This window comes from Massilia sp. SYSU DXS3249 (assembly GCF_053668055.1).
In genome coordinates this window covers 169,519-224,454 of record NZ_JBSIPX010000003.1, presented here as the reverse complement: position 1 = coordinate 224,454, position 54,936 = coordinate 169,519, and the positions used below count along the sequence as shown (strand labels likewise).

Genomic DNA, 54,936 nt, shown 5'->3' with positions numbered 1-54,936 from the left:
CTGCTGCAGACCTGGGCCGACGAGCTGCTCGAACGCATCCGGCCGCTGGCGCGCCTGCTCGACGAGGAGCACAACGAATCCGGCGTGCACGAAGCGGCGCTGGCCCAGCAAAAGGCGAAGGTCGCCGATCCGTCGAAAACGCCGTCCGCGCGCGTGCTGGAAGAGGTGCGCGCACTCGGTTCGGCCGCCGCCTTCGGCCTGCGCCAGAGCGAGCTGCACGCGGCCTGGTTCCGCGAAAGCCCGCTGATGCCGGCCGAGGAAGCGGCCTTTGCCGAACAGGCGGCCGCTTCGCTGGCCGAACAGGCCATCATCGAGGGTGCGGATAACGTCGGCTTCGACGATTTCGTGGCTGCGTACAACAGCAGTACACTGTGCGGTAACCACGCAAGCTAAGTTCAGCACACCACGGGACGCCTTTGCTCACTTTTTATAACGAACACCATGCCCAGCATCGCGGACGGCTCGAATGCTTCCGCGGCGAGATGGTGCCCTGTCATGAAAAGCCCGAGCGGGCCGACCTGGTGCTGGCCGAACTGCAGCGCCGCAACCTGGGCGAGATCGTCACCCCGCACCGCGCGCCGCTGGTGTCGCTAGAACGCATCCACACGCCGCGCTACCTGCACTTCCTGCGCAGTGCCTGGAGCGACTGGCTGGCGCTCGACCCGGCCAACGCAAACAAGGATGCGCTGCCCTCGGTATGGCCGATCCGTACCCTGCGCGACGACGTCGAGCCCGACAACTTCGCTGCGCGCCTGGGCCTGTACTCGATGGACAGCGGCACGCCGCTGACGGCCGGCACCTGGAACGCGGCCAGGACCGGCGCCGACTGCGCCATCAATGCGGCGCACGCGCTGCGCCTGGGCCAGCGCGGCAGCTTCGCCCTGACCCGCCCGCCGGGCCACCATGCCGGTGCCGATTTCTTTGGCGGCTACTGCTTCCTGAACAACGCCGCGCTGGCGGCCCAGCACCTGCTCGACGACGGCATCAAACGCGTCGCCATCCTCGACATCGACTACCACCACGGCAACGGCACCCAAAGCATTTTTTATGGGCGCAGCGACGTGCTGTTCGTCTCGATCCACGGCGATCCGCGCACCGAATACCCGTTCTACCTCGGCCACGCCGACGAAACCGGCGCCGGCGAGGGCATCGGCTACAACATGAACCTGCCGCTGCCGCGCGGCGCGGGCGCCCCGCACTGGTTCGCGGCGCTGGAAACGGCCTGCCTCAAGCTGGGCGCCTACGCACCCGAGGCGCTGGTGGTCTCGCTCGGCGTCGACGCCTATGCCGGCGACCCGATCTCCGGCTTTACCCTGCAAAGCAGCGACTTCCTGCGCATCGGCGAGCGCATTGCCTGGCTCGGCTTGCCGACCGCCTTCGTGTTCGAGGGCGGTTATGCGGTGGCGGAGGTCGGTATCAACACGGTCAACGTGCTCGAAGGCTTCGAGACAGCGGCCGAATAACTCTATCCCATGCAAACAACCCCTTCGATCGAATGGCAATGGTGCAGTTTCGCGGACCTGACCGGTGCGCAACTGTACGAAGTGCTGGCCCAGCGCCAGCAAGTGTTCATCCTGGAGCAGACCTGTCTGTATCCCGACATCGATGGCTACGACCTCGACGCTTACCACCTGCTCGGCTGGCGCGACATCGGCGGGCGGCGCGTGCTGGTGGCCTACCTGCGCTGCCTGGCGCCGGGCGCGAAATACGCGGAGATGTCGCTCGGCCGGGTGCTGACCACGAACGACGCGCGCGGCAGCGGCGCCGGGCGCGAGCTGCTGGCGCATGGCATCCAGTACGCCGAACAGCTGCACCCGGGCCACCGCATCCGCATCGGTGCCCAGCAATACCTGGAAGCCTTTTATCAGAGCTTCGGTTTCGAGACCGTCTCCGCGCCCTATGACGAAGACGGGATCATGCACATCGACATGCTGCGCTAGGCGCGCTAAAAGAAAATAAACACGCGCGCCCTGCGCCGTGCCTTGCGCCGTGCCACCAGCGCCGTCCACAATCCGGCCAGGCCGCTCAGCCAGAGCGCGGCCGGCTGCGGTTCGGGGATGGCGGGAATCGGGTCGAGCCGCACGGCCCGGCAGTCGCCCAGGGCGGTGCAGGCGTAGGCGGCAATCTGCCCGGCATCGTTAATGCCGACCGCGTCCAGCAGGGTCCAGACGCCGGGGCGGTCGACCAGCAGGTTAAGGTCGAACATGGTCCCTTCGCGGTAGAGGAAGGCACTCGAAAAATCGATGCCGGGCACGTCGTCCGCATAGGTCGACAGCCCCACCACCATGCCGGCCTCGTTCAGGCCGCGCCCCAGGGTCAGGGCGCCGCCGAGCGAGCCGATGTCGCGCATGACGCCGTCGCTGTACAGGAAGGCGTGCTCGATGTCGTCGTCGATGAAGCTGGTGCCGGCAATCTGCCCGGCGTCGTTGATGGCGGCCGCCGAGCTCGACGGGCCGCCGAGCGTGCCGAGGTCGCGCATGACGCCGTCGCGATAGAGAAAGGCGCGAAAAGCGGAAAAGTCGGCCAGGAAGGACGAACCGACCACGTCGCCCGCCGCGTTGATGTCGGTGGCGCGCGCCGAATTCGAGCCGAGGCTGCCGATGTCGCGGGCCACGCCATCGGTATACAGGAAGGCGTGGTCCTCTCCCGCCGCATCGACCCAGGTGCCGGCCACCTGCCCGCGCTCGTTGACGCCGGTGCCGCTGCTGGCGACGCCGAGCTGGCCGATGTCGCGCAACGCCCCGCTGCGGTAGAGAAACGCGTGGCTGCTGCCGTCAGGCCGGGCGGCGCTGCCCGTCACGAAGCCGTTGTCGCTCAGGGCCAGGGCGGTGCTCGACTCGCCGCCCAGGGTGCCGATGTCGAGGATGGCGCTGCCGTCCCAGACAAAGGCGCGCCCGGCGAGCTCGCCGGCGATGCGGCCGGCGTTGTCGATCGCGGACGGCGCCGAGTTTTCCGGGCCGAACACGATGGTGTAGGTGGGCTGGGCCAGCGCCGGCGCGTGCAGGCAGGCCAGCAGGAGCGGGACCGGCAACCAGGGAGCCCGCAGCCAGCGGCGCAGGCTCACCCAGCTGAATAGTTTCCGGGAAAAACTGTCCGCAAATAAACGTATGCGCAGCGACATGGACGGCCTCGGGGTCGTTAGCAGAACCACAAGCATGTCGAAAAGACAGCGCCAAGGTCTGCGCCATCTCAGTTGTGCGCGGAATCGTCCCTCGAAACGTTTATTCGACCCGCAGCAGCTGCACGTCGAACACGAGTCCGGCGTCCGGCGGAATCGCGCCGGCGCCGCTGCGGCCATAGGCCAGGTTGGCCGGAATGTGCAGGGTGCGCTTGCCGCCGACCTGCATGCCAACCAGGCCCTGGTCCCAGCCGGCGATCACGGCGCTCTGGCCGAGCGGGAAGCTGATGGTGCCGCTGTCGAACTGCATGCCCTTGTTGGCGGGCGCGCTGGTGCTGTACAGCCAGCCTGTGTAGGCGACCGTGAGGCGCTTGCCGGCGATGGCGGTGGCGCCGGTACCGACGGCATGGTCGGTGATGATCAGGGAAGCCGGGCTGGCGACGGCCACGTTCGATGGGTTGTCGTCGCTCCCGCCGCCGCAGGCGGACAGGCTCAGTACGGCCGCGCAGGCGGCGGCGAGGAAGGTCAGTTTCATGTGCATCGGTAAATCCTGAAAGCGGATGGGTAAGGTATATGCATGCCGGGCAGCAACGAACCTTACAGGATCGCGGCTGCCCGAAGTGTCCGCTTTTTGTACGGCTTTTGTATCAGATCTCGACTTGCGTACCGAGCTCGATGACGCGGTTGCTGGGGATCTGGTAGTAGTCGGCGGCGCCGCGCGCGTTGCGCGACATGGTCACGAACAGGTGCTCGCGCCATGGGGCCATGCCGCCGCCCGGCGCCGAGATCACGGTCTGGCGCGCGATAAAGAACGAGGTTTCCATCATCTCGAAGGGCAGGCCGAGGGTGGCGCAATGCGCCATGATGCCCGGGATGTCGGGCTCGTCCTTGAAACCGTAGCGGATGTTCAGCTGGTAGCAGTTGTGGCCCAGTTCCACCACCTGCGCCTGCTCTTCCGGCGCCACCCAGGGTTCTTCCAGGATGTGCACCGTCAGGAACACCACGCGCTCGTGCAGCACCTTGTTGTGCAGCAGGTTGTGCAGCAGCGCATGCGGCACGCCATCGGTCTCGCCACGCAGGAAGATGGCAGTGCCGGGCACGCGCATCGGCGGTCCCACGAACAGCGACTGCAGGAAGGCGTCGAGCGGAATGGCGTGTTTTTCGAGGTTCTCGAACACCAGTTCGCGGCCGCGCTTCCAGGTCAGCATGCCGGTCAGCAGCACCGAGCCCAGCAGCAGCGGGAACCAGCCGCCATGGAACAGTTTTAATGAAGTCGACGCGAACAGCATGATGTCGATCACGAGGAAAAAGCCGGTGGCGCCAATGCACACGGGCAGCGGCAGGCGCCAGCGGTAGCGGGTGACGAAGAAGGTCAGGATCGTCGTGGCCATCATGGTCGCGGTGACGGCGATGCCGTAGGCGCCGGCCAACTCCTCCGAGGAACCGAAGCCGATCACGGCAATGAGGACGATGACCAATTGCAGCCAGTTCACGGCCGGAATATAGATCTGGCCGATTTCGCTTTCCGAGGTGTGCAGGATGCGCATGCGCGGCAGCAGTCCCAGGGCAATGGCCTGCTTGGTCATCGAATAGGTGCCGGAAATCGTCGCCTGCGAGGCGATCACGGCGGCCATGGTCGACAGGATCACCAGCGGAATGACGCTCCAGGTGCCGAGCTGGTGGAAGAAGGGGTTCTCGACCGCGGTCGGGTCGGCGATCAGGAGGCCGCCCTGGCCCAGGTAGTTCAGCGTCAGCGCGGGGAAGGCGATCATGAACCAGGCCATGCGGATCGGCCGCTTGCCGAAGTGGCCCATGTCCGCGTATAGCGCCTCGGCGCCGGTAATGGCGAGCACGACGGCGCCGAGGGCGACAAAGGCCAGCAGTTTGTTGTCCAGCATGAAGTGCAGCGCATGATAGGGATTGAGCGCGTTCAGGATGATCGGCGTCTGCACGATGTTGACGATGCCCATCGCCGCCAGGCTGATGAACCAGACCAGCATCACCGGCCCGAAGAAGCGGCCGATGCCGGCCGTGCCATGGCGCTGCACGCTGTACAGGGCGACCAGCACGACGATGGTGAGCGGCACCACGTAATGGCTCATGCCGGGCGCGGCCACTTCCAGCCCTTCGATTGCGCCCAGCACCGAGATGGCGGGCGTGATCACGCTGTCGCCGTAGAACATCGTGGTGCCGAGCACGCCGATGACGAGCAGCGGGAAATGCCAGCGCGAGTGGCGCGTGACGGAATTGAGAGCCAGCGCCATCAGGGCCATGATGCCGCCCTCCCCCCGGTTGTCGGCGCGCAGCACCAGCGTCACGTACTTGAGCGAGACGATGATCGTCAGGCTCCAAAAAATCAGGGAAATGATGCCCAGGATGTTGGGCGTGGTCAGCGGCAGCCCGTGCTCGGGGTCGAAGATGGCGCGTAATGTATAGAGAGGACTGGTGCCGATGTCGCCGTACACGATACCGACCGCGGACAGGGTCAGCGCCGCGATGCTGCTTTTCTTATTTTCGGACGTCAAGATTGCACCATTCTTCTGTTCTGGTGCGCCGCACCATAAAAGATCGACAAGTAAATTGCAAGCAGATTTAGCGCGTCGAACAAAACCTCTGGAGCAAGACGCTGCAACGCAGCGATACAGGTTTTACGAGGCGCTCTTCGTCAGGCATGATACACCTGTGCAAAATTGGCCCGCGCCAGCAGCGCCCTGCCATATCGGGGATAATGCTGTCCCTCCCATCTGTAACGTTTCCCCATGCGTACCGGCATCCTTTCCGCCGCCCTGGCCTTCCTGTGCTGGGGCCTGTTTCCCCTTTATTTCCACGCCGTGCGCGAAGTGCCGTCGCTGCAGATCCTGGCGCACCGCATGCTGTGGTCGCTCGCCTTCCTGCTGCTCGTACTGGCCTGGCGGCGCCAGTGGAGCTGGCTCGAGCAGGTGCGCAAGCCGCGCGTGTTCTGGAGTTTTGTTGCCTCGGCTTTCCTCCTGAGCGCGAACTGGCTGGCCTACATCTGGGCGGTGAACAACGGCCATGTGATCGAGGCCAGCCTCGGCTATTTCATCAATCCGCTGGTCAATATCATGCTGGGCTACCTGATCCTGAAGGAACGCCTGCGCCCGCTGCAATGGGCCGCGATCGCGCTGGCCGCGCTGGGCGTGTGCTGGCTGACCTGGCAGACCGGCACGGTGCCGTGGATCGCCCTGTTCCTGGCCGCTTCGTTCGGCGCCTACGGCTTGCTGCGCAAGACGGCCGCGCTCGGCGCACTGGAGGGCTTGTCCTTCGAAACCATGGTGCTGTTCCCGGTTGCGGCGGTCTATGTCGGCTGGCTGACGCTGCATGGCCAGAACGCTTTCCTGAACACCGAGTCGGATGCGACGCGCTGGCTGCTGATGGCATCCGGCCCGATCACGGCCATCCCCTTGCTGCTGTTTGCCAGCGGCGCGCGCCAGATCCCCTTGTCGATCCTCGGACTGCTGCAATACCTGGCGCCGACGATCCAGTTCCTGCTCGGCGTGCTGCTGTTCAAGGAAGCGTTCACAAGCGACCGCCTGGTGGGTTTCGCGCTGATCTGGACCGCGCTGCTACTGTTTGCCGGCGAAGGCCTGGTACGCCACCGCCGGGCCGAAACGGCCGCGCCGGCGGCGCAGCCGACAGTTTCGCGCTGAGTTGGTGATGAGTGCGTGATTAGTGCGTGATAAGGGGTGCCCCCGGGCGCCCTTCTATCGTATCCTGTGCACCTTGATTTTCTACAGAGTTAAAGAATGGCCAATTACGTCTATACCATGAACCGCGTGGGCAAAATCGTCCCGCCGAAACGCCAGATCCTCAAGGATATTTCGCTGTCGTTCTTCCCGGGCGCGAAGATCGGCGTGCTGGGCCTGAACGGCTCCGGCAAGTCGACCCTTTTAAAGATCATGGCGGGCATCGATACCGACATCCAGGGCGAAGCGCGTCCGATGCCGGGCCTGAACATCGGCTACCTGCCGCAGGAACCGCAGCTCGACCCGGAAAAGACCGTGCGCCAGGAAGTCGAATCGGGCCTGGGCGAAGCCTTCGAGGCGCAAGCCAAGCTCGAAGCCGTGTATGCCGCCTATGCCGACGAAGACGCGGACTTCGATGCGCTGGCCAAAGAGCAGGAGCGCCTGGAAGCGATCATCTCGTCCTCGGACGGCGGCAACCTGAACCTGCAGCTGGAAATGGCCGCCGACGCGCTGCGCCTGCCGCCGTGGGATGCAAAGATTGCCGTCCTGTCGGGTGGTGAGAAGCGCCGCGTCGCGCTGTGCAAGCTGCTGCTGAGCAAGCCGGACATGCTGCTGCTCGACGAACCGACTAACCACCTGGACGCCGAATCGGTCGAGTGGCTGGAACAGTTCCTGCTGCGCTTCCCGGGCACCGTGGTCGGCATCACCCACGACCGCTACTTCCTCGACAACGCCGCCGAATGGATCCTGGAACTGGACCGCGGTTCGGGCATTCCATGGAAAGGCAACTACTCGTCCTGGCTCGACCAGAAGCAGGCGCGCCTGCAGCAGGAAGAGGCGACCGAATCGGCGCGCCAGAAAGCGCTGGCCAAGGAACTCGAATGGGCGCGTCAGAATCCGAAGGCGCGGCAAGCCAAGTCGAAGGCCCGCCTGGCCCGCTTCAACGAGCTGAGCGAATTCGAATACCAGAAGCGCAACGAAACCCAGGAGATTTTCATTCCTGTGGCCGAACGCCTGGGCAACGAAGTCATCGAGTTCAAGAACGTCTCGAAAGCCTTTGGCGACCGCCTGCTGATCGACAACCTGTCCTTCACGGTCCCGCCGGGCGCGATCGTCGGCATCATCGGCCCGAACGGCGCCGGTAAATCGACTCTCTTCAAGATGATTGCCGGCAAGGAACAGCCGGACAGTGGCGAAGTCGTGATTGGCAAAACAGCGAAAGTGTCGCTGGTCGACCAGCACCGCGACGAGCTGGCCAACAACAAGAGCGTGTTCGAGGACGTCACCGGCGGCGCCGACATGCTCAGCGTCGGCCGCTTCGAGATGCCTTCGCGCGCCTACCTGGGCCGCTTCAACTTCAAAGGTTCGGATCAGCAAAAGATTGTCGGCAACCTGTCGGGTGGCGAACGCGGCCGCCTGCACCTGGCGAAGACCCTGCTGCAAGGCGGCAACGTCCTGCTGCTGGACGAACCGTCGAACGACCTCGACGTGGAAACCCTGCGCGCGCTGGAAGACGCGTTACTCGAATTCGCCGGCAGCGTGATGGTGATCTCGCACGATCGCTGGTTCCTCGACCGCATTGCGACGCACATCCTCGCGTTCGAGGGCAATTCGCAAGTGACCTTCTTCGACGGTAACTACCAGGAATACGAAGCCGACAAGAAGAAGCGCCTCGGCGAAGAAGGCGCCAAGCCGAAGCGCATCCGCTACAAGCCGCTGACGACCTGATCGTTCATTCGCGACAGCCACTCCCTGCGGGGAGTCCGACGCCTGGCCTAGCCAGGCGTTTGTTTTTCTGCAATTGATTTTCGCGCGGAAATGGAACGGGGTTGTGCAACGGTCGTGTGTAGAATCGTTCGCTGATGAGGCTTGGAACCTGTCCCAGTAGCGAGGGGGAGGTTTTTAGTTCCCGCTTCCCATTTGCGCCAATCGGCATGGCGACCATCCTCGATTGGCACACTTTGCCCATGACTGACTACCGCGACAACCGGGTTCCTGGTGGAACCTTCTTCTTCACGGTTCGGCTGTTGGACCGTGGCTCTACCCTGTTGACCGACCATATTTCCGCGTTTGGCGAGGCGATCCGGCAAGCGCGCGTCCGTAAACCCTTCCATGTCGACGGGTGGGTGGTGCTGCCCGACCACGCCCACGCGATGTGGACCCTGCCGCCGGGCGACCACGACTGCTCGAGCCGCTGGCGCGCGGTGAAAATCGCGTTTTCGAAAGCCCTGCGCAAGTCGCTCGTGGCCGCGAGCCCGGACGGCGCCATCTGGGAACGCCAGTACCAGGAGTTCCGGGTGTCGAGCGACGCCGAATATGCCGCGCTGATCGACTACATGCACACCAACCCGGTGCGCCATGGCCTGTGCCCCGCCGCCTGCGACTGGCCTTGGTCCTCGGTGCACCGGTTTATTTCGTCCGGTTTTACGGCGCGCGAGACGCAGACGCCGCAGGTGTTGCCGCCCTGGGCGATGCGGCGGTCGCCAGGGATGGGAGCCGCGCCGCCTTTGTAGGGTGGGCACTTGTGCCCATCCTACGTTATCCGCGTTTGATCAAAACAAAAAGGGCCCGCAGGCCCTTTTTGTTTTCGTTACGTACCGGCTTAGAAGTTGTACTTCGCGCCGATGGTGAGCACGTCCGGCTTGGCGCCGAAGTCGGCTTTCTTGCCGTAGCGCTCGTACTCGGCGATCAGCGACACTTGCTGGTTCAGCGCGTGCTGCACGCCGATACCGGCGTAGACGCCGTTGTCGCTCACTTTACGGGCGAGGCCGGCGGTGCTGGCGGTCATTTCGCGCTTGGTGTGGGCCACGCCCAGCTTGCCGTAGACGGCGGTCTGCTCGTTGATCGGCATGGTGGCCTTGCCGGCGACGTAGGCGCCGTAGCCATCGGCCTCGGCCACGCCAGGCGCGCCGTTCACGGTGTAGTTGGCGCGCGACTTGCGGAAGTCGGTGTAGCCGGCTTCGACGCCGAAGGTCTGGTCGACTTCCACGCCACCGAACAGTTTGCCCGATCCCTTCCAGCCGCTGCTGTTGACGTTGCTGGCGCCCGAAATGCGGTAGTCGCTTTCGACGGTCGACACGCCGGCGCCGACGTAGGCGCGTGGTGCGGTGGTGGTCGTGGTCTGGGCTTGGGCTGCCATGGCGGCGCTACCGGCGATCAGTGCAAAGATGAGCTTTTTCATACGAGTATCCTTTATGACAATGTTGGACTGGCTCGCGATGCATAGTGAATCGCGATGGAGCCAAGATAGCACTGTCAAATCGCTACGTCCGTCCGTATTCCGTAAGAAATGTAAGCCAATGTAACATAACTGACCTATTGTTCAGTTATTTTTAACGGCAGAACACGCCACGATACCGTCGAATTAAACGATGTACCTGAAAGTCAGGTTGATGCGGCTGCCGAGTGGCCTCGTCGATTTGTTGATGCCGTGGAGCCAGTTTTGCTGGGTGGCGCCGCCCATCAGCAGCAGGCCGCCATCGGTGAGCGGCAGCCGGACGGTATGTTTTTCGCGCTTGTGTTTCAGGATGAAAGTGCGGGTCGCGCCGAAGCTGAGCGAGGCGATCACCGGATCGGGGCCGAGTTCCGGCTCGTCGTCGCTGTGCATGCCCATGCTGTCGCGCTCGTCGCGATACAGGTTGAGGAGCATGCTGTTGAAACGCGTCTGGCAGGCGGCCTCGACGGCGGTACGGATGGTCAGCAGCAACGGCGTCCAGGGCAGCGGGTCGAGGCGCAGGCCGGAATAGGTATAGCTGGCGTCGCCATACCAGGCGCTCAGGCGCGGTTGCAGGTGGCGCTTGCCGAAGACAACAACGGTTTCGGCACGCCAGGGCGTCTCGGCCAGCAGGCGCTCGAACACCTCTTCGTTCGGCCAGGGCAGCGGCAACTGGGCTTGCCAGGCGAGTTCGCCGTCAGGCAGGGGAATGGGCAGCAGGGTGCCGGAAGAGTCGAACAGGTCCACAGCGGCGATTCATGCAAGCGTGGCAAACGGACATTCTTGCATGAACCGGGGATGCTTGGCGCTAACTCAGGCGTAGGCCTCGGCCATGGTCATCACGCGCGGCGTGACCGTGACGCCCAGGTTGGCGAACAGGCTGTCGATCGCGGCCAGGTTGGCGCTGCACTCTTCCGGCTTCCAGCCTTTGAAGAGGTCGGTGCCGTCTTTCTCGAAATGCAGGTCGAGCACGCGGCCGCTGTCGCGGTGGGTGTAGTTCTTCTGGTAGGTGCCCTTGAAGCCGAGTTCGGCCAGCGCGGCCAGCACGGCCTGCGGCGGATTGTCCGGATCGGTCGCCAGGTAGACCCCGAAGGTTTTACCGGGCGGCTTGGCCGCCACGTCCACTTCGTAAATGCCGGGCGCTTTCGTGATCGCGGTACTCTTCAAAAACAACATGTTGCCTCCTACGCAGCAAGCTGGCCGGGCGCGACGCGCACCTGTCACCGTCACTGACGAATTCCACAGGAGAGCTTATTGCCGTTCGGGAACTTTGTCGATTCCTAGATGGTTATATTTTGCTTTGGGGCATCATTTAATGTAGCAGCAGCCCAACGGCCGCCCCGGCGACCAACAGCCCGCTTGCAATCATGCCAAGCACAAAGCCTACTTCCCGACGTGCCGGATCGCGGTAATAGCCGAGCGCGTACAGGATGCGCGCGCCGCACCAGAACAGTCCCCCGGCCGTCGCCCAGACGTCGCCCAGGTACCAGGCGCACAGCCACAGGGGCACCAGCACCAGCGGCAGCTGCTCGAGCGTATTGGCCTGCACCCGCTGCGCGCTCTGGAAGGCGGGCGGGCCATCCATGCGCGGCGCCGACACCTGATATTTGACGCGGGCCCAGCCGGCCATGACGCCGGTCCAGAAATACACTCCGAGAACGGCCAGCGTGGCCCAGGCGGTCAGGTACATCGGTACTCCTTGAATGGGATAAAACGGTCAGGCGTCGCCGCGCCGCTTGCGTGCCGCGAGCGCCGTGGTGGCGTCGACCAGGGCGTCGTACAGGGCGGCGGTCGGCGCGTCCCAGCCTGTCAATGCTTCGTGCTGGCGGGCGACCGTCGCAAAGTCGCCGCGCGCGACCGGGCCGCTGAGGGCAGCCGCCGGACCGAGCCGGAACACGTTGGCCAGGGTTTCGCTTGCCAGCGGCCGCGCCAGCTCGCGCGCCACCGCGTCCGGCACCCCGGCCGCCGCATAGGCGCGCAGAGCCGCGTCGAGCACCGTCACCAGGTAGTTCGAAGCGAACACCGAGGCCGCGTGATAAATCGTCTTGGCGGCGGCGTCGATGGCGACCAGGCGCGCGCCGATGGTTTCAAACGCCGGCCCCAGCAGCGCCAGCGCGGCGGCGTCTCCTTCGACGCCGCACCAGGTGCCGTCGAACGCGGCAGCGACGCCCTCCGGATCGGCGAAACTGCGCACCGGGTGCACGCTGGCGACCCGGGCGCCGGCCTCGCGGGCGGCCTGCAGCTCATTCGAAGATTTGGCGCCGCTGCAGTGGAAGACGATTGCATCCTGCAACAGTCCGGCAGCGGCGAGGGCCGTGCAGACGGGGACGATCTGGTCGTCGCCGACGGCCAGCATCCAGACGCCGGCGGGGCGCAGCTCGTCGAGCTCGCCGACGGCGCGGCCGGCGCCGGTGAACGCCACTGCTTGGCGGGCGCTGGCCGGGGAACGCGTCAGCACATCCTGCACGTCGAACACCTTACGAGCGGCAAACAGCCGGCCCAGCACGCGCCCGACATGGCCGGCGCCGACGATGTTCAGCGTCGGGATCATCAGAACCCGGCGCCGGGCTGGCCCAGGTACTGCAGCTCGTCGGCGGTGGAGGCGCGGCCGAGGATAGGGTTACGGTGCGGGAAGCGGCCGAAGCGCGCGATCACGCCGCGGTGGCGGTGTGCATAGTCGAGCATCTCCGTAAAACCTTCGTGTTCCTGGGCCAGGCGCCCGAACAGCTCGACCGCGCACTCCTGCATGCGCGCGTCTTCGGCGTGCTCGAAAGGCATGTAGGCGAAGGCCCGCTGCTGCGGCGCCAGCAGGCGGTCGGCGCCGCTGTCGACGAGGGACCGGGCCGCGCTCAGCGCCAGCAGGTCGCCGGCAAACGATTCCGGCTTGCCGCGGAAGGCGTTGCGGGTGAACTGGTCGAGCACGAGGATGCGCGCGAGCGTGCCCTCGGGGCCCTGCATGTCCCATTCGCGCAGGCCGCCGGCCACCGCCTGGGCGATGGCCGGGCCGAAGCGCTCGGCGACCAGCGCGTCGAAGGCGGCGTCCTTGCGGAACCATTCGGGGCGCGCCTTGCCGTAGCCGGCGTCGCCCGGCGGCAGGAACCAGAAATCGAGTACGTCTTGTGCGGTCATGGTGGTGCTATTCCAGTCTTGATTGGTTTTTTTATGGTGGAGCGTCGTGCGCCCTCAGTTACGGGCGTGCGAAAGCTGGAAGCCTTCGACACCCTCAAACGACGACAGTTCGGCCGCCAGTTCGGTCAGCGTGGCGCGGTTGTGGCGCGACAGCGCCAGCGCCACGAAGCGCCATTCCTGGCCATTGCTGGTGCTGGCGATGGTCAGCGAGCTGCCGGCGATCGTGTAGCCGCGCTCGAGCGCCGCTTCGCGCAGCGCATCCTCGCGCGGCAGGAAGTCGCGCCGGAAGCGCAGCATGACGGCCACCGCGCGGCGCGAGGGCAGCACGGCTTCGACCTTGTTCAGGTAGATCATGATCATGGCCGAGAAGAAGGCCAGTCCCATCGCCGCCAGATAAAAGCCGACGCCGACCAGGATGCCGATCACGGACGAGCTCCAGATCGAGGCGGCGGTGGTCAGCCCGCTGATATTGAATCCTTCGCGCATGATGACGCCGGCGCCGAGGAAGCCGATGCCGGTCACCACGCCCTGCATCACGCGGGTCGGGTCGACCACGCCGATGGCGCCGGTCTGGCCGCCGAACCAGGCTTCCGGATAGCCGCTGACGATGGTCAGCGCGCACGAGGCCATGCACACCAGTCCATAGGTGCGCATGCCGGCGGCGCGGCCGTGATAGGAACGCTCGTAGCCGACCAGCAGGCCGAGGAGCAGCGCTCCGAACAGGTGCAGCAGGATGACGGCATTAGTGGCGATCTCGGTCGGCGACCAGTACGGAGAAAGGACATCGAGGGTCGACATGGCGTCTTTCGAAGGATACAAGAAGCCTTATGGCTTCTTGCGCACCAGCTGCTTCTCGAAGGCGAGGTCGTGCTTGCTGACGCGCTTGACCTCCTGCGGGCCGAGGCCGTTCACGAACTGGACGAAGTCGTCCAGTTCGAGGGGGGCGCACAGCGGCGGCGAACCCGGTGCTTCGGACAGGTAGAACAGGCCGTCGCCGGTGCGCGCCATCGCATAGCCGGTCTGGCCGGTACGGCGTTTCAGGCGCTCGACGGCGGAGCTGGCGCGGGTGGAGCGGGCCGATACCATGTTATTGAACCTCCCGGGTGCGCAGTTCGAGCCAGTCGCGCGCGGCGCCGTCCACATGGGGCAGCAGGCGCTCGCGCACGGTGGCGTGATAGCGGTTGAGCCACTGGAGCTCGTGCGGCGCGAGCAGCGCCAGGTCGAGGCAGCGGGTGTCGATCGGGCACAGCGTCAGCGTCTCGAAGCGCAGGAACTCGCCGAACTCTCCGGTTTTGCCACCCTCATCGGCCGGCACGTTCAGCACCAGGTTCTCGATGCGGATGCCCCAGCGCCCGGGTTTATAAATGCCCGGCTCGATCGAGGTGATCATGCCCGGCTCCATGGCCGTGTGCGGATCCGGCGCGGCGCTCGGCGAGATCACTTGCGGGCCTTCGTGCACGTTCATGAAGTAGCCGACACCGTGGCCGGTGCCGTGGCCGTAGTCGACGCCGGCGGCCCAGATCGGGGCACGCGCGATGGCGTCGAGCATCGGCGAACGGGTGCCGCGCGGGAACTGGGCGTTCGACAAGGCCATCATCCCCTTCAGCACCAGGGTGAAGTCGCGCCGGTGGTTGTCCGTAATGTTCCCGACCGGGACCACGCGCGTGATGTCGGTGGTGCCGCCCAGGTACTGGCCGCCCGAGTCGATCAGGAGCAGGCCGTCGCCCTCGATGACGGCATGCGATGCCTGCGTGGCGCGGTAGTGCATGATGGCGCCGTTGGCATTGAAGCCGGCGATGGTGCCGAAGCTCGGGCTGACGAAATGCGGACGGCGCGCACGCGCGGCCGTGATCTGCTCGTCGATGGTGAGTTCGGTGAGGGGCGCGCGCTGCGGGTCGGCCAGCGTGCTTTCCAGCCAGGCGAAGAATTCGCACAGCGCCGCGCCGTCCTGCTCCATGGTGGCGCGCACGTGGGCGGCTTCCTGCTCGCTCTTGCGCGACTTGGCAAAGGTGGTCGGGTTGATCGCCTCGACCACGCGCACGTCGCCCGCGACAGCCTCGCGCATGCCGGCCGTGACGCGGCGCGGGTCGAGCAGCAGCGAGCTTCCCGACGGCAGGGCGGCGAGCGCCTCGCGCGCCTTGTCATACGGGGCCAGGTCGATGCCCTCGTCGAGCAGCCTCGCGCGCAGGGTCTCGTCCACCTTGCCGTCGGCGACGAACAGCGTCGCCCCGTCGCGCGCGACGAGTGCATGCGCCACGAAGACGGGGTTGAATGAGACGTCGGCGCCGCGCAGGTTGAACAGGTAAGCGATGTCGTCGAGGGTCGACATGAAATGCCGCTCCGCGCCCAGCGTTTCCATGGCGTCGCAAGTGGCGGCCAGCTTGTCGGCGCGCGGCAGCGTCGCATGCGGCGGCAGATGTTCGACAATCGGGGCATCGGGCAGCCCAGGGCGGTCGGCCCAGATCTCGTCGAGCAGGTCGAGGTCGGTGCGCAGTTGCACGCCGCGGGCAGCGAGCGCGTCTTTCAGCAGGCGCGCCACGGCCAGGCCCAGTACGCGGGCGTCGACCGCCACCGTCTGCCCGGGCTGCATGTTCGCGGCCAGCCAGTCGATGTGCAGCAGGCTGGCGCCCGACGGAATCTTCATCAACGCGATGTTCGAGCCGGCCAGTTCGGTTTCGGCCTGGGTCCAGTAGCGCCCGTCGGTCCAGACGCCGGCGAAGTTTTGGGTGGCGATGAAGGTGCCGACCGAACCCGTGAAGCCGGAGATCCACTCGCGTCCCTGCCAGCGGCGCGGCAGGTATTCGGACAGGTGGGGATCGCTCGAGGGCACGATAAAGGCATCGACACCGTGGCGCGCCATGGCGGTGCGCAGCTGTTCCAGGCGCGCGGCGCGCTGCGCAGTGCCCTGCAGGGTGAATTCATTCGTGGACATGGCTGACTTCGACGTTATTCAAGCCACGTATGATACGCCGCAAACCTGCATAATGGCGCGGGCAAATCTTGCGTATAAACATCAACAGCGCATCCAGGCAGTGTATGGCTGGGCAAACTGCTGCTGTGTTGACGTCCGGATTCAAGCGGACGTGGGTTTGTTGCAAAGTTGCCGCATAATCTAATCGGAGACATTCTTAGAACGATGACCATGCAAGATTTCCACCACGCCCGCGCCCGTGCGCTGCTTGCGAACGCGCGCCAGATCGTCAGCCCCGAAGAAGTGCAAGCCGCCGTGCGGCATGTGGCGGACGTCCTCAACGAGCGCTTCGGCGCGCCCGACAACACCACCTTCCCGCTGGTGCTCGGCGTGATGGGCGGCGCCGTCGTGTTCACCGGCACCCTGCTGCCCCAGCTCGCCTTCCCGCTCGAATTCGACTACATCCACGTCAGCCGCTATGGCGACGACGACCGCGGCGGCCAAATCGTCTGGAAGGTGATTCCACGCCAGAACGTGGCGGGACGCACCATCGTCGTGGTCGACGACATCCTCGACGAAGGAGAGACGCTGGCCCACGTGAAGCAGCGCCTGCTCGACATGGGCGCCTCCGAGGTGATCGTGGCCGTGTTCGCGGACAAGGAGCTAAAACGCAATAAGCCGATCCGCGCCGACATCGTCGGCCTGACGCTGCCGAACGCCTTCGTGGTCGGCTTCGGCATGGACGTGTACGGCTACTGGCGTAATCTGCCAGCCCTGTATGCGATCCGGCAGGACGATTTGAATGCGGCCGATCCGGCGCCGGATTATCCGATTCCGGATGAAAAAGCCTCCTGAATCGGAGGATTGTAGGGTGGGCACCCTGTGCCCACGCGGAAGCTCGCTCAGTGTTAGCGGAACATACGCGCAGAAGGGAAGTGGATCCTGACGCGATTAGGTTCGCGTGAGACCCGCAATAACATGCACATGTCCGCGTGGGCACAGGGTGCCCGGTGAAACCGTGATCGAGGCCATTGGCCTCGATCACCCCTACGAAACCGTTAGCGTAAGCTGAGGCGCTGGCGCGCCGCGTCGTATTCGCGCTTGAGGCGCTCGACCATCTCGGCCACCGTCGGCACGTCGTCCATCAGCCCCACGCCCTGGCCGGCGCCCCAGATGTCGCGCCAGGCCTTCGCCGTGCCGTCCCCGAAACTCATCTTGCTCTTGTCCGATTCCGGCAGCGCGTCCGGGTCGAGGCCGGCGTTGACGATCGATTTCTTCAGGTAATTGCCGTGCACGCCGGTGAACAGATTCGTGTAGACGATGTCGGCCGCGTTCGACTCGACGATGGCGTCGCGGTAGGACTCGCTGACGTTCGATTCCTGCGTCGCCAGCCAGCGCGAGCCGATGTAGGCGAAGTCGGCGCCCATGGCCTGGGCGGCCAGGATGGCGTCGCCGGTGGCGATCGAGCCCGACAGGGCAAGCGGGCCGTCGAAGAATTTGCGCACCTCGCCCACCAGCGCGAAGGGCGACAGCGCGCCCGCATGGCCGCCAGCCCCGGCCGCCACCAGGATCAGGCCATCGACGCCCGCCTCCAGCGCCTTTTGCGCATGGCGGATCGAGACCACGTCGTGCAGGACGATGCCGCCGTAGCTGTGCACGGCGTCGAGCATCTCCTTCGGCGGTGCGCGCAGCGAAGAGATGATGATCGGCACCTGGTGCTTCACGCAGACCTCGACGTCGTGTTCCAGGCGCGCGTTCGAAGCGTGCACGATCTGGTTGACGGCGATCGGGCCGATCTTCGCATCCGGGTTGCTGGCCGCGTACTCCGCCAGCTCGCGCTGCAGGTCGGTCAGCCAGGTGTCGAGCAGCTCGGCCGGGCGGGCGTTCAGCGCCGGAAAGGAGCCGACGATGCCGGCCTTGCACTGGGCCGCGACGAGCGCCGGACCGCTGGCGATGAACATCGGCGAGGCAATCACGGGAAGAGATAAGTGTTGCAGGATCGGGGGCAGCGACATGGGCGGCTTTCGGCGTGGTTGATCGGACCGTTCGATTATAGGGTCAAAAAAGCACGATCGTGCTAGACCGGCGGCTCTAATTCAGGTGTCCCGCAGCCAGCCGGCCTCGATGCGGGCGGCCTTGGCGCGGACCAGGGAGTTGACGGCCCAGGTGGCGAGGGCGGTGTAGGAGTCGGGAAGGAGTGTGGTATTCGGACGTGCGTTGAACGCGTGGACGGCGGAGCCGTCCACCCTACGGGTCTTCGTGCACGGCAACGTAGGGTGGACGGGTCCCCCGTCCACGCGTTCAACCGGCTGGCGCGCATCCGCAAACGCATCGGGTTCCATCAAGTGCAAGGCACTGAGTACCACCGGAATCGACGCCAACAGCCCTGGTAACTCCGCCAGCGCAATCCGCTGCCGCTCGAGCAATAAAAACTTCAGCATCACCTTGACCGCATTCTCCGCATTGCGCCGCGGATCGCCGGCCAGGTAATCGAGCCGCGAATACGCGCGCCCCAACGCCCCTGCCACGTCGCCGAACATCCGCCCGTGCCCGGGAATCACGACGCGCGCGTCGAGCGTGGCGATCAGGTCGAGCGTGGCGCGCGTTTCATCGAAGCCCGGTTCCCCGGCCAGCTCGGGAAAGATCACCCCGAAGCCGTTCTCCCACAGCGCATCCCCGGCGATCAGGATGCCCTCGGCTGCACAAAACAGCAGCAGCGCATGCGGATCGTGGCCGGGCGCGGCCAGCACCTGCCAGGACAGGCCGCCCAGGGTCAGTGCGTCGCCCGGCGCCAATACGGCATCGAAGGTAAACCGCACGCATTGCTGGCCGGTCGCGCGGTAGCTGAGTGCTTCCTCATCCCAGCGGGCGACCTTGCCGGCCTCGGCGGCGGGAATGGCGGTGTGGCAGCCATACGCGTCTTGCAGCGCCGCGTTGCCGCCGCAGTGGTCCGAATGCAGGTGGGTGTTCAACAGGCGATCGAGCGGACGGCCGCCCAGGGCGTGGCGCACCAGCGCCAGCGTCTGCGGCGCATGGGTCACATAGCCGCTGTCGACCAATGCGGTCTCACGGCCGGTGAACAGTACATTGTTCGAGGACAGCCAGCCGCGCTCGAAGACCTGCATGGTGGCGGGCAGCGCGAGGCTCATCTCAGTGAACGCTCACAATAAGCGTTCAGCCGAAATCGAGTTCGGACTCGCGCCGGCGGATTTCCAGCCAGACCGCGCGTTTATAGTCGTCGCCGGCGCTGCCCCAGGCGACGATCTCGTCGATCGTGCGCAGGCAGCCGCGGCACAGGCCGGTCGTCTGGTCCATCTCGCACAGGCTGATGCAGGGAGACGGCACCGGGGTCTGGAGTTCGGGCTGGTTCATGACGCCACCTTGCTGTTCTTGCGTGCTATGCGCGCATTGAACCGCGCCGGATCGATGACGTGGCGCTCGTGTACTCCCTCGCAGATGCGCTCGACATCGTCCCAGGCCTCGATCTTAAAACGCACGCGCTGGCCCTCGACCTCGAGCACCTCGCCCTCGATGCGCAAGGTCATGCCGGGCGGCGTCGGCGCCAGGTGCTCGAAGCTGACCATGGTGCCCAGGCTCTGTTCGCGCGGCCAGTCGAGGAAAGGCATCATCCCGTGGACGCAGGCCAGCTCCATCATGCCGACCATGTAGCCGGTGGCCAGCACCTCGGGCATGTCGAGGCAGAACGGGGTGTCGTGGTACAGCTGCGGCACGGTGGCGCGCGGGGGGACGGTGTACTGCCATGCGAAGCGTAGGCCGGGTTGTAATTCTGGACTCATGGAGAAATAGATTACCCGATTCAATCGGATCGCGCTTGACCTTGGGGCTCAGGCGCGTACACTGCACACAGGTTTTCACCATCCACATGGATGGTAACAGGATGGTTTTGAAAGGATGGTGTAAGGATGCGGGGTGACATTACGACGACCAACGAGCCAAAGCAAAAGCTGGCGGACTCGGAAAAAATCACGATCAACCTGGGCTTGATCGACCTGGGCCAGATCGACCTGCTGGTCAGCGAAGGGTTTTATAGCAATCGTACCGACCTGATCCGGACAGCGATTCGCAACCAGTTGAATACCCATGCCGACGTGGTGCGGCAGACCGTCGCCCGCCGCAGCCTGGTGCTCGGCATGCACCATTACTCCCGGGCCGACCTGGAAGCGGCGCAACAGGCAGGCGTGCGCCTGCAAATCCAGGTGCTCGGCATGGCCAGCATCGCCAGCGACGTTTCGGTCGAACTGGCGCTGGCCACCATTGAATCGATTTCGGTGCTTGGGGCGCTGCATGCAAGCAACGCCGTGAAAGCCGCATTGGCAGAGCGCATCCAGTAATGCGCACAGCCCAAGACAAGGAAAAAAGCACATGAAACTGAATAACAAATTGTTTTCGCAGATGCGGGCCGCGACCCGCAGCCTGCTGCACAAGCCCCGGGTGGACACGAATAAGGTGATCCAGGACGCACTCAAAAACGCTTCGGCCATGACCCAGGCGGCCCAGCAGCAGATGCAGGGCCTGTCGCAAGCCAATGCCGCCGCCCACACGCGCACGCCGGCCAACGTAGCGGACATGCTGGCCGAACTAAACCGAAATTTCGGCCACGGCGGCGGCGCTGCCAACGAGCCGGCCGAAGCCATGCCCGGCACCTTTAGCGAGGGCAGCCATACCAACGGCGCCGGCACCCGCAGTTACAAGCTGTACGTGCCCAGCAGCTACACGGCAGACAAACCGGTGCCGCTGGTGGTGATGCTGCACGGCTGCACCCAGGACCCGGACGATTTCGCCCACGGCACGCAAATGAACACGCTGGCCGAAGAAACCGGTTGCCTGGTCGTGTATCCGGCGCAATCGCGCCAGGCCAATTCTTCGCGCTGCTGGAACTGGTTCAACAACGTCGACCAGCAGCGCGACCAGGGCGAACCCTCGATCATCGCCGGCATCACACGCGAGATCATGGCCCGGCACACGATCGACCCGGCCCGGGTGTATGTGGCGGGCCTGTCCGCCGGCGGCGCCATGGCCACCATCATGGGCACGCTGTACCCGGACCTGTATGCGGCCGTCGGCGTGCACTCGGGACTGCCCTTCGCCTCGGCCCACGACCTGCCGTCGGCCCTGGCGGCGATGCAGGGCCAGCTGCAGCGCCAGCGCGACTTTCAGGCGCAGCCGGGCCGCGCGATCCCGATCATCGTCTTCCACGGCGACCAGGACCATACCGTGCACCCGACCAATGGCGACGAGCTGATGGTGCATGCGCGCGACGCCTCCGACGCCATGGCGGTCGAGCCGGGCCGGGTGCCGGACGGCCATGCCTATACCCGCACGATGCACAAGCGGGCCGACGGCAAGGTGCACGGCGAGCACTGGGTGATCCACGGCGCCGGCCACGCCTGGTCGGGCGGCAGCGCACGCGGCAGCTATACCGACGGCAAGGGTCCGGACGCCAGCCGCGAAATGATGCGTTTCTTTAGTACCCATCGTTGAACCATGGCGCCCTCCGCCTGCCGCGTCATGCGGCCCGACCGCGGCGCCCGGCACATCGCACTGCCGTGTCAGGATGATGCGCGTGCCGGCGCCATGGCTGGCGCAGCAGGCTCAATCGGCGCGCGGGAACCTTATTTCGACCGCCGTGTCAGTAGCCGCAATCTGGGCGCGCAGGCAGGCCGGGCACCAGCAGCCGGCGTCGACGCCCGGCACCGGCAGCACGGGCGGCAGTTCGGTGCACCAGCAGGGGCCGGCGCCGCCATCGGCCATGGCGCAGCCGAACGTGGCGCCGCAGCGGGTACATTGGCTCATGGCGCACCCCTGCGACAGAAATCCTTCGTCATGTGTAATATCGTTGCAGCATTCATCGGCGGCCATCCTGACCCGGTCAGGCCATAAAATACAACAAGAACGCTGCATAATGCCTACAAAGGCGGCCTTGTTGCCTGTAAAATCTCCGCCACTTTCATTTCGGATCCACCATGAACGCTCAGTTGACCAGCCTGCAGACCGAGGACCAACACAACGACCTGACCAAGGTCTCGCCGCAGATCAAGGCGCAGATCCTGGCCGAGGCGCTTCCCTACATCCGTAATTTCCACGGCAAGACCATCGTCATCAAATACGGCGGCAACGCCATGACCGACGAGCGCCTGAAACACGGCTTCGCGCGCGACGTCATCCTGCTGAAACTGGTGGGCATGAACCCGGTGGTGGTGCACGGCGGCGGTCCGCAGATCGACAACGCCCTGAAGAAAATCGGCAAGCAGGGCACCTTCGTGCAGGGCATGCGCATCACCGACGAAGAAACCATGGAAGTGGTCGAGTGGGTGCTGGGCGGCGAAGTGCAGCAGGACATCGTCATGCTGATCAACCACTACGGCGGCCAGGCAGTCGGCCTGACCGGCAAGGACGGCGGCCTGATCCGCGCACGCCGCATGAGCATGCCGGACAAGGAAAAGCCGGGCGAATTCCTCGACATCGGTTTTGTCGGCGAGATCGAAGCGATCAATCCGGCGGTCGTGAAAGCGCTGCAGGACGACGCCTTCATCCCGATCATCTCGCCGATCGGCTTCGGCCAGGACGGCCAGGCCTACAACATCAATGCCGACGTCGTCGCCGGCAAGATCGCGGAAATTCTGAAGGCCGAAAAGCTGATCATGATGACCAACATCGCGGGCGTGCAGGACAAGGCCGGCAACCTGGTCACCGACCTGTCGGCACGCGAGATCGACGAGATGTTCGAAGACGGCACGATTTCCGGCGGCATGCTGCCGAAGATCTCGTCGGCACTGGACGCAGCCAAGTCGGGCGTGAACACCGTGCACATCATCGATGGCCGCATAGAGCACTCTTTGTTGCTGGAAGTCTTGACCGAACAGGCTTTTGGCACTATGATCCGGTCGCATTAAAAATTTATGGCAAGCGTGCTCGCCATGAATGGCGAGCCATGCTTGCCAGTTGGCGGGCGTAGCCCACCAACCCGTACCGTGTTATTTCTACCCGCCCTTGTAGCTCAGTGGTAGAGCACTCCCTTGGTAAGGGAGAGGCCACGTGTTCAATCCACGTCAAGGGCACCACTCCTGCAGCACCTCCCCTCAGTACACCCGCTCCACCGTGATCCCGCGCTGGCGCAGCAATTCCGGCAATCCGTTTTTTCCCAGCAGGTGCAGCAAGCCGACCGCCACCACCGCATTGTTTTCGCGCGCCAGCAGCGAGGCGACCTTGTCCGCCATCGGCCCGTTGCGCTCGGTGAGCAGCACGTCGCGCGTGAATGTTCCGGTGAGGGTGGTATCGGTATCGACCCGGCGCGCGATCCGGTCCAGCGCAGCCTGGTCGGCGCGCTCATAGGCGTCGAACAGCTCGCGTCCTTCTCGCAGCTGGCGGCCCGATGCCATGTTGGCCAGCGTTTCCTCCAGCAGGCGCCACTGGTCGGCGTCGGGCAAGCGGTTCATCAGCGCCGCCTGGGCCTGCGCCGACTCGAGTTCCTCGATCCGGCTCTTGCCGCGCGCCAGCCCGGCCAGGTGCATGTCCACACCGAGGGCCGGGTCATAGCCTAATTTGCCGATGTCCATCACCCCGAGCAGGGTCGCCACCATCCAGGGTTTCATGCGCGCCACGGCGGCCGGGTCGACGCCCTGCTGGCGCAGGCCCGATTCGATGCCCCGGCGCTGCTTGTCCGGCAAGCCGACCAGGCCGCGGCTGCCTGCCGGGAACATGCCGTGCTGCTCGAAGGCGGCGGCCACGGCGGCCGGATCGCGTCCGGCGTCGATTTCCAGCACCAGCGCCGGCGCGGCCGCCATGGCTGCCCGAATGCGCGGCTCGAGCGGGTAAAAATCGGCGCGGCCCGCGTGGATGGTGCCGTACAGGTACAGGGTATTGCCCTTGCTGGTCGTTGCCTTGAACAGCGCGCCGCGCTCGGCGGCCAGCGCCTGGAAGGTCATCAGGAACAGGCTGAGGAACACCACTATAATCGGACGTCGCATACTCTCTCTCCGTGTCTGGAATCGTGCCAAATCATAACTCCCGCTCCCTCGTCTGGCTGTTTGATCTCGACAACACCCTGCATGACGCATCGCACGCGATTTTTCCGGCCATCAGCGCCAACATGAACGTGTATATCGCGCGCGTGCTCGACGACGGCGTCACCCCCGTCACCCAGGAGCGCATCGATGCGGCGCGCCTGGGTTACTGGAAGCGCTACGGCGCCACGCTGCTCGGCATGATGCGCCACCACGGCGTCAGCGCGCCCCACTTCCTGCGCGAGACCCACGAGCTGAAAGACCTGCGCGCGATGATGCGCTCGGAGGCCGGCCTCGGCAGCCTGCTGCGGCGCCTGCCGGGCCGCAAGATCCTGCTGACGAACGGGCCGCTGGCGTATTCGACCGATGTGATGCGCCACCTCGGCCTGCACCGCCACTTCGCCCACCACATCGCCATCGAACAGATGCACGTGCACCGCCAGCTGCGTCCCAAACCGTCAAAACTCATGCTGGCGCGCCTGCTGCGCCGACATGGCGTGGCCGCGCGCGACTGCGTGCTCGTCGAGGACACGCTGGCCAACCTGAAAAGCGCGAAGCAGCTGGGCCTGTCCACGGTCTGGGTCACGCAATACCTGCGCCGCGGCGAGCGCAGCACGCTGGCGCAAGCCCGGCCGCGCAGATTGATTCGCCCCAACTATGTCGATGTCAAAGTAAAATCCGTGCGGCAGTTGCCGAAGCAACTGCACCGGCTCCGCTGATCATTCACTTTTATTCGTCACTTACCTCTCGGGATACCATGGCAAGCAACAAGCCAGGCCAGCGCAAACTGCAAATCCTCCAGGCCCTGGCGGCCATGCTCGAACAGCCGAAAGGCGACAAGATCACCACCGCCGCGCTGGCGGCGCACCTGGCCGTGTCGGAAGCGGCCCTGTACCGCCACTTCGCCAGCAAGGCGCAGATGTACGAAGGCCTGATCGAATTCATCGAGGCCAGCGTCTTCGGCGTCATCAACCAGATCGTCGAGAAAGAAGAGCGCGGCGTCGACCAGGCCTACGCCATATTGACCATGCTGCTGAACTTCGCCGCGAACAATCCCGGCATGACCCGGGTGCTGATCGGCGACGCCCTGGTAGGAGAGGACGAACGCCTGCAACTGCGCATGAACGGCTTCTATGACAAGGTCGAGCTGGCCTGCAAGGGCGCGCTGCGCCTGGCCGTCACCCAGGGCCACGGGATCGAGGACGACGTGCCCGCGCGCGCCAGCCTCTTGGTGAGCTACGTCACCGGGCGCTGGCACCGCTTCGCCAAGAGCGGCTTCCGGCACAGCCCCGCTGACGGGACAGGCGTACAATTGTCGCTGCTGCTGGCGGCCTGAGGCTCCCGATGAACACGGTCTTTGCATTGCTCGACGATGCGAGCGCGGAGGGTCACGCGCAGGCACGCTCGCGCCTGTACACGGCCCACACGGGTACCCTGCACTGCTTTGACGCCGCCGGCTGGAACGATCTGCTGGCCGAGCTCGAAGCGGCCCTGGCGCGCGGCCTGTACGCGGTGCCCCTGCTCTCCTATGAGCTGGGCGCCCACCTGCTCGGCATCCCGACTCGAAAAGCGCTGGACGGCCCGCTGGCCCAGGTGCTGCTGTTCGAGCGCTGCGAGCGCATCACTCCCGAGGCCGCGGCGGCCTGGGTGGCCACGCGCGCGGCGGCAGGCAGCGGCCCGGCCGGCATCGGCGGCGTCACCCCGAATGTCGACGAAGCCCGGTTCGTGGAAGCGATCGGGCGCATCCGCGACTACATCGCCGCCGGCGACACCTACCAGGTCAATTACACCTACCGCCTGCGCTTCGACGCCTTCGGCTCGGTCTACGCACTGTACGCGCGCCTGCGCGCACGCCAGCCGGTGCCCTACGGCGCCCTGATCGGGCTGCCGGACGGCGGCGCCGTGCTCTCGTTTTCGCCCGAGCTGTTCGTGCGCCACGCAGCGGGCCAGGACGGCGGCACCCTGCTGGCGCGCCCGATGAAGGGCACGGCGCCCGCCGCCGGCGACGAGGCGACCAACGCCAGGCGCGCCGCCGCCCTCGCGCTCGACCCGAAAAACCGCGCCGAAAACCTGATGATCGTCGACCTGCTGCGCAACGACCTGGGGCGCATCGCCGACACCGGCAGCGTCGCGGTGCCGCAGCTGTTCGAGGTGACCCGCTTCGGCAGCGTGCTGCAAATGACCTCCACGGTGCAGGCGCGCCTGCGCGCGGATGCGACGCTGGCCGAGGTCTTCGCCGCGCTCTACCCCTGCGGCTCGATCACGGGCGCGCCCAAGCGGCGCACGATGGAAATCATCGACGAACTCGAGCCGGATCCGCGCGGCATTTATACGGGTGCGATCGGCTGGTTCGACCCGCCCCGGGACGGCCGCGCCTTCGGCGACTTCTGCCTGTCGGTGCCGATCCGCACGCTGGCGCTGGGGCCGGCTCCGGGACCCGACGCTGCCATGCGCCGCGGCGAACTCGGCGTCGGCGCCGGCATCGTCTTCGACAGCGACCCGCAAGGCGAATTCGCCGAATGCCGGTTGAAGGCACGCTTCCTCACGGGCCTGCCCAACGAGTTCGAGCTCTTCGAGACGATCAAGGCTTCGTGGCAGGACGGCCCGCGCCACCTCGACGCGCACCTGGCGCGCATCGCCGCCTCCTGTGCGTACTTTAACCGCCCCTTCGACGCGGTCGCGGCGCGCACGCTGGTGCTCGACGCCTGCCTCGGCCTGCCGCAGGACGCCGGCCTGCACCGGCTGCGCCTCTCGCTCGACGCCGACAACCGGCTGGCGATCGCGTCGGCCCCGCTGGCGCCCCTGCACGAGCCGGTACGCCTGGTGCTGGCCGAGGAGACCACGGAGTCGAACGATGTCTTCCTGCGCCACAAAACATTGGTGCGCAGCCGCTACGACGCCGCCTGGCGCGCCGCCGAGGCACAGGGCGCCTTCGACGCCCTGTTCTTCAACGAGCGAGGAGAATTGACGGAAGGCGGCCGCAGCAATGTCTTCGTGCGGATCGACGGCAAGTGGTACACGCCGCCGCTGGCCTGCGGCCTGCTGCCGGGCGTGATGCGCGCCGTGATGCTGGCCGCCCCCGCCTGGCGCGCGCAGGAACGCGTGATCACGCGCGAGCTGTTTCAGAAAGCCGACGGCATCATCGTATGCAACGCCCTGCGCGGCCCGCTGCGGGCTTATTTGTAGGGGTGGAGGAGGCCAGTGGCCTCCTCCACGGCTTCACCGGAGTCCTGACTCCACGCGTTGCGGTGCCCGCAGAACCGCGCGGTACGCAGTTCAACCAGCGTATGTGTCCTTCTATCGATCCATCCCTGAAGTCTTGATTACAGCGCCAGCGCCTGCTCGATCTTGCCCACCAACTGCGGGTCCTCCGGTGCCACCTTGCTCGGGAAGTATTCAATCACTTTACCGTCGCGTCCGATCAGGTACTTCGTGAAATTCCACTTCGGCTCCTTGCCGGTCTGCTTGGCCAGCGCCGCGTGCAGCGGGTTGGCGTTCGGCCCGGTCACCGGCGTCTTGGCGAACATCGGGAATTTCACGCCATAGGTGTTGTAGCAGAGGTCGGCGATTTCCTTGGCGTTGCCCGGCTCCTGGTTACCGAAATCGTTCGAGGGAAAGCCCAGTACCACCAGGCCGCGCGGATTGTATTTCGCGTACAGCTTTTCCAGCCCTTCGTACTGTTTCGTAAAACCGCAGTAGCTGGCGGTGTTCACGACCAGCACGACCTTGCCGGCGTACTGGCAGAGGTCTTGCGGCGCCTCGTCCTGCAGGCGCTTGAAGTTCTGCTTGAGCAGGGCCGGGCAGGCGGCAGGCGTCGCGCCCGCGGCCACGGTCGGACGGTGCGGCACGACGCCCGTCGGTTGGGCGGCCGCGCTCGATGCGGCGGCCAGCAGGGCGAAAGTCAGGGTGGCGGTTTTCAGCATGATCGGTCCAGTGATGTTCAAGCGTCGAGCTTGCGATGTTCAATTTTAAGGCAGTGGTTCATCACCACGTCCAGCCCCGCGGCGCGCGCCAGGTCGGCCGCGGCCTGGTTTTCGATGTCGAGCTGCATCCACAGGCAGCCGGCGCGGATCGCGATGGCGTCGCGCGCCAGCGGCGGGATGTCCTCGGACTTGCGGAAGCAGTCGACGATGTCGATGCGCTGGCCGCCGGGCGCGAGCGCATCGGCCGCTTCCTGCAGGGTCGCATGGACGCGCTCGCCGAGGATCTCCTGCCCCGCGTATTGCGGGTTGACCGGCAGGATGCGGTAGCCCTGCCCTTGCAGGTATTCGGCCACGCCGAAACTGGCGCGCTCGGGCTTGTTGGAGAGGCCGACGATGGCAATGTTCTTACTGTCTCGCAGGATTTGGGGAATTGTTCTCATGGGGGCTCGAAAGGGGTGCGGGATCGGCGCTAGCTTAACAGGTTTGCATCGCTTCGCCAGCAGGCGCACATGGGGAACAGCGTTTGCGCACATGCGGCAATGTATGAAAAGATGCGCCTTTCACGAAGACGAGCCCATCCATGAAAATCCTCCACGCAGCGCGCCTCCTCGCCACCCTGGCCCTGGCGCTGGCCACGACCGGCTGCACCCTGGCGCCGACGGTCGCCGAGCCGCCGGTCGTCGCCGTCGCCGACTGGGGCGGCACCCCGGCCGACCCGGCGCGGGCGCGGCGCCACACGATCACCCACATCACGCTGCACCACCAGGGCGAGCCGTTCAAACCGGGCACCGACCCGCGCCAGTACCTGCGCAACCTGCAAACCTGGTCGCGCAACACCAAGGGCTGGCTCGACATCCCCTACCATTACGTCATCGACCTCGAGGGCAAGACCTACGCGGCGCGCGACATCGCCTATGCCGGCGACACCAATACCGAATACGACCCCAGCGGCCATGCGCTGATCGAAGTCGTCGGCAATTTCGAGGAAGTCGAACCGAACCAGGCGCAACTCGATGCCGTGGTCGACGTGATGGCAATGCTGGCAAAAAAATACGGCGTGCCGGTCGAGCGCATCGCCAGCCACCGCGACCATTCCGACAAAACCGTCTGCCCGGGCGCCAACCTGTACCGCTATGTGCAGAGCGGCTACTTCCGCGAGAAAGTCGCCGCCCGCCTGGCCAATAAACCGGGCTGATCCGGGTTCTTACAGCTTGCGCGCCCGGATCTGCTGGCCATTCTGGTGCAGCACCAGGTGGCTGCTGTCGGCGCCGTCGAAGCGCACTTCGGCCTCGATGTCGCGTGCGAAGAACACGCTGTCGCTGTGCGCGAAGATCTCCAGCTTCGGCTGGCCGGTCGCCTGGGCATAGTAACGCTCGCCCTCGCGGCTGAGCGCCAGCACGAAGCCCGGCGCCAGTTCGTAGCGTCCGGCCCTGGCGTCGAAGGCGGCGTCGGCCAGTTTGACGGTCGGGCGCGCGGCGGGGGCGTCGCCGGTGCGTGCCTGGCGCATGGCCTCGCCGTCGTGGTACTGGGTCACATGGGTGATGACGCCCTGCGCGTCCTGGCCGAACTCGAAGTAATCCGATGCATTCGGCAGGAAGAAGCCGTTCGGCGAGAACGCCTTCAGGCGCACCGGGGGCCGTCCGCTGCGTTGCATGACGAGGACGTCGCCATCGCGGCGGAAGGTGCGCGTGGACGATTGGTCGACCGCATAGACGCCGGTAAAGCGTTCGAGCGCCGCGCCGCCCAGCGCGATCTCCTTGAACTCGCGGAAGGGCTTGCCGATGGCAATCGCCGCCGCCCTGCTCGCCACCATGCCCGGATTCACCAGGCCGCCGTCGGCATTGCTCAGGACGGCGACGAAGACCTTCTGCTCGGGCAGGCGCTGGGCAAAGGTATTGAAGCCGTTGATGGCCCCGCCATGCTCGATGCTCGCGGCGCCCTGCAGCTTGCCGATCTGCCAGCCGTAGCCGTAACCCGTCGATTTGCCGTCGGCCAGCGTGTACGGCGTGAATGCGCGCTTCCAGCTCGCCGGTTTCAACAGCTTGCCGCTCGAGATGGCGGCGTCCCAGCGCGCCAGGTCGTCGACGCTGGACACCAGCGAGCCGGCCGCATACGGCTGCGTCATGCTGAGTTTGGAAGCGCGCCCAAAACCCTGGCCGTCGCGCGAGTGGCCGAGCGCGCGCGGCGCCTTGCCGCGTTCGTGGCCTTCGTAGGCGGTATTCGCCATGCCGAGCGGCTTGAAGATGCGCTGCTCGACGAACTTCGCGTAGGGCTGGCCGGACACCTGCTCGATGATCGCGCCCAGCAGGAAGTAGCCGGAGTTGTTGTAGCGGTAGTTCGTTCCCGGCTCGAAGTCGAGCGGGTCGTTTTTAAAGCTGTCGATCATGGCGGCGACAGTCACGTCCTTCTCCATGCCGAGCGCATAGTCCGGCTTGCCCGTATAGCTCTTGATGCCGGACGTATGGGTCAGCAGGTGCTCGACCGTGATGGCCTTGCCCTTGGTCGGGTAGTCCGGGAAGAAGCGCGTGATGTCGTCCGTGAGGGACAATTTGCCTTCTTCCGCCAGCATCAGGATCGCCACCGCCGTGAACTGCTTGGTGATCGACCCCAGGCGCAGCACCGCGTCCGGCGTCATGGCCTGCTTGCCGATGCTGTCGGCCATGCCGTAGGCTTTCCTGAAGACCGTCTTGCCGTCCTTGACGACGATGACGGTGGCGCCCGGCTCGTCCGCCTTGTAATGGGCGCCGATGCTGGCGTCGATGGCGGCGGCCATCGACTGTTGCGACTGCACGGCGGCAGGCGCGGCCTGGACCCCGGCCATCGGTGCGCCGGCGAGGACGAGTACGGCAACGCAGACTGCGGAAAGTTTCAGCATGGCGGACATCCCTTTATGAGTTGGTATGTTCCCGACTGTACGCTTCCGGTAGTTCTTGAACAACGCTTTGTGGATAAACGGCTGAAAACGCTGGATGGGTTGCCGTCAAGACGGATGGGAGCGCTGCCGGCATAAAAAAAGGCAGCCCGAAGGCTGCCTTTCCTGTACGGCTGAAGCTTGACGAGCAGCTTAGCGAGAACCTTAGCGACCGCGCGAACGCAATCTCTGGATTGCCGCCAGCTGGGCGATCGCCGAAGCGAGTTCGGCTTGCGCTTTCGCGTAGTCGATCTGCGCGTCCTGCGACTGCATCAGCTCTTCGGCCGACTTCTTGGCCGCTTGCGCTTTCGCTTCGTCGAGGTCGCCACCGCGGATCGCGGTGTCGGCCAGGACCGTCACGCCGTTCGGCTGCACCTCGAGGATACCGCCGGCGACGAAAACGAACTCCTCATTGCCGCCGGTCGTCTGGATGCGCACGGCGCCCGGACGGATCCGCGTGATCAGCGGGGTGTGCTTCGGGTAGATACCCAGCTCGCCCGCTTCACCCGGCAACGCGACGAATTCGGCTTCGCCCGAGAAGATGCTTTCCTCGGCCGAGACCACGTCAACGTGAAATGTGTTTGCCATGTGTGTCCTTCAGGTTGAAGAAGCCGACTTAGGCAGCCAGTTTCTTGGCTTTTTCGATTGCTTCCTCGATGGTGCCGACCATGTAGAACGCCTGTTCCGGCATGTGGTCCAGTTCGCCCGACGCGATCATCTTGAAGCCCTTGATCGTGTCTTTCAGCGAAACGTACTTGCCTGGCGCGCCAGTAAACACTTCAGCGACGTGGAACGGCTGCGACAGGAAACGCTGCATCTTACGTGCGCGTGCGACGACCAGCTTGTCTTCCGGCGCCAGTTCGTCCATGCCCAGAATCGCGATGATGTCGCGCAGTTCCTTGTAGCGCTGCAGGGTACCCTGGACGGCGCGTGCGGTCTCGTAGTGTTCCTGGCCGACGACGAGCGGGTCCAGCTGGCGCGAGGTCGAGTCGAGCGGGTCGACTGCAGGGTAGATACCCAGCGAGGCGATGTCACGCGACAGAACGACGGTCGAATCCAGGTGGGCGAAGGTGGTTGCAGGCGACGGGTCGGTCAAGTCATCCGCAGGGACGTAGACGGCCTGGATCGAGGTGATCGAACCGGTCTTGGTCGAGGTGATGCGCTCTTGCAGGCGGCCCATCTCTTCGGCCAGGGTCGGCTGGTAGCCCACCGCCGACGGCATACGGCCCAGCAGTGCCGAGACTTCGGTACCGGCCAGGGTGTAGCGGTAGATGTTGTCGACGAAGAACAGAACGTCCTTGCCTTCGTCACGGAAGGCTTCGGCCATGGTCAGGCCGGTCAGCGCGACGCGCAGACGGTTGCCTGGCGGTTCGTTCATCTGGCCGTAGACCATCGCGACCTTCGAGTTTTCCGGATTGTCCAGGTCGACGACCTTGGCATCGGCCATCTCGTGGTAGAAGTCGTTACCTTCGCGGGTACGCTCACCGACGCCGGCGAACACGGACAGACCCGAGTGCGCTTTGGCGATGTTGTTGATCAGTTCCATCATGTTGACGGTCTTGCCGACGCCGGCGCCGCCGAACAGGCCAACCTTACCGCCCTTGGCGAACGGGCAGACCAGGTCGATGACCTTGATGCCGGTTTCCAGCAGGTCGGTCGATGGCGACAGTTCGTCGTAGACCGGTGCCGAGCGGTGGATCGATGCCATGCGCTCGTTGCTGACCGGACCGCATTCGTCGATCGGGTTGCCCAGCACGTCCATGATGCGACCCAGGGTGGCGACGCCGACCGGGACCATGATCGGGTTGCCGGTGTTCTGGATAATCATGCCGCGACGCAGGCCTTCCGAGCTGCCCAGTGCAATGGTACGGACGATGCCGTCACCCAGCTGCTGCTGCACTTCCAGGGTCAGTGCGGAGCCTTCCATTTTCAGTGCGTCGAAAACCTTCGGCATGGCGTTACGTGGGAATTCCACGTCAACCACTGCGCCGATACACTGAACGATTTTGCCATCAGCCATGTTCGTTCCTTCAGATATAGTTAAATTCTTTATTTAGACCGCTGCCGCGCCGGCGACGATCTCGGAGAGTTCTTTGGTAATCGCTGCCTGGCGGGTCTTGTTATAGACCAGCTTCAGTTCGCCGATGACGCTGCCTGCGTTGTCGCTTGCCGCCTTCATCGCGACCATGCGCGCCGATTGCTCGGACGCCAGGTTTTCCGCCACTGCCTGGTACACCAGGGCCTCGACATAGCGCACCAGCAGTTCGTCGATGACGACTTGCGGTTCCGGCTCGTAGATGTAATCCCACGAGATCGCGCCCTTGTCGGCTTCCATGTGCTTGGCCGGCAGCGGGAGCAGCTGCTCGACCACCGGTTCCTGCTTCATCGTGTTGATGAACTTGGTGTAGCACAGGTAGACGGCGTCCAGCTGGCCATCCTGGTATGCGTCGAGCATGACCTTGATCGGGCCGATCAGCTTGTCCAGGTGCGGGGTGTCGCCGATCTGGGTCGCATGCGACACCAGCTTGACGCCCACGCGGTTCAGGAAGCCCAGGCCCTTGTTGCCGATGGCGACAGCCTCGACACGGTTGCCCGCCGCTTCCATTTCCTTCGACTTCAGCGTTACCTGGCGCAGGATGTTGGTGTTCATGCCGCCGCACAGACCCTTGTCGGTCGTGACGACGATGAAACCCACTGCCTTTGCCTGCACGTGCTTGGCTTGCGCCATGAAGACGTGCGTGTACTCCGGATTTGCCTCGGCCAGATTGGCGGTGATGTTCCGAATTTTTTCACTGTAGGGACGGGCGGCGCGCATCCGGTCCTGCGCCTTGCGCATCTTGGATGCGGCGACCATTTCCATCGCCTTGGTGATCTTCTTCGTATTCTCTACGCTCTTGATCTTGCCACGAATCTCTTTGCCTACTGCCATGAGTCCTTACTCCTTCCGGTCACCGGCGCCGCCTTGAACAAGCGGCGCCGGTCCATCTATTAATATGCGCCGGACTTTTTGAAATCAGCAATGGCGGCCGCGAGTGCTGCTTCGCTGTCCTTGTCCAGTTGCTTGGTTTCTTCGATCTTCGACAGGAGCGCAGCCTGCTTGGTCTTCAGGTAGCCGTGCATGCCCAGCTCGAACGGCAGCACCTGCTTGACTTCGATGTCGTCGAAGTAGCCCTTGTTGACGGCGAACAGCGAGGCGGCCATCAGCGAGATCGGCAGCGGCGAGTACTGAGGCTGCTTGAGCAGCTCGGTCACGCGCGCGCCACGGTCCAGCTGCTTGCGGGTCGATTCGTCCAGATCCGATGCGAACTGCGCGAACGCAGCCAGTTCACGGTACTGCGCCAGGTCGGTACGGATACCGCCCGACAGGCCCTTGATGACCTTGGTCTGGGCAGCGCCACCGACGCGCGAGACCGAGATACCGGCGTTAATCGCAGGACGGATACCGGCATTGAACAGCGAGGTCTCCAGGAAGATCTGGCCGTCGGTAATCGAAATCACGTTGGTCGGCACGAAGGCCGAAACGTCGCCCGCCTGGGTTTCGATGATCGGCAGTGCGGTCAGCGAACCGGTCTTGCCGGTGACGGCGCCGTTGGTGAAGGCCGACACGTAGTCGGCGTTCACGCGTGCTGCGCGCTCGAGCAGACGGCTGTGCAGGTAGAAGACGTCGCCCGGGTAGGCTTCGCGGCCTGGTGGGCGGCGCAGCAGCAGGGAAATCTGGCGGTAGGCGACAGCCTGCTTCGACAGGTCGTCGTACACGATCAGCGCGTCTTCGCCGCGGTCGCGGAAGTATTCGCCCATCGCGCAGCCCGAGTAGGCCGAGATGTACTGCATGGCAGCCGATTCCGAAGCGGAAGCGGCGACGACAATGGTGTACTCCATCGCGCCGTGCTGCTCGAGCGAGCGCACGATGTTCTTGATGGTCGATGCCTTCTGGCCGATTGCAACGTACACGCAGGTGACGTTCTGGCCCTTCTGGTTGATGATCGCGTCGACAGCGACGGCCGACTTACCGGTCTGGCGGTCGCCGATGATCAGCTCACGCTGGCCACGGCCGATCGGCACCATCGCGTCGATCGACTTGATGCCGGTCTGCATAGGCTGCGACACCGATTCGCGGGCGATGACGCCTGGCGCGATCTTTTCGATCGGGGCGGTCAGCGTCGTGGCGATCGGGCCCTTGCCGTCGATCGGCTGGCCCAGTGCGTTGACCACGCGGCCACGCAGCTCAGGACCGATCGGCACTTCCAGGATGCGGCCGGTGGTCTTGACGGTGTCGCCTTCCGAGATGTGCTCGTACGAACCCAGGATGACCGAACCGACCGAGTCGCGCTCGAGGTTCATCGCCAGGCCGAAGGTGTTGCCAGGGAATTCCAGCATCTCGCCCTGCATCACGTCCGACAGACCATGGATGCGGCAGATACCGTCGGCGACGGAGATCACCGTGCCTTGATTGCGAACGTCAGCCGAACCTTCGAGGCCCTGGATGCGGCTCTTGATCAGTTCGCTGATTTCAGATGAATTAAGTTGCATGAGTGCTAACTCCTAATAGTTTCTTGATGCGTAGGGCGTGAGATGCCGGCTAGGCTTGCGAAGTTCCGGTGCGACGTCGATCAGGCGACCAGCGCAGCGTGCATCTGCTGCAGGCGGGCGCGGACCGAGGTGTCGAGGACTTCGTCGCCGACCAGCACGCGCACTCCGCCGATCAGGGACGGGTCGACGCTGACGGTCGGGTTGAGCTTGCGGCCGAATTTCTTTTCCAGCACGTTGACCAGCTCGGCGACCTGGGCGTCGTTCAGTGCGAAGGCACTGGCGATCTCCGCGTCGGCAGCGCCGGCCTGGGCGTTCTTGAGCACCTGGAACTGCGCGCCGATTTGCGGCAGCAGGCTGATGCGGCCATTTTCGGCCAGCATCGTCAGGAAGTTCGCGGCCTCCGGCGTCACCGGCGATTTCACCAGCGAGGTCAGCGTGGCGACGAGGTCGCGTGCGGTCACGTTCGGGTTGGCGGCAAACGCCTGCACATCAGGGTTGGCGCCGACTTGTGCCAGTTCGGACACGAGTTCGGACCAGGCTGCCATGTTGCCTTGCTGGGCAACACGGAACAGCGCTTCGGCGTAGGGACGGGCGACGGTTGCGAGTTCAGCCATGATTACAGCTCGGCCGACAGTTGCGACAGCAGGGCGGCGTGCGCTTCTGCGTTCACTTCGCGCTTGAGGATCTGCTCGGCGCCTTGCACTGCCAGGGCAGCGACCTGGCCGCGCAGTTCTTCGCGCACGCGCGTGACTTGCTGCTCGGCGTCGGCGCGGGCGGCGGCAACGATACGGGCGGCTTCTTCAGCGGCGGTCTTCTTGGCGTCGTCGATGATCATCTGCGCGCGCTTTTCGGCGTCGGCGATGCGCTTCTGGCCTTCGTCACGGGCGCCAGCCAGTTCGGCTTGCACGCGCTTTTCGGCGGCGGCGAGGTCGGCCTTGCCACGGTCGGCGGCGGCCAGCCCATTGGCGATCCTGTCGGCGCGCTCGTCGAGCGCTTTCATCAGCGGCGGCCACACGAATTTCATCGTGAAGATTGCCAGGACGAAGAAGACAGCGAACTGGGCAAACAGGGTTGCGTTAAGGTTCACGGTATTTTCCTTCTCACAAAAACGGATGCCGAACCGCGATGGTTCGGCCCTTCAAAACCTGAGATGCGCGTTGCTTAGCCGGTGAACGGGTTAGCGAAGGCGAACAGCATGGCGATACCAACGCCGATCAGGAATGCCGCGTCGATCAGGCCGGCCAGCAGGAACATCTTGGTCTGCAGGGTGTTCATCAGTTCTGGCTGACGTGCAGAAGCTTCGAGGTATTTACCGCCCATGATTGCGATACCGATACAAGCACCGATAGCACCCAGGCCGATGATCAAACCGCAAGCCAGTGCAACAAAAGAAAGGTCAGTCATGTTTACTCCAAAAAGTTAATTTAAAAACTAGATTAAAAACTACAACTTCGTTACAACCACTATCTTGTTCGATGCTTGCGGCGCCGATCAGTGGCCTTCGTGGGCCTGACCGAGGTACACCAGCGTCAGCATCATGAAGATGAATGCCTGCAGGAACACGATCAGGATGTGGAAGATCGCCCAGATCGAGCCGGCAATTACGTGGCCGGCGAAACCAAACACGGTTGCCGTCGAGCCAAGCAAAGCGATCAAAAGGAACAGCAGCTCACCGGCAAACATGTTGCCGAACAGTCGCATACCGAGCGACACCATTTTTGCTGCGTATTCGATGATGTTCAGGAGCAGGTTGAACGGCGCCATGGCGATGCCGAACGGTGCTGCGAACAGTTCGTGGATCCAGCCGCCGAAGCCCTTGATCTTGATGCCGTAATAGATCATCAGGACCAGCACGCCCAGCGAAATGCCGATGGTGCCGTTCAGGTCGGCGGTCGGGACCACGCGGTGGTAAGGGAACAGATGCTCGACGCCGAACCATTTGAAGGCTTCGGAGAACAGGTCGACCGGCAGGAAGTCCAGCGAGTTCATCAGGGCAACCCAGACGAACACGGTCAGCGCGGCCGGGGCGATGAAGCTGCGGTCGCCGTGGACGATCGATTTGGCCTGGTTGTCGACCATTTCGAACAGGATCTCGACGGCAGCCTGGAAACGGCCCGGCACGCCCGAGGTGGCGCGGCGTGCTGCCGACCACATGATCAGGCAGCCGATCACGCCCATCAGGACCGACCAGAAGATGGTGTCGTAGTGGATGACGGAAAAGTCGACCGGACCATTTTGATGGTGGTTCGAGAGGTGCCCCAGGTGGTGCTTGATGTACTCGCCTGCTGTGGGCGCGTGGTGTGCTGCGCCTTCTACGGTTGTCGTCGCCATTTTCAGTGCCTAAATAATAAGAATATGTAACTTTTCAGCGCCACGATGAACCCGGCGAGAAGCGCCAGCCAGTTCAGATCACGGTACAGCCACGCGGTTGCCGCCAGCAGGGCAAGCGTTAATGCAATCTTTATAAATTCCCAGATGAAAAATGTCGCAGGGTTGGCCCCGCCAGGCGCTTTGGTGCCGGCGAATAAACGTAACGCCATGATGGCGTTGGGCACAACACAACAGATTCCCCCGAGCACCGCCGAAAACGCCGCAGGCCATCCCCCCAACAATGCGGCGAGGACGCCGACGATTGCCGTTGCGATCAATTGCAGGGAGACCAGGCGCAACATTGTTATTTTTTCGCCTTGGCCGTTGGAACCGAGTTACGGTGTGGTAATTACATGAATCAGCGGGATTATAAGTTCCTTCATGCTTGTGAGTCAAACGATTCCAGTCGTGCAAGAGTATGCGTTTGGGCTGAAAATGTTACATAAATATAGGCAAAAGGCCCGGTTTTCGGGGCAGTTTGTGTCGCCCATACAGATGTTTCGGCGCGAATGGGAACGCCGGCACGGGGCCGGCGTTCGCTCTGCGGTAAGTGCAGAAGGTGATTCTTGATGGAAACGGCTGGGTGGCGGCAGCGGTGCTTCAGGGAAAATCTGGGCGCGCCGCTACCGTAGTTTTACTGTTGTCTTTCCGCCGCGGCCGGTTCAGGCGCGCAGGCGAGCCAGCACCCCCTCCAGGATGTCGAGGTCGGCGAAGTCGATGATCATCTGGCCGCGGCCCTTCGGTCCCATCTTGAACGCGACCGGGGTCGCGAGCTTGTCCGACAGTTCTTCCTCGAGGCGTACGATGTCGCCCGACTTGTCCTTCTGGCGGGCAGCTGGCTCCGGGTTCGCCTGCTCTTCCAGCGCGCGGGCGACGAGCTTCTCGGTTTCGCGCACCGACAGGCGTTTTGCAATCACCTGGTTCGCGAGCGTGATCTGGCTCGCACTGTCGACCGACAGCAGCGCGCGCGCGTGGCCCATGTCGATGTCGCCCGCCATCAGCATGGTCTGGACCGGCGGAGCCAGGTTCACCAGGCGCAGCAGGTTCGAGACTGCGCTGCGCGAGCGGCCGACGGCCGTCGCCGCCTGCTCGTGGGTAAAATCGAAGTCCGAGATCAGGCGCGCGATGCCCTGCGCCTCTTCCAGGGGATTGAGGTCTTCGCGCTGGATGTTCTCGATCAGGGCCATCGCGGCGGCCGCCTGGTCGTCGACTTCGCGCACCAGCACCGGGATGTCGTCGAGGCCGGCGATCTGCGCCGCGCGGAAACGCCGCTCGCCGGCGATGATCTCGTAGCGGCCCTCCTCTACTGGACGCACCAGCACCGGCTGCATCACGCCCTGGCTTTTGATGGACGCGGCCAGTTCGTTCAGCGCGCCTTCGTCCATCCGGGTGCGCGGCTGGTATTTGCCGGCCTGCAGCTGCGCCACGGGCAGCACCGACGGTGCGCTCGGGCTGGGAGGCTCGGCGTCGCCGCCGAGGAGTGCATCGAGACCGCGGCCGAGGCCCTTGAGTTTTTTCGTCGCCATGTGGATAACTCTCTGTGTTTACATTGTCTTGATGCGCTCGACCATTTCGGCCCCGAACGCGATATAGGCCTGCGCGCCTTTCGATGAGGGATCGAAGACGACGCCCGGGATGCCGTACGACGGCGCTTCGGCCAGGCGCACGTTGCGCGGGATGATCGTTTTAAAGACCTTGCCGCCGAAGTGCTGCTCGAGCTGGGCCGAGACCTGCTGCGACAGCGTCATGCGCGGATCGAACATCACGCGCAGCAGACCGATGATCTTCAGGTCCGTGTTCAGGTTCGCATGCACCTTCTTGATCGTGTTGACCAGGTCGGACAAGCCTTCCAGTGCGTAGTACTCGCACTGCATCGGGATGATCACGCCATGCGCGGCGCAGAGGCCGTTCAGGGTCAGCATCGACAGGGCCGGCGGACAGTCGACCAGGATGAAGTCGTAGTCGGCATCGACCTTCGCCAACGCATCCTTCAGACGCCGCTCGCGGTTGTCGAGTTCGACCATCTCGACTTCGGCACCGGCCAGCTCGCGGTTGGCGGGCAGCACGTCAAAGCGCCCGGCCTCGGAGCGCAGGCGCGCCTCCCCTACCTCGGCTTCGCCGAGCAGCACCTGGTAGGTCGACGCTTTCAGCGACGCCTTGTTGATGCCGGCGCCCATCGTCGCATTGCCCTGCGGGTCGAGGTCGACCAGCAGCACGCGCTGGTTCAGCTTGGCGAGGCCCGCCGACAGGTTCACGCTGGTGGTCGTCTTGCCGACGCCGCCTTTCTGGTTTGCAACGCAAAATATTTTTGCCATCTATTCTTATCCGGACGCGACAACATCGATTCATACAGTTCATACCTGTTAAACCGTATAAACGATTTAATCCATATAAACTGTATAAACCATTTATATCGTTAGCTTGGTTTATTGAACTTCTGCTGATCTGGCGATGAAAACCAGGTGCCGTTCGGCTTCCAGTTTTGCCACTCTTAACGGCCTCGATTCCTGCACTTTCCAGTCTGGCGGCAGCCGCTCCTGCTCCTCCCTGGGCGCCACCCCTTTCAGAGCGATGAATTTCCCGCCCTCCGCCAGCAGGTGCCCGGACCAGTTGACGAAATCGGACAGGTCGGCAAAGGCGCGCGAGGTGATGACGTCGAAGGGGCCCGCTTTCAGGTCCTGCACCTTCATCGTGTAGACGGTGACGTTGGTGAGATTCAGTTCGGCCTTGACCTGGGTCAGGAAGGCCGTTTTCTTGTGCACGGTATCGATCAGGGACACTTTCATGTCGGGCCGGCAGATGGCCAGCACGATGCCCGGCAAGCCGCCCCCTGCCCCGACGTCGAGCACGTTTTTGGCGTCCGCGAAGGCGGGAACGGCGGCCAGCGTATCGAGCAGGTGGTGGGTCACCATCTGCATCGGGTCGCGCAGCGAAGTCAGGTTGTAGACGCCGTTCCACTTGGCCATCAGCGCCAGGTAATCCATCAGCTGCTCGCGCTGCGCGGCCCAAAGCGGCAGGTCCATTTCGTCGATGCCGTCGTTTAGAACTTGCATCAGTTTGTCGCGGTCGAAGCCCCTCACTGTGCGGCCTCTTCAAGCGGGGTGTTGGTAAAGCCCTTGGCGCCGCGCTTTTTCAGGTGCACCAGCAGGAGCGAAATCGCGGCCGGGGTCACGCCCGAAATGCGCGAAGCCTGGCCCAGGGTTTCCGGACGCTGTTTATCGAGCTTCTGGCGCACCTCGATCGAAAGCGCCGCGATCTCCAGGTAGTCCAAGTGCTCGGGCAATTTGAGGTTTTCGTAGTAGTCGTGGCGCTCCACCTCTTTTGCCTGGCGGTCGATGTAGCCGGCGTATTTCAGCTGGATTTCGACCTGCTCTTTTACTGCAGGATCTTGCACGCCCGGGCCCGCCAGCGGCTGTCCTTCAAGACCCGTCATCGTCATCAGGGTGTCGTAGCCGACGTTCGGGCGGCGCAGCAGGTCGGCCAGGTTGTACTCGCGCTCGAGGGCCTGCCCCACCACGCGCTCGGACTCGGCGGCGGCCAGGATGCGCGGGTTGACCCAGGTCGAGCGCAGGCGTTCCAGCTCGCGGGCGACGGATTCGCGCTTGGTCTCGAATGCCGCCCACTGGGCGTCGCCCACCACCCCCAGCTTGCGCCCGATTTCGGTCAGGCGCATGTCGGCATTGTCTTCGCGCAGCGACAGGCGGTACTCCGCGCGGCTGGTAAACATGCGGTAGGGTTCGGCCACGCCCTGGGTCGTGAGGTCGTCGACCAGCACGCCAAGATAGGCTTCCGAACGGCCCGGCGTCCAGGCATCTTGCCCCTTGGTTTGCAGGGCCGCGTTCATGCCGGCGAGCAGGCCCTGGGCTGCGGCCTCCTCGTAGCCGGTGGTGCCGTTGATCTGGCCGGCGAAGAACAGGCCGCGGATGGCCTTGGTTTCCAGCGAAGCCTTGAGGCCGCGCGGGTCGAAATAATCGTATTCGATGGCGTAGCCGGGACGCAGAATAAAGGCGTTTTCCATGCCTTTCATGGAGCGCACCAGGGCCAGCTGCACGTCGAACGGCAGGCTGGTCGAGATCCCGTTCGGGTAGATTTCGTGGGTCGTCAGGCCTTCCGGTTCGAGGAAGATCTGGTGCGACTCTTTTGATGCGAAACGGTGGATCTTGTCTTCGATCGAGGGGCAGTAACGCGGGCCGACGCCTTCGATAACGCCGGTGTACATCGGGCTGCGGTCCAGGCCCTGGCGGATGATGTCGTGGGTTTGCGCATTCGTGTGCGTGACCCAGCACGGTACCTGGCGCGGGTGCATGGCGGCATTACCCATGTAGGAGAAGACGGGGACGGGATCGAGGTCGCCCGGCTGTTCCGCCAGCACCGAGTAGTCGATGCTGCGGCCATCGATGCGGGGCGGCGTGCCGGTTTTCAGGCGGCCCTGCGGTAATTTGAGTTCTTTCAGGCGGCTCGACAGCGCGACGGCCGCCGGGTCGCCGGCGCGGCCGGCCGTATGGTTTTGCAGGCCGACGTGGATCTTACCGTCGAGGAAAGTGCCTGCCGTCAGCACCACGGCGCGGGCACGGAACTGCAGGCCGATCTGGGTGACGGCGCCGACGACGCGGTCGCCCTCGACCATCAGGTCGTCCACCGCCTGCTGGAACAGCCACAAATTCGGCTGGTTTTCCAGGCGCGAACGGATCGCCGCCTTGTACAGAATGCGGTCGGCCTGGGCGCGGGTGGCGCGCACGGCCGGGCCTTTCGAAGAGTTCAGGATGCGGAACTGGATGCCGGCCTCGTCGGTGGCAATCGCCATCGCGCCGCCCAGGGCGTCCACTTCCTTGACCAGGTGACCCTTGCCGATCCCGCCGATCGAAGGATTACAGGACATCTGGCCCAGGGTTTCAATGTTGTGCGTGAGGAGCAGAGTCTTCTGTCCCATGCGTGCGGAAGCAAGCGCAGCCTCAGTACCGGCATGGCCGCCACCGACGACGATCACGTCGAATTCAGTTGGAAATAGCATGATGGAAGAGTGAATTGGAGAAGACTGCAGGAGTCTAATGCGCGATTATAGGATCTTTTCAACCTGCAGACTCAGCTCGGCCAAAAAACAGACCTTATTTTGTTTCACGTGGAACACAGTCTGAATGGCAAGTTTGAACGTTTCACGTGGAACAATCGCGTTGAATTCGACGGTCTGGGCGTAAAAAAAGCCGGGATATCCCGGCTTTTGTTTCACGTGAAACAGGCTAACTGGCCCAACGCACGACCGCATCGAAGGCAGTTTTCACGATCAGCGTCGACACGACCACCAGGAACAATTTGCGCACAAACGCGCTGCCGTGCTTGATCGCCAGCCGGGTGCCGACCAGGGACCCGACAATCTGGCACCCCGCCATCAACAGGCCCAGCTGCCACAGCAGGTGGCCGCTGTAGCCGAACCACATCAGCGCCGACAGGTTGCAAGCGACGTTGACGATCTTGGCCGCCGCCGAAGCACTGAGGAAATCGAAGCCGAAGAAGCGGACGAACAGAAAAATCAAAAAGCTGCCGGTGCCCGGCCCGAAGAAGCCGTCATAAAAACCGATCGCGGCGCCGATGCTGACCGCCCACCAGCGCTCGGCCATACCGCTGTGCACCGGCGCGTGCACCGAGCCCAGATCCTTCTTGCGGAAGGTGTAGATCGCCACTGCCAGCAGGATGAAGGGCAGCAAGGCGCGCACGAAATCGCCCGGCACCCGCGTTACCGTCCAGGCACCGACGAAAGAGAGCGCAAAGGCAGCCAGCGCCGCCGGGGCCGCGGCGCTCCACGCCACCCGCACCCGGCGCGCGTAGTTCACGGCTGCGGCACTGGTGCCGCAAATGCTGGCGAGTTTATTGGTGCCTAATAAAGTGGCAGGCAGCTCTTTCGGCAAAAAGGAGAAGATCGCGGGCACCTGAATCAGGCCGCCACCGCCGACCACGGCGTCCACCAGCCCGGCGAGGAAGGCCGCGCCGCCGAGCCATACAAAATCCATCATCTGTGCTTCCGGCTGAATTGAAGAGGTGAAATTGTACGGCAACTCGGCAGGCTAGCTGTCCTCCCAGTTGACCTGCCCGCACACTGGTGTAAGCTGATCCGATCCCTATTCTTCCGCCACGACCATGACCGCCTTTGCCTTTAGCACTGTCGCCCAGATCGTCTCCGAAGCCCACGCCAGCGCCCGCCTCGGCGAACTGATCGCGGAACGCTTTCCCGGCGCACGGCGCGCCTTGCTCGTCACCGACGCGGGTTTCCTGCGCACCGGCCTGCTCGATACGCCTCGCGCCAGCCTGGAACAGCACGGCATTGCGGCAAGCATCTTTTCCGGCGTGGTGGCCGACCCACCGGAAGACACGGTCATGGACGCGGTCGCCTTTGCGCTCGCGCAGGAGACCGATCTCGTCATCGGCTTCGGTGGCGGCAGTTCGATGGACGTGGCCAAGCTGGTGGCGGTGCTGGCGGGGAACGGCCAGCCGCTGGCGGACATGTACGGCATCGGCAAGGTGCAGGGCAAACGGCTGCCGCTGGTGCAGATCCCGACCACCGCGGGCACCGGCTCGGAAGTGACCAACATCGCGATCGTTACCACCGGCGCGACGACGAAGATGGGCGTGGTCGCGCCCCAGCTGTACGCCGATCTCGCGATCCTCGATGCGACGCTCACCCTGGGCCTGCCGCGGCTGGTCACCGCCGCCACCGGCATCGACGCCATGGTGCACGCGATCGAGGCTTATACGAGCCGCCACAAGAAGAATCCGATATCCGACCTGCTGGCACGCCAGGCCCTGCAACTGCTGGCCTATAACCTGGTTCCCGCCTGCGAACAGGGCGGCAACCTGGCCGTGCGCCAGGCCATGCTGCTCGGCGCCTGCCTGGCCGGCCAGGCGTTTTCGAACGCGCCCGTCGCTGCCGTGCACGCGCTGGCCTACCCGATCGGCGGCATTTATCACGTGCCGCACGGGCTGTCGAATTCGCTGGTCTTGCCGCATGTGCTGCGCTTCAATGCACCCGCGGCCGCGCCCCTGTATGCCGAACTGGCGGAGGTCGTCGTGCCGGATGCGAAGGGCAGCGCCGAGGCGCGCACGGAGGCGCTCATTGGTGCGATGCAGCAGATGGCGCACAGGACCGGCATCCAAACTACGTTGAGCCAGGTCGGCATCAGCGAGCTCGACCTGGACCGGCTGGCCGACGACGCCATGCTGCAGACCCGCCTGCTCGGCAACAATCCGCGCGAGCTCAGCCGGCTCGATGCGCGTGCGATCTACGCCGCCGCGTTATAAGTTGGCAGCCGCAGGGGCCGGCTGGCTGACTACCGCCTCTGCAAAAAAATCGAGCAACAAGGCGTTGACGCGTTCGGCGGCGGTGACCTGCAGCCAGTGGTCGGCGCCCTCAATGCGTTCATAACGGAAGGAATGGCTGACGTACTGGTTCGAGTCGACCATCTGTTGCTCGCCCAGCGCCGGGTCCAGGCTGCTCCAGATCCCCATCACGGGCACCGTCACCGGCTCGTCCTTGGTAGCGAAGCTGAGACCGCGCGGCACGTTCGCCCGGTAGTAATTCAGGGCCGCCGTCATGCGGCCGGGATCGGCCAGGCTGCGGCGCCAATACGACAACTGGGTGCGGTTTGAGGTGAAATGCTGCATCAGATAAAAATCGGCGACCGTCAGCGAGCGCTCGGCCAGGCCCGGCACCATGAACCACAGCATGTAGCTGCTGCGTAATTTTTGATCCATGCCGGCGCGCGCAAAGGCGGCCGGATGGCCCACCGACAGCGTCACGTATTGCTCGATGCGCTCGGGCGCATCCATGCACAGCATCCAGCCGACCAAGGCGCCCCAGTCGTGGCCGACCAGACGGACCCGCGCGATGCCGAGGGCGTCGAGCATGGCCAGCACGTCGCTGCAGATGTGCTCGAGCCGGTAGGCCGAGACGGCGCTCGGCGCATCGCTCTGGCCATAGCCGCGCAGGTCGGGCGCGAGCACGCGGTAGCCGGCCTTGACCAGCGGCGCCACCTGCTTGCGCCAGACCGCATGGGTATCCGGGAAGCCGTGCAGCAGCACGACCGCCGGGCCCTGCCCTACGCTCCTGACAAACAGGTGCAGCCCGTTGACTTGTAGACGCAGCAACTCTTCCCTCATGCCGTCTCCTGTGTCTGGCCCATTCTGGCGCCCTCCCCGTCACGGCCGCGTTTGCCACGCCTGGCGCGTTCGAGCAGCGCCTGCAACTCGCCGACGATCCCGCGCCGGAACAGCAGCACGCAGACGATGAAGATCAGCCCGGTCACCATGCCGACCGACTCGCCGAGCCCATTGAACCACTCGATGCCGGTGCGGGCGGCAAGCGCGCTGCCGAACTCGCCCAGCTTGTTTTCCAGCGCCACGATGAGGAAGGCGCCGATGATGGGCCCGGCCATCGTGCCCATGCCGCCTACCAGGGTCATCAGGACCACGAGGCCGGACATGGTCCAGTGGACGTCGGTCAGGGTCTCGAAGCCCAGCACGAGCGTTTTGGTGGCCCCTGCGAGGCCTGTGAGGGCGGCAGAGAGCACAAAGGCGAGCAGCTTGTAGCGGTCGGCGTCATAGCCGAGGGAAATGGCGCGTGGCTCGTTCTCCTTGATGGCTTTCAGTACTTGCCCGAAGGGCGAGTGCACCGTGCGCACGATCAGCGCAAAGCCGGCCAGCACGATGGCCAGCACGACGTAGTACAGGGTCAGGTCGTCAGCCAGGTCGATGGCGCCGAACAGGCGCCCGCGCGGCACGCCCTGCAGGCCGTCTTCGCCGCCGGTCACCGGGCTGCGCAGCGCGGCGAAATACACCATCTGGGCCAGCGCCAGGGTGATCATCGAAAAATAAATACCTTGGCGGCGGATGGCGAGCGCGCCCACCACCAGCCCGAGCAGGCTGCTGGCCGCCACCCCGGCCAGGATGCCGAGTTCGGGCGTCAGCCCTTTTGATGACAGCAGGTAACCGGTCACATAGCCGGCGCTGCCGAAAAAAGCGGCATGGCCGAAGGAGAGCAGGCCCGTGTAGCCGATCAGGAGGTTGAAGGCGCAGGCGAACAGGGCGAAGCACAGCAGCTTCATGAGGAACACGGGATAGCCGAAAAACGGCGCCGCCAGTGCAGCGGCCAGCGCGAGGGCGTACAGGATCTTTTTAGGCATCGCTCACTTCTCCTTCCCGAACAGGCCGGCCGGGCGCAGCAGCAGCACGATGACCATGACGACGAACACGACCACTTCCGAGCCTTCCGGATAGTAGACGCGGGTAAAGCCCTCGATCACGCCCAGCAGCAGGCCGGTGACGATGGAGCCGAGGATCGAGCCCATGCCGCCGATCACGACGACCGCGAATACGACGATGATCAGGTTCGAGCCCATCAGCGGCGTGACGTTGATGACGGGCGCGGCCAGCACCCCGGCCAGGCCGGCCAGCGCCACCCCGAAGCCATAGGTGAGCGTGACCATGCGCGGGACGTTGATGCCGAAGGCTTCGACCAGCTTCGGGTTTTCGGTGCCGGCGCGCAGGTAGGCGCCCAATCTCGTCTTTTCGATGACGAACCAGGTGCCGAGGCAGACGACCAGGGAAGCGGCGACGACCCAGGCGCGGTAGTTGGGCAGGATCATGAAGCCGAGGTCGGTGGCGCCGGACAGGCTTTCCGGCACGTCCAGGGTCTGGCCGGAGACGCCGAAGAAGGAGCGAAACACGCCTTCGAGCAGCAAGGTGATGCCGAAGGTCAGCAGCAAACCGTACAGGTGATCGAGTTGATAGAGCCAGCGCAGCATCGTCTTTTCAATGAGGATGCCGAAGGCGCCGACCACCAGCGGCGCCAATACCAGCATCATCCAGTAGTTCAGGCCGTACGAGGTGGCGCCGATGAAAGCGACAAAGGCGCCCATCATGTAGAGCGCCCCGTGCGAGAAATTGATGACATTCAGGAGGCCGAAGATGACGGCCAGGCCGAGCGAGAGCATCGCGTAGAAGGAGCCGTTTACCAGGCCCAGCAGGAGCTGGCTCATCAGGGCTTGCAGGGGGACGCCGAAGATTTCCATAGGTGGCCAAACAAGAATTGTTAATCCGGCGAAGGATCAGTTACGGCAAGCATGTCAAGATTCGAAAGTGCGTTGAACGCGTGGACGGGGAACCCGTCCACCCTACCGGAACGCTGACACGTAGGGTGGGCGGCTCTGCCGCTCACGCGTTCAAACCACGCTTGCGGTCCTGCGCCCTGCCCTGATCAACAACCCATCACTTCCACGCCACGCACTTCGTCTCCGCCTTGGTCGTATACGCCTGCGCCCCTGGAATGGTCGCCACCGTCTTGTAGTAATCCCACGGATACTTCGATTCCGCCGGCGTTTTCACTTGCATCAGGTACATGTCGTACACCATGCGCCCGTCGCCGCGGATCTCGCCGTTCTTGGCGAACATGTCGTTGATTTTGTTCGCCTTCAGGTGGGCCATGACCTTGGTCGGGTCGTCGGTGCCGAGCGCCTTGACCGCGTTCAGGTAGTTCGTCGCCGCCGAGTAATCGGCCGCCTGCAGCATCGAAGGCTGCTTCTTCATCTTGGCAAAGTAACGCTTCGACCAGGCGCGGGTGTCGGCGTTCATGTCCCAGTACCAGCCGTCGGTCAGGTACATGCCCTGGGTCGTGTTCAGGCCCAGCGTGTGGACGTCGTTGATGAACACGAGCAGGCCCGCGATCTTCATCTTCTTCGTCAGGCCGAACTCGCGCGCGGCCTTGATCGCGTTGATGGTGTCGCCGCCCGCGTTCGCCAGCCCCAGCACCTGCGCTTTCGAGGACTGCGCCTGCAGCAGGAAGGACGAGAAATCGGAAGCGGACAAGGGATGGCGCACGCTGCCCAGCACAGTGCCGCCGTTCTTTTTCACGACATCGGTCGTGTCCTTTTCCAGCGACTGGCCGAAGGCGTAGTCGGCGGTCAGGAAATACCAGCTTTTCCCGCCCTGCTTGATGACGGCCGAGCCCGTGCCGCGGGCCAGCGCCACCGTGTCGTAGGCGTAGTGCACGGTGTAGGGCGAGCACTGTTCGTTGGTCAGCTGGGCCGAGCCGGCGCCGATCGCGATGAACACCTTTTTCTTTTCCGCCGCGACCTTGGCCATGGCCAGGCTGGCGCCCGAGTGGGTGCCGCCGATCAGCATATCGACGCCGCCCTGGTCGAACCATTCGCGCGCCTTGGAGGCGGCGATATCCGGCTTGTTCTGGTGGTCGGCCACCATGAACTGGATTTTCTTGCCGTTGACTGCGCCGCCGAGGTCGGCGATCGCCATGCGCACGGCTTCCGCGCCGCCGGCACCGTCGATGTCCGAATACACGCCGGACATGTCGGTGATCATGCCGATCTTGATGGTGTCGCCGCTGATTTGCGCCTGCGCCGGCAGGGACAAACCGGCAAACAGGGCGCTGGTGGCGAGGGCGAGGGCTGTGCGTTTCATCGTGTCTCCGTTGTTGTGAAGGTTGTCAGACGCCGAGCAGTTCGGTCAGCACCGGCATCCGGGCGTTCAGTTCGTGCGCTTGCACCGTGTCGACGATCGCGCCATGCTCGACGACGTGGAAGCGGTCGGCCAGCGGCGCGGCGAAGCGGAAATTCTGCTCGACCATCAGGATCGTGTAGCCCTTGGCCTTGAGCGTGGTGATCATGCGCGCCAGGCTTTGCACGATGACCGGCGCCAGGCCTTCGGAAATCTCGTCGAGCAGCAGCAGGCGCGCGCCGGTGCGCAGGATGCGCGCCACCGCCAGCATCTGCTGTTCGCCGCCGGACAGGCGCGTGCCCTGGCTGTGGCGGCGCTCGTGCAGATTCGGGAACATGGCGTAGATCTCGTCGAGCGACATGGCCGCGCCCGCATCCGCCAGGCGCGGCGGCAGCAGCAGGTTTTCCTCGGCGGACAAGGAGGCAAAGATGCCCCGCTCTTCCGGGCAATAGCCGACGCCGAGGTGGGCGATGCGGTGGGTCGGCAGCTTGACCGACTCGGCGCCATGGAGGCGAATGGAACCGCTGCGGCGGCTGGTCAGGCCCATGATGGCGCGCAGCAGCGTGGTGCGCCCGGCGCCGTTGCGCCCCAGCAGGGTGACGACTTCACCCGGCGCCACGGTCAAATCGATGCCGTGCAGGATGTGCGATTCGCCGTACCAGGCCTGTACGTTCTTGAGTTCGAGCGCCGGGGTCATCCGTGCGCTCCCGTGGCGGCGTCGGCGCTGCCCATGTAGGCTTCGATCACCTGCGGATTGCCCGATACCTCGGCGTACGTTCCCTCGGCCAGCAGCGCGCCGCGCTGGAGCACGGAGATGCGGTCGCAGATGCCGGACACGACGCTCATGTTGTGCTCGACCATCAGGATGGTGCGCCCCGCCGACACTTTTTTGATCAAGGCCGTCACCCGCCCCACGTCTTCATGGCCCATGCCCTGGGTCGGCTCGTCGAGCAGCATCAGTTCCGGCTCCATCGCCAGCGTAGTGGCGATCTCGAGCGCGCGCTTGCGCCCGTACGGCAAATCGGCGGTGACGGTGTCGGCAAAGCCGGCCAAGTCGACTTCGTCCAGCAGCGCCATGGCCCGTTCGTCGAGTTGATGGAGGGAGTGCTCGCTGCGCCAGAAGTGGTAACTCGTTCCGAGCTGGCGCTGCAGGCCGATGCGCACGTTCTGCAGCACCGTCAGGTGGGGGAAGACGGCTGAAATCTGGAAGGAGCGAATGATGCCCATGCGCGCGATCTGCGCCGGGCGCGCGCGCGTGATGTCGCGGCCGTTGAACAGGATCTGCCCGGAACTGGGCACCAGGAATTTGGTGAGGAGATTGAAACAGGTGGTCTTGCCGGCGCCGTTGGGGCCGATCAGGGCGTGGATGTGGCCGCGCTGCACGCGCAGGTCGACGTTATTGACGGCAGTAAAACCCTTGAACTCCCTGGTCAGGCGCTTCGTTTCAAGAATCACATCCGCCATCGTCTCTCCAGTTGCGTAAGTTGCGTATTGCTACTGCGACTGCTGCATCGGTATTACGTGACTGCTTGGCAAATATTACACAGTTCGGCCTGTGCCCACAATACAACACAGCCGTTGTGCGCGGCCGCACACGCCAGATGCCCGCGCCCACCGATTGTGCAAATTTGAACAGGAAAGAAAACGGCTCAGCGCGGGTCTACCGATGCGCTGCGGCGATCAGCTCGGCCGCCTTTTCCGCAATCATCAGCGTCGGCGCATTCGTATTGCCGGAGGTAATGAAGGGCATGATCGAGGCATCGACTACGCGCAGGCGCGCCACGCCCCGCACCCGCAGAGCGCTGTCGACCACGGCCATGGGGTCGTCCGGCTTGCCCATCTTGCAGGTGCCGACCGGGTGGAAAATCGTGGTGCCGATCAGGCCGGCCGCCTGCGCCAGCTCCTCCTCGGTCTGGTAGAGCGGGCCCGGCTTGAATTCCTGCGGCTGGTATTTGGCCAGGGCGGGAGCCGCGACGATGCGCCGGGTGAGCGCCAGTGCCGCCGCCGCGGTGCGCCGGTCCTCATCCGTGCTGAGGTAGTTCGGCGTAATTTTCGGCGGGGCGTAACTGTCGTTCGCACCCAGCCGCACATGCCCGCGCGACGTCGGGCGCAGGTTGCAGACGCTGGCCGTGAAGGCCGGGAAACCGTGCAGCGGATCGCCGAATTTTTCCAGCGACAGCGGCTGCACGTGGTATTGCAGGTTGGGCGTGGCCTGCCCCGGATCGGAGCGCGCAAAAGCGCCCAGCTGGGAAGGCGCCATCGACATCGGCCCGCTGCGCCGCAAGGCATACTCGAGGCCGATCATCATCTTGCCGAACCAGTGATTCGCGCTGGTGTTCAGGGTTTTCACGCCCGTCACTTTATAGACCATGCGCAGCTGCAGGTGGTCTTGCAGGTTCTCGCCGACGCCGGGCGCTTCCACGATGGGCCGGATGCCGTGGCGCTGCAGGTGTTCGGCCGGGCCGATGCCCGACAATTGCAGCAGATGGGGCGAGCCGATCGCGCCGGCCGCGAGCAGGGTTTCGCGGTGCGCGATGCCGGTAAAGGCGCGCCCGCCGCCCGTAAACTGCACGCCGCGGCAGACCGGGCCGCCATCCGCTTCCTCGATCAGCAGGCGCTCGACATGGCAGCCCGTCATGATGGTGAGATTGGGGCGCTGCGCCGCCGGTTTCAGGAAGGCTTTGGCCGTGTTCAGGCGGATGCCGCGCCGCTGGTTGACCTCGAAATACGAGGAGCCGGCGTTGTCGCCCGTATTGAAATCCTCGACTTTATGGATGCCGGCCTGCTCGGCCGCGTCGCGGAACGCGTCCAGGATTTTCCACGACAGCCTCTGCTGTTCGACGCGCCACTCGCCCCCTGCCCCGTGGTGCTCGCTGGCGCCCCGGTAATGGTCTTCGCTGCGCTTGAACAGAGGCAGCACCTGCTCCCAGCGCCAGCTGTCGTCGCCGCAGGCTTCGGCCCAGCGCGCATAGTCTCCCTGCTGGCCGCGCATGTAGATCATGCCGTTGATCGAGGAACTGCCGCCCAGCACTTTACCGCGCGGATAGATCAGGGCGCGGCCGCCCAGGCCCGGGTCGGGCTCGGTGTTGAACAGCCAGTCGGTGCGCGGATTGCCGATGCAGTGCAGGTAGCCGACCGGGATGTGGATCCACAGGTAATCGTCGCGCGCGCCGGCCTCGATCAGGAGCACGTTGACCTTCGGGTCGCGCGTCAGGCGGTTGGCGAGGACGCAGCCCGAGGTGCCGGCTCCCACGATGATGTAGTCGTATTCTCCGGCCGATTCCACGCGGGCGTCTCCTGTCAGGACTTCAATTCTTGAGCAAGCAGCGCCACCAGGCGCCCTGCCGGCATCGGCCGTGCCCGGGCAAATCCGGTGCCGGCCCACATGGACATGTATTCCGTATCGCCGCGCTTGGCCGCTTCGGCGCGGATGCTGCCCGTCAGGGCGTTCTGCACCGGATACGGCGGCACCCGGCTTTCCACAGCCGCCATTTCGCGCATGAAGCGGTTTTCGATGCCGCGTGCGTAGCGGCCCGAAAAACTGCGCGTCAATTTCGTACTGCCGCTGCCCTCGATCAGCCGCTGTTTATACGCCGGATGGATGCCCGATTCGTCCGTCACCAGGAAGGCGGTGCCCATCTGCACGGCTTGCACCCCCAGCGCCAGCGCCCGCCGGATGTCGGCGCCATCCATGATGCCGCCGGCCGCGATGACCGGAATCCGCACGGCCGCGACCACGGCCGGCCAGAGTGCCTGCGCCGGCATGGTCGCCTCTTCCTGGCGGCCAATAAACGTGCCGCGATGCCCGCCCGCCTCGACGCCGGAAGCGACCACCGCGTCGGCCCCGATCGCCTGCCAGGCCAGCGCTTCCTCGACCGTGGTGACGGTGCCGATGACCAGGATCCCGGCCGCGTGCAGGCGCTCGACTTGTTCCGCTTCCAGGATGCCGAAGGTAAAACTGACGGCGGCCGGGCGCAGCCGGATGGCGGTGTCCAGCTGGGCCGCGAAATCCTCGCACCATTTACCCGGCTGCGGCAGTGCGCTCCAGCCCAGGCTTTCCCAGACCGGCCGCAGCAGTTCGGCGCCCTGGCGCACTTCGTCGACGCTTGGCGCCGGCGTGCGCTGGACGAAAAAATTCAGCAGGAACGGGCGGCTGGTGAGCGTGCGGATGCGCTCGACCTGTTCTTCGATCACCTGGGGCGCGAGCAGCGAACCGGGCAGCGCACCCAGCCCCCCGGCATTCGACACGGCCGCGACCAGCTCGGGCGTGCAAGCGCCCCCGGCCATCGGTCCCTGGATGACCGGCACGTCGAACAAGGATGCGAATTCCATGTCTTCCTCCGCTGCGGTTTTAATTCATGAAGGCAAGCTTAACAGATCGTAAACCTAACGCCAGAGGGCCCTCTGTGGATAAGGTTCTTGATATCCACAGGAACCGTTTGTGCAGAAGCGACGCTTTTTCCCTGGCGCGAAATCTTGTCCAGATTCGTTAACTGAACGATACAGCGGCAAGCCACCGGCTTATACCGCGCGTAAACCGCTGATTTCTCGTCCGTTAACAGGCTTATCCACAGAAAATGCCAGTTGTTAACACTACTACTATTCTTATATACCTATTTTGGTTGTAAACCTGGGATACCTGCGCGCGAAGCGCTTCGAAAATTTTTTTTTGTGTCCGCCCTCGAACGTTGGGCTGACGCGTCAACTTGTCGCGATCACGCATCCGCTGACCACCCGGTCGCTGCCTTGCCGGCAATCCGGGCTGTCGCCCTGCGCCAGGCAGGCCGACGACGGCGCCTGCTGGAGGCCGGGTGTGGACAAAGTCATGTATATCCACAGGAACGAATGTGCAGAACGCCCCTTGCTGCCGGCCTCGCCGAATCTGTACGCATTCCGTGCAAGCCGGATACAGGGCTTGTTCAGCACATCCGCCCTCACGTAAACGCTTGACGCTGTGGAGAAAATGGGGCTTGTCCACAGTTGGCACGGGGGTTTACTACTACTACCAGTTTTATATATCTCTCTTGTTATTAAATAGATGGAGGAAGGGGGAGGTCGAAAACCGGCCTGGGCAGGTTCGCAGTGCTGAAGACTGTCGCCTTGATTTGCGGTTGGATGGTTTGGCAGGAAATAGAAGAGGCGGAGGCTGGTGGCCGTGGTGGTGTTCGTGATCGTTCATGTTGTTCGCGAGGCGGAGCCGACATGTCCTGGCTGAGCAAGCGGGTCAACGCGTGGACTCAGGAGTCCACCCTACATTTCAATCTGATCGCCGATTGGTGGACATTTGTGACGTAGGGTGGACTTTGCCACTGAAGCCCCCGGCTTCAATGGCTCCACGCGTCTACGCCATCAGCACAGCGGCAAACTGTGCTTTCACCCGAAAAATCGCCGCAAACGCGACCTCCGCTGTGGAAAACCCGCTGCATATCCACAGGACCCGATGTGCAAAAACACGTTTACTGAAGACAAGCAGTTTTTTCTCCAACATCCGTGCAGCACCGATACAATCCTTGTCCCGCAACTTGGGACGGCCGTAAACTGCTGATCTTGTGGAGTAAACCGTTCTTATCCACAGCGAACACATCGTTTACTATCACTACCAGTTT

General features: G+C 64.3%; 59 protein-coding genes and 1 tRNA gene (1 of these 60 only partly in view). 16 read left to right on the top strand and 44 right to left on the bottom strand.

Annotation, left to right across the window (positions count from 1 at the left end):
- The 3 genes in view from gshA to ACWCIA_RS05300 are tightly spaced (at most 23 nt apart) and all read left to right on the top strand, a layout consistent with a single transcriptional unit that may run on beyond the window.
- On the top strand, positions 1-393 hold the final stretch of the coding sequence (gene gshA / locus ACWCIA_RS05310; protein WP_454161548.1) for a glutamate--cysteine ligase. The gene continues 1,209 nt to the left of window position 1, outside the view; 393 of the gene's 1,602 nt are visible here — the last part of the coding sequence; the start codon falls outside the window, past its left edge; it ends in the stop codon at positions 391-393.
- A 23-nt stretch (positions 394-416) separates the two neighbouring features.
- Positions 417-1,463: a histone deacetylase family protein gene (locus ACWCIA_RS05305; protein WP_454161547.1), complete on the top strand. Its 1,047-nt coding sequence runs from the start codon at positions 417-419 to the stop codon at positions 1,461-1,463.
- 9 nt (positions 1,464-1,472) lie between these two features.
- A complete protein-coding gene (locus ACWCIA_RS05300) occupies positions 1,473-1,940 on the top strand; it encodes a GNAT family N-acetyltransferase (RefSeq protein ID WP_454161546.1) in 468 nt (155 codons plus the stop codon).
- 5 nt (positions 1,941-1,945) lie between these two features.
- Here the strand turns inward: ACWCIA_RS05300 and ACWCIA_RS05295 are convergent, their stop codons facing one another.
- The 3 genes from ACWCIA_RS05295 to ACWCIA_RS05285 form a co-directional block, all read right to left on the bottom strand.
- Positions 1,946-3,031, bottom strand: coding sequence for a hypothetical protein (locus tag ACWCIA_RS05295; protein WP_454161545.1), 1,086 nt, complete (start codon positions 3,029-3,031; stop codon positions 1,946-1,948).
- 190 nt (positions 3,032-3,221) lie between these two features.
- Positions 3,222-3,659, bottom strand: coding sequence for an FKBP-type peptidyl-prolyl cis-trans isomerase (locus ACWCIA_RS05290; protein WP_454161544.1), 438 nt, complete (start codon positions 3,657-3,659; stop codon positions 3,222-3,224).
- 106 nt (positions 3,660-3,765) lie between these two features.
- Complete coding sequence (locus tag ACWCIA_RS05285) at positions 3,766-5,643, bottom strand: potassium transporter Kup (protein WP_454161543.1); 1,878 nt, start codon at positions 5,641-5,643, stop codon at positions 3,766-3,768.
- A 234-nt stretch (positions 5,644-5,877) separates the two neighbouring features.
- Between ACWCIA_RS05285 and rarD the strand changes: the two genes are divergently transcribed.
- From rarD to ACWCIA_RS05270, 3 genes are all read left to right on the top strand, one after another.
- Positions 5,878-6,786, top strand: coding sequence for an EamA family transporter RarD (gene rarD / locus ACWCIA_RS05280; protein WP_454161542.1), 909 nt, complete (start codon positions 5,878-5,880; stop codon positions 6,784-6,786).
- Between the two features lie 96 nt (positions 6,787-6,882).
- Positions 6,883-8,550 (top strand): energy-dependent translational throttle protein EttA, encoded by a 1,668-nt coding sequence (ettA, locus tag ACWCIA_RS05275; protein ID WP_454161541.1) that lies wholly within the window; start codon positions 6,883-6,885, stop codon positions 8,548-8,550.
- A gap of 206 nt (positions 8,551-8,756) precedes the next feature.
- The gene (locus tag ACWCIA_RS05270; RefSeq protein ID WP_454161540.1) at positions 8,757-9,335 is read left to right on the top strand and encodes an REP-associated tyrosine transposase; all 579 of its coding nucleotides are present in this window, start codon (positions 8,757-8,759) and stop codon (positions 9,333-9,335) included.
- An 89-nt stretch (positions 9,336-9,424) separates the two neighbouring features.
- Here the strand turns inward: ACWCIA_RS05270 and ACWCIA_RS05265 are convergent, their stop codons facing one another.
- The 9 genes from ACWCIA_RS05265 to ACWCIA_RS05225 form a co-directional block, all read right to left on the bottom strand.
- Complete coding sequence (locus ACWCIA_RS05265; protein ID WP_454161539.1) at positions 9,425-10,003, bottom strand: porin family protein; 579 nt, start codon at positions 10,001-10,003, stop codon at positions 9,425-9,427.
- A 183-nt stretch (positions 10,004-10,186) separates the two neighbouring features.
- Positions 10,187-10,783, bottom strand: a complete 597-nt coding sequence (locus ACWCIA_RS05260; protein WP_454161538.1) for an alpha-ketoglutarate-dependent dioxygenase AlkB family protein — start codon at positions 10,781-10,783, stop codon at positions 10,187-10,189.
- 66 nt (positions 10,784-10,849) lie between these two features.
- The gene (locus ACWCIA_RS05255) at positions 10,850-11,212 is read right to left on the bottom strand and encodes a hypothetical protein (RefSeq protein ID WP_454161537.1); all 363 of its coding nucleotides are present in this window, start codon (positions 11,210-11,212) and stop codon (positions 10,850-10,852) included.
- A gap of 136 nt (positions 11,213-11,348) precedes the next feature.
- On the bottom strand, positions 11,349-11,726 hold the full coding sequence (locus tag ACWCIA_RS05250) for an MAPEG family protein (protein ID WP_454161536.1): 378 nt from the start codon (positions 11,724-11,726) through the stop codon (positions 11,349-11,351).
- 27 nt (positions 11,727-11,753) lie between these two features.
- A complete protein-coding gene (locus tag ACWCIA_RS05245) occupies positions 11,754-12,587 on the bottom strand; it encodes a Rossmann-like and DUF2520 domain-containing protein (protein WP_454161535.1) in 834 nt (277 codons plus the stop codon).
- The gene (locus tag ACWCIA_RS05240) at positions 12,587-13,165 is read right to left on the bottom strand and encodes a DUF924 family protein (RefSeq protein ID WP_454161534.1); all 579 of its coding nucleotides are present in this window, start codon (positions 13,163-13,165) and stop codon (positions 12,587-12,589) included. Before ACWCIA_RS05240 ends, ACWCIA_RS05245 begins: the two co-directional genes overlap by 1 nt.
- Before the next feature lie 54 nt (positions 13,166-13,219).
- Complete coding sequence (locus tag ACWCIA_RS05235; RefSeq protein ID WP_454161533.1) at positions 13,220-13,963, bottom strand: MgtC/SapB family protein; 744 nt, start codon at positions 13,961-13,963, stop codon at positions 13,220-13,222.
- Positions 13,964-13,990: 27 nt separating this feature from the next.
- Complete coding sequence (locus tag ACWCIA_RS05230) at positions 13,991-14,251, bottom strand: hypothetical protein (RefSeq protein WP_454161532.1); 261 nt, start codon at positions 14,249-14,251, stop codon at positions 13,991-13,993.
- Between the two features lies 1 nt (position 14,252).
- Complete coding sequence (locus ACWCIA_RS05225) at positions 14,253-16,097, bottom strand: aminopeptidase P family protein (RefSeq protein ID WP_454161531.1); 1,845 nt, start codon at positions 16,095-16,097, stop codon at positions 14,253-14,255.
- Between the two features lie 210 nt (positions 16,098-16,307).
- On the opposite strand from ACWCIA_RS05225, the gene ACWCIA_RS05220 reads away from it, so the two are divergent.
- On the top strand, positions 16,308-16,931 hold the full coding sequence (locus tag ACWCIA_RS05220) for a hypoxanthine-guanine phosphoribosyltransferase (RefSeq protein WP_454161714.1): 624 nt from the start codon (positions 16,308-16,310) through the stop codon (positions 16,929-16,931).
- Positions 16,932-17,134: 203 nt separating this feature from the next.
- Here ACWCIA_RS05220 and ACWCIA_RS05215 read toward each other — a convergent pair whose 3' ends face one another.
- The 4 genes from ACWCIA_RS05215 to ACWCIA_RS05200 all read right to left on the bottom strand — a co-directional run bounded on the left by ACWCIA_RS05215 (position 17,135) and on the right by ACWCIA_RS05200 (position 19,873).
- Complete coding sequence (locus tag ACWCIA_RS05215) at positions 17,135-18,091, bottom strand: NAD(P)H-dependent flavin oxidoreductase (RefSeq protein ID WP_454161530.1); 957 nt, start codon at positions 18,089-18,091, stop codon at positions 17,135-17,137.
- An 81-nt stretch (positions 18,092-18,172) separates the two neighbouring features.
- Positions 18,173-19,225 carry an MBL fold metallo-hydrolase gene (locus ACWCIA_RS05210; protein ID WP_454161529.1) on the bottom strand — a complete coding sequence of 351 codons (1,053 nt, stop codon included), beginning with the start codon at positions 19,223-19,225 and terminating at the stop codon, positions 18,173-18,175.
- A 25-nt stretch (positions 19,226-19,250) separates the two neighbouring features.
- Positions 19,251-19,448 (bottom strand): DUF1289 domain-containing protein, encoded by a 198-nt coding sequence (locus ACWCIA_RS05205; protein ID WP_454161528.1) that lies wholly within the window; start codon positions 19,446-19,448, stop codon positions 19,251-19,253.
- Entirely contained in the window at positions 19,445-19,873 is a 429-nt protein-coding gene (locus ACWCIA_RS05200) for a thioesterase family protein (protein ID WP_454161527.1), read from the bottom strand. Before ACWCIA_RS05200 ends, ACWCIA_RS05205 begins: the two co-directional genes overlap by 4 nt.
- Positions 19,874-19,999: 126 nt before the next feature.
- On the opposite strand from ACWCIA_RS05200, the gene ACWCIA_RS05195 reads away from it, so the two are divergent.
- Positions 20,000-20,428: a CopG family transcriptional regulator gene (locus ACWCIA_RS05195; protein WP_454161526.1), complete on the top strand. Its 429-nt coding sequence runs from the start codon at positions 20,000-20,002 to the stop codon at positions 20,426-20,428.
- Positions 20,429-20,459: 31 nt separating this feature from the next.
- Positions 20,460-21,578 carry an extracellular catalytic domain type 1 short-chain-length polyhydroxyalkanoate depolymerase gene (locus tag ACWCIA_RS05190; RefSeq protein WP_454161525.1) on the top strand — a complete coding sequence of 373 codons (1,119 nt, stop codon included), beginning with the start codon at positions 20,460-20,462 and terminating at the stop codon, positions 21,576-21,578.
- Between the two features lie 111 nt (positions 21,579-21,689).
- Here ACWCIA_RS05190 and ACWCIA_RS05185 read toward each other — a convergent pair whose 3' ends face one another.
- Complete coding sequence (locus tag ACWCIA_RS05185; protein WP_454161524.1) at positions 21,690-21,890, bottom strand: cysteine-rich CWC family protein; 201 nt, start codon at positions 21,888-21,890, stop codon at positions 21,690-21,692.
- Between the two features lie 170 nt (positions 21,891-22,060).
- On the opposite strand from ACWCIA_RS05185, the gene argB reads away from it, so the two are divergent.
- Positions 22,061-22,990, top strand: a complete 930-nt coding sequence (gene argB, locus ACWCIA_RS05180) for an acetylglutamate kinase (protein ID WP_454161523.1) — start codon at positions 22,061-22,063, stop codon at positions 22,988-22,990.
- Between the two features lie 93 nt (positions 22,991-23,083).
- Positions 23,084-23,158: transfer RNA gene (locus tag ACWCIA_RS05175), tRNA-Thr, on the top strand.
- Between the two features lie 18 nt (positions 23,159-23,176).
- On the opposite strand, the gene ACWCIA_RS05170 is transcribed toward ACWCIA_RS05175, so the two are convergent.
- A complete protein-coding gene (locus tag ACWCIA_RS05170) occupies positions 23,177-24,064 on the bottom strand; it encodes a TraB/GumN family protein (RefSeq protein WP_454161522.1) in 888 nt (295 codons plus the stop codon).
- A gap of 23 nt (positions 24,065-24,087) precedes the next feature.
- On the opposite strand from ACWCIA_RS05170, the gene ACWCIA_RS05165 reads away from it, so the two are divergent.
- From ACWCIA_RS05165 to ACWCIA_RS05155, 3 genes are read left to right on the top strand one after another with little or no spacing between them, the layout of a single operon-like run.
- Complete coding sequence (locus tag ACWCIA_RS05165; protein WP_454161521.1) at positions 24,088-24,819, top strand: HAD-IA family hydrolase; 732 nt, start codon at positions 24,088-24,090, stop codon at positions 24,817-24,819.
- Positions 24,820-24,857: 38 nt separating this feature from the next.
- Complete coding sequence (slmA, locus tag ACWCIA_RS05160; protein ID WP_454161520.1) at positions 24,858-25,436, top strand: nucleoid occlusion factor SlmA; 579 nt, start codon at positions 24,858-24,860, stop codon at positions 25,434-25,436.
- An 8-nt stretch (positions 25,437-25,444) separates the two neighbouring features.
- Complete coding sequence (locus ACWCIA_RS05155) at positions 25,445-27,286, top strand: chorismate-binding protein (protein WP_454161519.1); 1,842 nt, start codon at positions 25,445-25,447, stop codon at positions 27,284-27,286.
- A 137-nt stretch (positions 27,287-27,423) separates the two neighbouring features.
- Here ACWCIA_RS05155 and ACWCIA_RS05150 read toward each other — a convergent pair whose 3' ends face one another.
- Together ACWCIA_RS05150 and ACWCIA_RS05145 are read right to left on the bottom strand one after the other, a co-directional pair.
- Positions 27,424-28,023, bottom strand: coding sequence for a glutathione peroxidase (locus ACWCIA_RS05150; RefSeq protein WP_454161518.1), 600 nt, complete (start codon positions 28,021-28,023; stop codon positions 27,424-27,426).
- A 17-nt stretch (positions 28,024-28,040) separates the two neighbouring features.
- Positions 28,041-28,463 (bottom strand): CoA-binding protein, encoded by a 423-nt coding sequence (locus ACWCIA_RS05145; RefSeq protein ID WP_454161517.1) that lies wholly within the window; start codon positions 28,461-28,463, stop codon positions 28,041-28,043.
- A 140-nt stretch (positions 28,464-28,603) separates the two neighbouring features.
- Here ACWCIA_RS05145 and ACWCIA_RS05140 point away from each other — a divergent pair, with 140 nt between their 5' ends.
- Positions 28,604-29,218: a peptidoglycan recognition protein family protein gene (locus ACWCIA_RS05140; RefSeq protein ID WP_454161516.1), complete on the top strand. Its 615-nt coding sequence runs from the start codon at positions 28,604-28,606 to the stop codon at positions 29,216-29,218.
- Positions 29,219-29,227: 9 nt separating this feature from the next.
- On the opposite strand, the gene ACWCIA_RS05135 is transcribed toward ACWCIA_RS05140, so the two are convergent.
- The 15 genes from ACWCIA_RS05135 to ACWCIA_RS05065 form a co-directional block, all read right to left on the bottom strand.
- Positions 29,228-30,898 carry a serine hydrolase gene (locus tag ACWCIA_RS05135; protein ID WP_454161515.1) on the bottom strand — a complete coding sequence of 557 codons (1,671 nt, stop codon included), beginning with the start codon at positions 30,896-30,898 and terminating at the stop codon, positions 29,228-29,230.
- Positions 30,899-31,099: 201 nt separating this feature from the next.
- Complete coding sequence (locus ACWCIA_RS05130; protein ID WP_454161514.1) at positions 31,100-31,522, bottom strand: F0F1 ATP synthase subunit epsilon; 423 nt, start codon at positions 31,520-31,522, stop codon at positions 31,100-31,102.
- Positions 31,523-31,550: 28 nt separating this feature from the next.
- A complete protein-coding gene (gene atpD, locus ACWCIA_RS05125; RefSeq protein WP_454161513.1) occupies positions 31,551-32,954 on the bottom strand; it encodes a F0F1 ATP synthase subunit beta in 1,404 nt (467 codons plus the stop codon).
- Between the two features lie 33 nt (positions 32,955-32,987).
- Positions 32,988-33,863 carry a F0F1 ATP synthase subunit gamma gene (gene atpG / locus ACWCIA_RS05120; RefSeq protein WP_454161512.1) on the bottom strand — a complete coding sequence of 292 codons (876 nt, stop codon included), beginning with the start codon at positions 33,861-33,863 and terminating at the stop codon, positions 32,988-32,990.
- A 59-nt stretch (positions 33,864-33,922) separates the two neighbouring features.
- The gene (atpA, locus tag ACWCIA_RS05115; RefSeq protein ID WP_454161511.1) at positions 33,923-35,464 is read right to left on the bottom strand and encodes a F0F1 ATP synthase subunit alpha; all 1,542 of its coding nucleotides are present in this window, start codon (positions 35,462-35,464) and stop codon (positions 33,923-33,925) included.
- Positions 35,465-35,544: 80 nt separating this feature from the next.
- Complete coding sequence (locus tag ACWCIA_RS05110) at positions 35,545-36,078, bottom strand: F0F1 ATP synthase subunit delta (RefSeq protein WP_454161510.1); 534 nt, start codon at positions 36,076-36,078, stop codon at positions 35,545-35,547.
- A gap of 2 nt (positions 36,079-36,080) precedes the next feature.
- Positions 36,081-36,551 (bottom strand): F0F1 ATP synthase subunit B, encoded by a 471-nt coding sequence (locus ACWCIA_RS05105; protein ID WP_454161509.1) that lies wholly within the window; start codon positions 36,549-36,551, stop codon positions 36,081-36,083.
- Positions 36,552-36,625: 74 nt separating this feature from the next.
- Positions 36,626-36,868 (bottom strand): F0F1 ATP synthase subunit C, encoded by a 243-nt coding sequence (gene atpE / locus ACWCIA_RS05100; RefSeq protein ID WP_379739652.1) that lies wholly within the window; start codon positions 36,866-36,868, stop codon positions 36,626-36,628.
- 87 nt (positions 36,869-36,955) lie between these two features.
- Entirely contained in the window at positions 36,956-37,795 is an 840-nt protein-coding gene (gene atpB / locus ACWCIA_RS05095) for a F0F1 ATP synthase subunit A (protein ID WP_454161508.1), read from the bottom strand.
- Positions 37,796-37,797: 2 nt separating this feature from the next.
- Positions 37,798-38,136 (bottom strand): ATP synthase subunit I, encoded by a 339-nt coding sequence (locus tag ACWCIA_RS05090; protein WP_454161507.1) that lies wholly within the window; start codon positions 38,134-38,136, stop codon positions 37,798-37,800.
- Positions 38,137-38,496: 360 nt separating this feature from the next.
- Entirely contained in the window at positions 38,497-39,360 is an 864-nt protein-coding gene (locus ACWCIA_RS05085) for a ParB/RepB/Spo0J family partition protein (RefSeq protein WP_454161506.1), read from the bottom strand.
- Between the two features lie 18 nt (positions 39,361-39,378).
- On the bottom strand, positions 39,379-40,149 hold the full coding sequence (locus tag ACWCIA_RS05080) for a ParA family protein (RefSeq protein WP_454161505.1): 771 nt from the start codon (positions 40,147-40,149) through the stop codon (positions 39,379-39,381).
- A 111-nt stretch (positions 40,150-40,260) separates the two neighbouring features.
- A complete protein-coding gene (gene rsmG, locus ACWCIA_RS05075; RefSeq protein WP_454161504.1) occupies positions 40,261-40,914 on the bottom strand; it encodes a 16S rRNA (guanine(527)-N(7))-methyltransferase RsmG in 654 nt (217 codons plus the stop codon).
- A complete protein-coding gene (gene mnmG, locus ACWCIA_RS05070; RefSeq protein WP_454161503.1) occupies positions 40,911-42,845 on the bottom strand; it encodes a tRNA uridine-5-carboxymethylaminomethyl(34) synthesis enzyme MnmG in 1,935 nt (644 codons plus the stop codon). The genes rsmG and mnmG overlap by 4 nt, the downstream gene beginning before the upstream one ends.
- 226 nt (positions 42,846-43,071) lie before the next feature.
- Complete coding sequence (locus ACWCIA_RS05065; protein ID WP_454161502.1) at positions 43,072-43,842, bottom strand: sulfite exporter TauE/SafE family protein; 771 nt, start codon at positions 43,840-43,842, stop codon at positions 43,072-43,074.
- Positions 43,843-43,966: 124 nt separating this feature from the next.
- On the opposite strand from ACWCIA_RS05065, the gene ACWCIA_RS05060 reads away from it, so the two are divergent.
- Positions 43,967-45,124, top strand: coding sequence for an iron-containing alcohol dehydrogenase (locus ACWCIA_RS05060; protein WP_454161501.1), 1,158 nt, complete (start codon positions 43,967-43,969; stop codon positions 45,122-45,124).
- On the opposite strand, the gene ACWCIA_RS05055 is transcribed toward ACWCIA_RS05060, so the two are convergent.
- The 9 genes from ACWCIA_RS05055 to ACWCIA_RS05015 all read right to left on the bottom strand — a co-directional run bounded on the left by ACWCIA_RS05055 (position 45,119) and on the right by ACWCIA_RS05015 (position 54,157).
- Complete coding sequence (locus tag ACWCIA_RS05055) at positions 45,119-45,982, bottom strand: alpha/beta fold hydrolase (RefSeq protein ID WP_454161500.1); 864 nt, start codon at positions 45,980-45,982, stop codon at positions 45,119-45,121. The genes ACWCIA_RS05060 and ACWCIA_RS05055 overlap by 6 nt on opposite strands.
- A complete protein-coding gene (locus ACWCIA_RS05050) occupies positions 45,979-47,004 on the bottom strand; it encodes a branched-chain amino acid ABC transporter permease (RefSeq protein ID WP_454161499.1) in 1,026 nt (341 codons plus the stop codon). Before ACWCIA_RS05050 ends, ACWCIA_RS05055 begins: the two co-directional genes overlap by 4 nt.
- 3 nt (positions 47,005-47,007) lie before the next feature.
- Positions 47,008-47,892, bottom strand: a complete 885-nt coding sequence (locus ACWCIA_RS05045; RefSeq protein ID WP_454161498.1) for a branched-chain amino acid ABC transporter permease — start codon at positions 47,890-47,892, stop codon at positions 47,008-47,010.
- A gap of 196 nt (positions 47,893-48,088) precedes the next feature.
- Positions 48,089-49,294, bottom strand: a complete 1,206-nt coding sequence (locus ACWCIA_RS05040) for an ABC transporter substrate-binding protein (protein ID WP_454161497.1) — start codon at positions 49,292-49,294, stop codon at positions 48,089-48,091.
- Between the two features lie 25 nt (positions 49,295-49,319).
- Positions 49,320-50,027: an ABC transporter ATP-binding protein gene (locus tag ACWCIA_RS05035; protein WP_454161496.1), complete on the bottom strand. Its 708-nt coding sequence runs from the start codon at positions 50,025-50,027 to the stop codon at positions 49,320-49,322.
- Complete coding sequence (locus ACWCIA_RS05030) at positions 50,024-50,794, bottom strand: ABC transporter ATP-binding protein (RefSeq protein ID WP_454161495.1); 771 nt, start codon at positions 50,792-50,794, stop codon at positions 50,024-50,026. Before ACWCIA_RS05030 ends, ACWCIA_RS05035 begins: the two co-directional genes overlap by 4 nt.
- 196 nt (positions 50,795-50,990) lie before the next feature.
- Entirely contained in the window at positions 50,991-52,616 is a 1,626-nt protein-coding gene (locus tag ACWCIA_RS05025) for a GMC family oxidoreductase (protein WP_454161494.1), read from the bottom strand.
- Positions 52,617-52,630: 14 nt separating this feature from the next.
- Positions 52,631-53,662: an NAD(P)H-dependent flavin oxidoreductase gene (locus ACWCIA_RS05020; protein WP_454161493.1), complete on the bottom strand. Its 1,032-nt coding sequence runs from the start codon at positions 53,660-53,662 to the stop codon at positions 52,631-52,633.
- A 369-nt stretch (positions 53,663-54,031) separates the two neighbouring features.
- Positions 54,032-54,157: a hypothetical protein gene (locus ACWCIA_RS05015; protein ID WP_454161492.1), complete on the bottom strand. Its 126-nt coding sequence runs from the start codon at positions 54,155-54,157 to the stop codon at positions 54,032-54,034.
- Between the last annotated feature and the right edge of the window lie 779 nt (positions 54,158-54,936).

Coding starts and splice junctions, on each gene's coding strand:
- ACWCIA_RS05300 (WP_454161546.1), top strand. CDS start 1,473: ATGCAAACAACCCCTTCGATCGAATGGCAATGGTGCAGTTTCGCGGAC.
- ACWCIA_RS05290 (WP_454161544.1), bottom strand. CDS start 3,659: ATGCACATGAAACTGACCTTCCTCGCCGCCGCCTGCGCGGCCGTACTG.
- rarD (WP_454161542.1), top strand. CDS start 5,878: ATGCGTACCGGCATCCTTTCCGCCGCCCTGGCCTTCCTGTGCTGGGGC.
- ettA (WP_454161541.1), top strand. CDS start 6,883: ATGGCCAATTACGTCTATACCATGAACCGCGTGGGCAAAATCGTCCCG.
- ACWCIA_RS05270 (WP_454161540.1), top strand. CDS start 8,757: ATGGCGACCATCCTCGATTGGCACACTTTGCCCATGACTGACTACCGC.
- ACWCIA_RS05265 (WP_454161539.1), bottom strand. CDS start 10,003: ATGAAAAAGCTCATCTTTGCACTGATCGCCGGTAGCGCCGCCATGGCA.
- ACWCIA_RS05255 (WP_454161537.1), bottom strand. CDS start 11,212: ATGTTGTTTTTGAAGAGTACCGCGATCACGAAAGCGCCCGGCATTTAC.
- ACWCIA_RS05250 (WP_454161536.1), bottom strand. CDS start 11,726: ATGTACCTGACCGCCTGGGCCACGCTGGCCGTTCTCGGAGTGTATTTC.
- ACWCIA_RS05245 (WP_454161535.1), bottom strand. CDS start 12,587: ATGATCCCGACGCTGAACATCGTCGGCGCCGGCCATGTCGGGCGCGTG.
- ACWCIA_RS05240 (WP_454161534.1), bottom strand. CDS start 13,165: ATGACCGCACAAGACGTACTCGATTTCTGGTTCCTGCCGCCGGGCGAC.
- ACWCIA_RS05235 (WP_454161533.1), bottom strand. CDS start 13,963: ATGTCGACCCTCGATGTCCTTTCTCCGTACTGGTCGCCGACCGAGATC.
- ACWCIA_RS05230 (WP_454161532.1), bottom strand. CDS start 14,251: ATGGTATCGGCCCGCTCCACCCGCGCCAGCTCCGCCGTCGAGCGCCTG.
- ACWCIA_RS05225 (WP_454161531.1), bottom strand. CDS start 16,097: ATGTCCACGAATGAATTCACCCTGCAGGGCACTGCGCAGCGCGCCGCG.
- ACWCIA_RS05220 (WP_454161714.1), top strand. CDS start 16,308: ATGCAAGATTTCCACCACGCCCGCGCCCGTGCGCTGCTTGCGAACGCG.
- ACWCIA_RS05215 (WP_454161530.1), bottom strand. CDS start 18,091: ATGTCGCTGCCCCCGATCCTGCAACACTTATCTCTTCCCGTGATTGCC.
- ACWCIA_RS05210 (WP_454161529.1), bottom strand. CDS start 19,225: ATGAGCCTCGCGCTGCCCGCCACCATGCAGGTCTTCGAGCGCGGCTGG.
- ACWCIA_RS05205 (WP_454161528.1), bottom strand. CDS start 19,448: ATGAACCAGCCCGAACTCCAGACCCCGGTGCCGTCTCCCTGCATCAGC.
- ACWCIA_RS05200 (WP_454161527.1), bottom strand. CDS start 19,873: ATGAGTCCAGAATTACAACCCGGCCTACGCTTCGCATGGCAGTACACC.
- ACWCIA_RS05195 (WP_454161526.1), top strand. CDS start 20,000: ATGCGGGGTGACATTACGACGACCAACGAGCCAAAGCAAAAGCTGGCG.
- ACWCIA_RS05190 (WP_454161525.1), top strand. CDS start 20,460: ATGAAACTGAATAACAAATTGTTTTCGCAGATGCGGGCCGCGACCCGC.
- ACWCIA_RS05185 (WP_454161524.1), bottom strand. CDS start 21,890: ATGAGCCAATGTACCCGCTGCGGCGCCACGTTCGGCTGCGCCATGGCC.
- argB (WP_454161523.1), top strand. CDS start 22,061: ATGAACGCTCAGTTGACCAGCCTGCAGACCGAGGACCAACACAACGAC.
- ACWCIA_RS05170 (WP_454161522.1), bottom strand. CDS start 24,064: ATGCGACGTCCGATTATAGTGGTGTTCCTCAGCCTGTTCCTGATGACC.
- slmA (WP_454161520.1), top strand. CDS start 24,858: ATGGCAAGCAACAAGCCAGGCCAGCGCAAACTGCAAATCCTCCAGGCC.
- ACWCIA_RS05155 (WP_454161519.1), top strand. CDS start 25,445: ATGAACACGGTCTTTGCATTGCTCGACGATGCGAGCGCGGAGGGTCAC.
- ACWCIA_RS05150 (WP_454161518.1), bottom strand. CDS start 28,023: ATGCTGAAAACCGCCACCCTGACTTTCGCCCTGCTGGCCGCCGCATCG.
- ACWCIA_RS05145 (WP_454161517.1), bottom strand. CDS start 28,463: ATGAGAACAATTCCCCAAATCCTGCGAGACAGTAAGAACATTGCCATC.
- ACWCIA_RS05140 (WP_454161516.1), top strand. CDS start 28,604: ATGAAAATCCTCCACGCAGCGCGCCTCCTCGCCACCCTGGCCCTGGCG.
- ACWCIA_RS05135 (WP_454161515.1), bottom strand. CDS start 30,898: ATGCTGAAACTTTCCGCAGTCTGCGTTGCCGTACTCGTCCTCGCCGGC.
- ACWCIA_RS05130 (WP_454161514.1), bottom strand. CDS start 31,522: ATGGCAAACACATTTCACGTTGACGTGGTCTCGGCCGAGGAAAGCATC.
- atpD (WP_454161513.1), bottom strand. CDS start 32,954: ATGGCTGATGGCAAAATCGTTCAGTGTATCGGCGCAGTGGTTGACGTG.
- atpG (WP_454161512.1), bottom strand. CDS start 33,863: ATGGCAGTAGGCAAAGAGATTCGTGGCAAGATCAAGAGCGTAGAGAAT.
- atpA (WP_454161511.1), bottom strand. CDS start 35,464: ATGCAACTTAATTCATCTGAAATCAGCGAACTGATCAAGAGCCGCATC.
- ACWCIA_RS05110 (WP_454161510.1), bottom strand. CDS start 36,078: ATGGCTGAACTCGCAACCGTCGCCCGTCCCTACGCCGAAGCGCTGTTC.
- atpE (WP_379739652.1), bottom strand. CDS start 36,868: ATGACTGACCTTTCTTTTGTTGCACTGGCTTGCGGTTTGATCATCGGC.
- atpB (WP_454161508.1), bottom strand. CDS start 37,795: ATGGCGACGACAACCGTAGAAGGCGCAGCACACCACGCGCCCACAGCA.
- ACWCIA_RS05090 (WP_454161507.1), bottom strand. CDS start 38,136: ATGTTGCGCCTGGTCTCCCTGCAATTGATCGCAACGGCAATCGTCGGC.
- ACWCIA_RS05085 (WP_454161506.1), bottom strand. CDS start 39,360: ATGGCGACGAAAAAACTCAAGGGCCTCGGCCGCGGTCTCGATGCACTC.
- ACWCIA_RS05080 (WP_454161505.1), bottom strand. CDS start 40,149: ATGGCAAAAATATTTTGCGTTGCAAACCAGAAAGGCGGCGTCGGCAAG.
- mnmG (WP_454161503.1), bottom strand. CDS start 42,845: ATGCTATTTCCAACTGAATTCGACGTGATCGTCGTCGGTGGCGGCCAT.
- ACWCIA_RS05065 (WP_454161502.1), bottom strand. CDS start 43,842: ATGATGGATTTTGTATGGCTCGGCGGCGCGGCCTTCCTCGCCGGGCTG.
- ACWCIA_RS05060 (WP_454161501.1), top strand. CDS start 43,967: ATGACCGCCTTTGCCTTTAGCACTGTCGCCCAGATCGTCTCCGAAGCC.
- ACWCIA_RS05055 (WP_454161500.1), bottom strand. CDS start 45,982: ATGAGGGAAGAGTTGCTGCGTCTACAAGTCAACGGGCTGCACCTGTTT.
- ACWCIA_RS05050 (WP_454161499.1), bottom strand. CDS start 47,004: ATGCCTAAAAAGATCCTGTACGCCCTCGCGCTGGCCGCTGCACTGGCG.
- ACWCIA_RS05045 (WP_454161498.1), bottom strand. CDS start 47,892: ATGGAAATCTTCGGCGTCCCCCTGCAAGCCCTGATGAGCCAGCTCCTG.
- ACWCIA_RS05040 (WP_454161497.1), bottom strand. CDS start 49,294: ATGAAACGCACAGCCCTCGCCCTCGCCACCAGCGCCCTGTTTGCCGGT.
- ACWCIA_RS05035 (WP_454161496.1), bottom strand. CDS start 50,027: ATGACCCCGGCGCTCGAACTCAAGAACGTACAGGCCTGGTACGGCGAA.
- ACWCIA_RS05030 (WP_454161495.1), bottom strand. CDS start 50,794: ATGGCGGATGTGATTCTTGAAACGAAGCGCCTGACCAGGGAGTTCAAG.
- ACWCIA_RS05020 (WP_454161493.1), bottom strand. CDS start 53,662: ATGGAATTCGCATCCTTGTTCGACGTGCCGGTCATCCAGGGACCGATG.
- ACWCIA_RS05015 (WP_454161492.1), bottom strand. CDS start 54,157: ATGACTTTGTCCACACCCGGCCTCCAGCAGGCGCCGTCGTCGGCCTGC.